Here is a 43,785-nt window from a genome sequence, read left to right as displayed (position 1 = left end):
ATTAACGAAACTGACGCTTGCCAAACGAGGTGCTGGCTTGCTTGGCTTTTCTAAGTGCCAGCTTGCGGTTACGACTGAGCATCATTTTGAGCTGCCATACTTTTTCTTTATATAACGTTGTCGCAGGCTGATGATGCATGGCATTGATAATACGTTTACTCGCCAGCACCGCATCAGGTGAGCGCTCAGAAAACTCCGTAGCGAGCTGCTTGGCTTGTTCAAGTGGGTTGTCACCACAATGACTCACTAGACCTAATGCCTGAGCTTCATCAGCATCAATAATACGCGCGCTCATAGCCAGCTCTTTTAAGACATCTTCACGCACGACGCCAAATGCTGATTGCGTTAAGCCCATATCAGGTACCAGTCCCCATTTAGCTTCCATGATAGAGAGCTGACAATCAGGATGACTAATACGCACATCGCAAGCAAGCGCTAGTTGCAGCCCTGCTCCAATACAGTAGCCTTCTAAGACTGCAATAACGGGGACAGGTAAATCACGCCACACCAAACATACCCGTTGGAAAGCGCTCTGCCATGGTTTTACTAACTCCCAAAAAGCAAAAGCTTTATTCTTTGGATGATTCAAATCACCCAAATCAATACCCGCACAGAACGTGCCTCCTGCACCATTTAATATCACCGCTCGTATCGTTTGATCTTTGCTAATACGACCTGCCAAAGCAATCAGCTCGTTCACTACTTTGAAGCTCATGGCATTTTTTTTGTGTGGGCGATTCAAAGTGACCGTTAATATATTATCAGTGATACCAACTTGTAAGGTCTCATACTTGTAAGTAGCAATCGGTTTCATAACAATCCTTATTAATGAATGAATAAAATATAGCGCCGATAACAATGATACTAACAGGCTTATCTCTACCCTACCTCAGCAATAACTGACTGTGACGGTACAATATAGTCAAAGAACCACTAGAGCACTCACTTTACTATGGTATTCCTATATAATTATTCTGTTAGATCATTTTCCAGGTCATATCATTTTCACTCAAGCGATGATAAGTCAGCTGAGGATAGCCAGATAAATCTAACACCTGTAAGTTATTTAACGCTAACATTAGCGCCTCGTAATACGGCTCAAGCATAGCAAACTGTGCAGGGGTGGTATGCTGTACATTCAATAAACACTTATCTTCTAAATCTTGACTGGCCTGACGTAGCTGTGGCACACCTGTATAACGACTACCGCCTAATATACGATGAGCAGTTTGTGCCAGCATATTGCGGTCTCTCTTTTCCCATGCCTGGGCTAGTGCCTGTTTTTCATCATTAATCGTATCAAGCATCATAATAATAAGCTTGGCTGCCAAATCAGGTTTATTTGCTGAGCGATGCAATGCATCTTGCCAATCCAAAACCTCTAAACCTCTAATTCCTTGATCGTAATCTCCTGACTCTGTATATGCTATCCGCTCATCATGAGAACTACCTATTGGTTTTTTCGGTGCAGACAATAATGGTACCTGTCCATGTTTATTTAAATGTAGACCTTCATAACGAGGTTGGGTTTCACGTGATGGTTCTCGCCTATAGTCGTCACGAGGCTGACTGTCACGTAGGTAATTGTCACGAATTTTTTTCAATGATAAAGGACGAGTGATTTTTTGTGGGTTTGTGATATCAGATGCATCATTCTTATCGGTTTCATCTCCTTGTACCATGGTGTAAGCTTTAGTAGCAGAATCAGAGGGCCAAGTTGACTGTATTTCAGCATCTCTATTTTGCAAATCATGAGGCTGAATACTATTACTCATTGAGTGACTAGTGACCGAATCGATAACACCAGTCTCTGTCTCTGTCTCTGTCTCTGATACCTCACCATCATACAAGTCAACGCTTTGTAAATCTGTGCTAGGCAGCACCATTAATTCTGATGTGTTCGATGTCCGTCCAAGCCATTTTTGTAGTACTTGTAGCAATTGCGGTTGGCTAATAGGTTTACCAACATAATCATTGATGCCACTGGCGATCAGTTTATCTCGTTCATCCGCTAAGCCATGCGCTGTCAGCGCTATAATAGGGGTATGATTATCATCACTTTCAATATCGCGAATCTGACGCGCTGCCTCATGCCCTGACATACGTGGCATTTGAATATCCATAAATATTAAATCAATATTATCTTTACCCTGAATAGCCGTTTTATCTTCGGTATTTGCATCTTCAAAAAGCGTACTATTAGATTTTTTATTCGCTTCATCGCGAGCTTCCGCTTTAGAGAGCTGAGTTTTACTTGACAGACTCTGCTTATCATTTTTCGATAATTTGGTGTGTTTAATCTGCTGCTTACTGATAATCTCTATGGCATCAAAACCACTACTTGCTGTCAAAACATGAATACCAAGTTCACTCAACAAAGCATCTAATACCAGTAGGTTGGGTAGATGATCATCGACTGCTAGAACCGTTACCCCTTTCCAACGTGGTTCTTGCAAACTGGTTGGTACAGTCCGCTTTTGCGTATCTAGCATGGCGTAGAGCTGTCTTTTATCCAATGGTTCATACAAAATATTGGCATGATAGCGATTCAATAGTGCCTGATCCGCAGCCACTTGATAACCAAATACCGCAAGCTTGCCTTGGTAATGCAAGCGAATCTGTTTGAGCAGCGCCATCATATCGTCTTGTGTATCATCATCAACGATGACCCAGTCCCAATAATTACCGCGTTCTTTTAATGATTCAAGCACACCTGGCAATGAGTTGGCTTGGGTCAGTGTAATCGGTAAATATTGCAAGCTGGCTTTGAGCACTTGGATAGAGGCGGCATGATTAATCCATACCAACACATTAAACTCATCGGTCTCACTCGCAAGCGGTGCCAAGACTGGCAGTTCAATCGTTTGACCAGTGGCTGCTTCTAGTACATCGACATGGGCTGGCATACGAAACCAAAACGTCGCGCCCTGATTGGCGATGTTTTCTTGCGCATTGTCATGAAAGCCAATGTCACCGCCCATCAGCCTAGTCAACTGCTTGGAGATGACCAGACCCAGTCCTGTACCACCGTATTGACGAGTGATAGATGGATCGCCTTGACTAAAGCTCTGAAACAGCATTTTTTGATCTTCTACAGAAATACCCTTTCCACTATCTTGTATACTAATCATCAGGTAGTTGTCACGGTGATCATCCAAGCTCACCCGTACGACCACATCTCCAGTATCAGTAAATTTAATGGCATTGCCCACAATATTGGTCAATACCTGCTTGAGACGCAGAGCATCACCGTTGATACGCATCGGTACATCGTTATAAAACAGCACCGCCATGCGCAAACCTTTCTCTGCTGCTACTGGCGAGAGCATATCTACCACATCATAAATGGTGTCATAGAGGTCAAACTCATGGCGATCGAGTACCAATTTACCTGCTTCAATTTTGGAAAAATCCAAAACATCATTTACCAATGCTAGCAAATGAGCTGAAGACTTACGTATGGTGTGCACATACAAATCTTGCTCAGGATTTAACTCACCATGACGTGCTAATAGATTAATAAAACCATCAATACTGTTAAGTGGTGTACGCAACTCATGACTGATATTGGCCAAAAAAGCAGACTTGGCTTGACTGGTCGATATGGCGGCATCACGCGCATTTCGAATAGAGATGTTTTGCATTTCCATCTCGTCAAAGGCCAAACGTAAATCATCTTCCGTTTGCTCTGCATGATCCTTAAGCTCTTGAAAGCTCATATGCAAACGGCGGAATGTCCTGACCAAATCTTGCTGCAGCAGATTGAGCTCACCATCTGATTCAACCGGAATGGGATAATACAAATTATCTACATGAGTGCGTTGTAGCTGCAAACGTAACTCATAGATTGGTGTTATCCAGCGCTTTGAATAAATATTTAAACTGAGTAATAAAATCAATATCGTGAACAAACCAGTAATCACTAGCGCCATGGCAATACGATAACGCGCAATATAAAGCGGCTCGTTATCCATATCGATTAATAACCACAGTCTTTGTCCTTCAAAATCGCCTAGCACACTGCCATAAGCAGTACCAATCGGTGTTTGCTTTTGTGACAAGAAGCTTTCTTTGGTATCGATGGATGGCCACGCTTCATCTAATCCGTAACCAACGGCGGTAAGCACCTGATTGTTTTCGTCAATAATAGCAATACGCTGTACGTGTTGCTCCGACTGCATTCGACCCAGCTTATCTTGGATATCTTCAAGCTTTGTGATAACCGTCTGAGGCGTATCACCTATATAAATTTCGCTAGTAACTTGCTTTTGCTCTTGCTCTAATAATTCAGGAATGAGCTCGGCAATCACTGGTGTATAACGAATAAGCACCGCTTCAGCCAAGACACCTTGCTCTGAGTTACTCGCACGCATGGTTTCATAAAAGACCAAAATACCGCCAACGGCTGCCAACACACAAATTGGTAAAAACACCAATATGATTAATTGGTCATACGCACTGCTTGTATCAAAACGTTTTTTATATGCCATGCTAGTGTTACTCTCTACTGGAATGTTTGCTACCTATTAATCGTAGCGGCAAACCATCCTACCTAATAAAAAATTGTCTAAGATCGACTGAATTGAAGATGCGCCCTAGATACTTCAGCCATTTTAACAGCATTTATAAACACAAATATCATCATCTATGCCATTAACCGCATACTTAGATTTCTTCTACTGGGACTTCTGATATATAGTAAATACCTGTTGCTTTAACATCATTTAAATTATCTAGCCATTTTCGAACGCCACTCATTTAACAAAATATATTGATGCCATCAGCGTAGCCAAAAACAAAATGATATAATGACTCAAATTTTTACTGGCTATCGCTTTGTTGCGACTTATTGAAGTGGCAGTAGTACAATTAACCACTAAATCATTAACTTACCGCGATAGCAACTGTAATCACACCTTTACTCGAAAACTAAAATTATATTTAAAACTTAATATCAAAAATTAATAAGGATACCTTATGTCCGTGGCAGCCATATCAAATGCTAATTTTATTACTCAGGTCTCCACGCTTGCTGACTGTGTCGGTCAGACACCATTGGTTAAACTACAGCGCTTACCTGACACAGAGCAACTAACAAATGGCGCTACCGTACTGGCCAAGCTTGAGGGAAATAATCCAGCAGGTTCTGTCAAAGATAGACCTGCTTTCAATATGATTTATCAAGCAGAACAGCGTGGTGATATCAAGCCAGGCGATATGCTCATTGAAGCAACCAGCGGTAATACGGGCATTGCTTTGGCCATGGTCGCCGCGATGCGTGGCTATCCGATAACACTATTGATGCCGACCAACTCAACCCAAGAGCGCAAAGATGCCATGATTGCCTATGGTGCGACGTTAATCGAAGTCGATGAAGGCATTGAGGCGGCACGAGATTTGGCGATGCAAATGCAAGCAGCGGGTCAAGGTATTGTATTAGATCAGTTTAATAACCCTGATAACAGTCACGCTCACTACTTGAGCACAGGCCCTGAACTGTGGGCTCAAACTGGTGGTAAAATTACTCATTTCATCAGCTCAATGGGTACCACTGGTACGATTACAGGCGTGGCACGATATCTTAAAGAACAAAATCCCGACGTTAAAATCATTGGTCTACAACCTGATGAAGAAGCGTCTATCGCAGGTATCCGCCGTTGGCCTGCAGATTATATGCCTGGTATTTTTGATGCGGCTTTGATCGATGACGTGATGGATATCAATCAGCGCGTTGCAGAAATTTATATGCGCAAACTGGCAAAAGCAGAAGGTATCTTCGCAGGAGTATCTTCAGGTGCAGCAGCTTGGGCTGCGTTACAAGTTGCCAAACAAAACCCAGACGCAGTTATCGCTTTCATTGTATGCGATCGTGGTGATCGTTATTTATCGACAGGTTTATATAATGTCAATGATAACGTAGACAACACAGCGCTATAATCTTATGAGAATCAATATTATAAATAGTCGGGTTTATCTATGACACAAGCATTACCTTCCGACCCTATACTGGTCTTTGATATCGAGACTGTCGCCGATATTGAGGGCGCGCGGCGTATCTACCCGCAGTTGGCTGGGCTCAATGACTCAGACACCCTAAGCGCGTTGACTGCGATACGTATGCAAGAAGCTGGGCATGATTTTATGCGCCTGCCATTACAGCGTATCGTCTGCATTTCGGCTTTATATATTAAAGACGGTCAGTTTTCTTTATTTTCACTAACGGCGGATAAGCTGAGCGAAAGAGAGATTCTTACCAAGTTTTTTCGGGCCTTTAGTGAGCTCAAAAAACTACCACAGATTATCAGCTGGAATGGCTCAGGCTTTGATATTCCGGTTCTTATTTATCGTGCTATGCAATACGATTTATCAGCGCCGTGGTTATTTGAAGAAGGTGAGCGTATAAAAAACATGCGCTTTGACAACTACGTCAATCGCTTCCACACGCGCCACCTTGATTTGATGGATCGATTTAGTCAATACGGTGCCAGTCGGCGCGAAGCCATGGATATCGTCGCACGTTTATATGGTCTACCCGACAAAACAGCGTTAAACGGTAGCATGATTGGCGAGCTCGTCACTAATAATGACTGGCAAACGCTTTCTATTTATTGCGAATCAGATGTGATGAATACTTGGCTCATATATTTACGCTGGTTGCGTTTAACCGGACAGCTATCGTCATCAGGGTTTGATACTTGGCAACAGCAGAGCTATGACTATTTAGCAGGGTGTACTCAAGCAGATGGTCACCTGCGTCATCAGGACTTCATCGCTCATTGGTCCTCTGCACCCACATCGTGACATAACAGCATTACAAGCAATCACTTTTACTTTCATTTTTAGTTACTTATCATTAAGGCAGGTTTATGCAACCCACCGATTCAAAAACGGCTATAACCTCTGACGCGACGTCACAAACCAACGCTGGCCAAACTATCATCGTTCCGCCAAGCAAGAAAAAATCTAAACCATCATCAAAAACACGTCGTCGCCTAAAAGATGCCGAACCAATTCCTTTTACCATCGATAGATTGTCGCATGATGGTCGCGGTGTTGCCACCTATGGCAATGGTTTTGGGGTTGACGATGGTCATGCTGAAGACAAACATGGCAAAACAACCTTTGTCAGTTTTGCGCTACCCGGTGAAAGCGCGTTGGTCAAAATAACCAATAGTCGTAGCAGTTTTGAAGAAGGCGATGCCGTTAGCATTACTGCCAATCCAAATCCTGAGCGCACCGTACCACCCTGCCCGCACTTCGGTGTCTGTGGCGGCTGTAACTTGCAGCATTGGCAGCCAGAAAGCCAAATTACCTTTAAGCAATCTGTACTGGCCGAGATGCTCATCCATCAGGCCAATGTAACACCTGATAACTGGCTCGAACCCGTGGTCGCTGATCGTCTTGGTTACCGTACCAAAGCACGAATGGGTGTGCGTTATGTCACCAAAAAAGAAACAGCGTTGGTCGGCTTTCGCGAGCGTTCAAGTAACTTCTTAGCAGAATTAAATGAGTGTCACATTCTAGACCCAAGAATTGGTTTTGAAATTGAAAACTTAAAAGCACTCATTAGTACGTTAGAGAGTCGCAATAAGATTGCCCAGCTTGAACTGGCCATGGGTGAAAAGATACCTGAGCTGCCAGATGGCAACCAACCCGTTGCGCTTATCGTGCGTAACTTAGAACCATTGTCAGACGCTGATATAGAGAAACTCAAAGTGTTTTTTGCAGAGCGTAATTGGCAGTTATATTTACAATCTAAAGGGGCTGACAGCATTCAGCGCATCGCACTGACCGATGCTGATGATATGAGTCAGCAGTTTGGGCGCTTGTATTATCAGCTACCAGAGTACGATCTGACGTTTGAGTTTATTCCGACTGACTTTACGCAAGTAAACTTATCGGTCAATCGCAAAATGACCAAACTCGCCTGCGACTTATTGGATCTAAAAACAGGAGAGCGCGTACTGGATCTGTTTAGCGGCTTGGGTAACTTTAGCTTACCACTAGCACGGCTTGTTGGTGAGACAGGGTCTGTAATCGGCGTAGAAGGCAGCGAAGCCATGACGGCGCGTGCAGCAGATAACGCACGACGCAATGGTATCCATAACACCGAATTTTATAGCCAAGACTTGACGCAGGACTGTACCGACAAACCGTGGGCGAACCAAGGGTTTGATGCATTGCTGATTGATCCACCACGCTCTGGCGCATGGGAGATTATGCAGTATTTGCCTAAATTTAATGCTGAGCGTATCGTTTATGTCTCTTGTAATCCTGCGACGCTCGCCCGTGATACAAAGGCGTTATTAGAACAAGGCTATCGTTTGACAGATGCTGGCGTGATGGATATGTTCTGTCATACGGGGCATGTTGAGTCGATCGCCCGTTTCGAAAAAATAGCGGTCTAGTCGTTCTCTGACGATATTTATCTTTATAAATGGCTGACATTACATAGCCTCGCTTGATTTGTCGCCTTAAAATGAGATAATAGTGAACAAATTTTCTATGTTGATTTTATTTATGGCTAGAAAGTTTTATATCTATAACTTTATATATTTTATGCACAGTTTATGGCTGCTAAAAATTTTTAGCAGCTCTATCGGTTTATAGTGAATACTTTTTGAATCATAAACTTATGGCATTCAAAAGATAAAATCAGTAAGTCAAACAAGTTCAAACACTACGAGCCGTAGACTAAATAATTTTGACACCGCTGATTGTATTTTTGGGGTTTGGTAGTAGAGTGTGTATAGTAGATGCAGTTATAATCAATTCAAAATAGCTAAGAGGAGTCGGCTATGGTAAAAATTCGTGAAGGATTGCCACTTGTGGATGGACAGACCACAAAAGCCGATAGTGCAACACTTGCGGCACAGCTGGTCGCGAGCCAACGCTCTCATCAGTCTGCCAATAGCTATGCTCAAATTCCCCTTGATATAAAATACCAGCTGACCACTCATAAGCTACATACTACGTTTGACCGTTCAGCATTACACACTATCCATAGTCATGATTCCCACAGCAATGATTCACATAGTCATGATTTAGAGCTTGATAATGAATATTCCAACAACCCGCTTTTAGATGAAAATAACCCTCTCGCTGAAAAAGAGCCAGAAGTCATTGATTTAGATCAGGTGAATATCGATGTCCCTACTTGGTTAGACAACGTGGCCAAGCGTATCGGACAAGACTCTGTACCCAACTTGCATGCTGCTTGTGAGTTCATTCGTAATCACATGAATACCAACGAATCTGAACGCTCAGGTGCTTATGTGACTGGTATTGGTATGACCGACATACTGACCTACCTTTATCAAGACGAAGACGCCCTTGTCGCGGCGATGCTTTATCGCAGTGCACGTAAAGAAATCATAAGCCTTGCCGATATTGAAAAGAACTTTGGATCGCATATATCTACTTTGGTCAAAGATGCCTTAGCAATGGGTAAGCTGTCTGAAATTATCGAAAATAATAAGCGTTTGGAAGATCACTTTGTCAACAACCAACGTGACCAGTTATCCAATATCTATAGCATGCTTATTTCCGTCACTAACGATGTACGCGTGGTGCTTATTAAGCTAGCAGAGCGTACCTTTGCTATGCGTGAGCTGACATTTTCTAGTGTCACTCGGCAAAGTCGTGTGGCACGGGAAGTCATGACCATTTATGCACCATTAGCGCATCGGTTGGGTATAGCGCAACTTAAATGGGAACTTGAAGACTTAGCTTTTCGTTATCTCGCACCTGATCGCTACAAAGAAATTGCCAAACTCCTCTCCGAAAAACGTAGCGAGCGTGAGTCTTATATTCAGCGTGTACAAGACCAGCTCAATGAAGCCTTAGCAGCGTCCAATATAGAAGCCGAAGTTTCTGGACGCGTCAAGCATATATATTCTATCTACCGAAAAATGAAGCTCAAAGGCTTATCCTTTGATCAGCTTTATGATATTCGTGCACTGCGGGTACTGGTCACCACGCCTTCAGACTGTTATCACGTACTCGGTCTGGTACATGGCCTATGGCGTTATATTCCTGAACAGTTTGATGACTATATTACCAACCCCAAATCTAACGGCTATCGCTCACTACATACCGCTGTTATTGCTGAGAAAAAATCTCTTGAGGTACAGATTCGTACCCATGAAATGCACTTTGAGGCTGAGCTTGGCATGTGTGCGCATGTCAATTACAAAGAAGGTCTAAAGAATAAAAAGGATAACTATCTCAGTCAGAGAATCAGCTCTCTACGTCAATTATTATCCATTAATAATGAAACACGTAATCAGCTACGCTCACCTTCATTAACAGATGACGAACTCGATGATACGGAGCTCGATGAAGAGGAGCAACTCGTTGACTTTGATGAGCTCGAACGTATTTATATCTTCAGCCGTGATGGCGATATTACCGAGTTACCAAAAGGTGCCACCGTTCTTGATTTCGCTTACTACGTGCATACGCAGGTTGGTAACCGTGCCCAAGCCGCGCGAGTCAATCAGCGCTATGTGCCATTGACTTATCAACTCAAAACAGGTGAGCAAGTTGAAATCATCACCAAATCATCACGTGAACCTAATCGTGACTGGTTGGTTGCATCCCTCGGTTATATTCATACCAACCGTGCACGCTCAAAATTAAGGCAATGGTTCAATAAACAAGACCGTGATAAAAACATCGAGATTGGTCGTCAAATGCTCAGCAAAGAGCTTGAGCGGTTATCAGTACATCCAAACAGCATTGACTTAAATGACTATCTTCAACATTTTAATGTCAATACCACCGACGATATTATCGTTGGCTTGGTGACTGGTGAAATTGGTCTAAACCAGCTCACTAGCCATATTTCTCGTCAGTTACATCTAGAGCCTGAGAGTCCTCCAGAAGACTTCATACTTAGTGTCGATAACAGAGATGCAGACAAACTCGATGCTTATAAAATCCATATTGATGGATTAGATAATATTGAAGTTCATTTAGCAGGCTGCTGTCACCCTGTACATGGTGAGCCTATTGCTGGTTATATCACCTTGTCACGAGGTGTCAGTGTCCACAATCGTGGCTGTCCCGAATATGCACGTTTAATAGAGCGTGATCCAGAGCGCGAAATAGAAGCAGCTTGGCGCGTTCAATCCGGTCGCTATCAACCAGTTGATATTCATGTAGAGGCATATGACAGACGAGGACTATTGCGTGATTTGACACAAATTATTGATAAAGAAAACGTCAATATCCGTCAGGTTCAAACCCTTAGTAATGACGATAATATCGCTTTTTTGAAGTTTCATATTGAGGTTTCAGGACTGGCTCATTTATCTAAGCTACTGGCCAAATTGGAGCAACAGCACGGTATCTTACATGCTCGTCGAGCTGTCGTCTAAACAATACCTTGGCATTGCCTATTTACTTAACAATACTCACTTAATAATACAGCCATTAGAAAAACATCATGCCTGAACTACCTGAAGTAGAAACCACCAAGACTAGTCTTGCACCACTGCTAACACAGCAGGTTGCTGATGTAAAAGTATTTCAACCTAAACTACGCTGGGCGATGCCTGATGATTTAGATAAATTGGTTGGTTTTACACTTGATAAGGTTGAGCGCAGAGCAAAGTATTTGATACTCAGTTTCTCATCATCACGATTCAATGCTAACCGTAATACAGCCAAAGCTGCGACGTTAGAAACACGTCAGCTGTTAATTCATTTGGGCATGTCTGGCAGCTTGCAGCAACACAGTTATGGTACCGATAAACGCAAACACGACCATTTAATCATAGTCTTTAATGATGTTGATAACACACCATCTCAGCTACACTACTATGATCCAAGACGTTTTGGCTCAGTGTTATGGTATAAAGATTATGGCACGAAACTATTAGACCATTTAGGGCCTGAGCCACTGTCAGACAATTTTACTGCCGATTACTTATATCAGCTCATTCAACGCACCAACTTACCAACTAAAAAACAGCCTATTACACGCCCTATCAAATCCATTATTATGGAACAACAGGTCGTGGTAGGTGTTGGCAATATTTATGCAACCGAAAGCTTATATTTATCAGCAATTCATCCCGCAACACCCGCTCATCAATTGTCATACGATCAGATTGTTGTACTAGTTGATCATATCAAAGTCATCCTTCAAAAAGCCATCATACTTGGTGGCTCAACGTTAAAAGACTTTACAGTTGCCAGTGGTCAAACTGGTTATTTTCAGCAGACATTAAACGTTTACGGAAGACAAGGAAAGGCCTGTCCAACTTGTAATACCATACTTGATAATATAAAACTTAACGGTCGAGCAAGTGTTTTCTGTCCGAGCTGTCAACCATCGATGTGAGCAGTATTTCAGACAGTTACTGCCTATCTCATTCACCATAAATATATCAACACAGTTATTTTAGGAAAACACCTTATATTTTTTCATTAAGGTCGTTATATCATGCGTATTTTTGTTGCTTATTAGCCCGCATCTTGCTTTAATAGCAATAGCACTTACATAAATAGTGCATACGGTTTATTTATCTGTAATATTTAACCTAGCTATCGTTGCCGCGATATTTCTTTTTGAAAATAGCAGCAGCCACCAATCATACTAATTGTGAATTTTAGGATATCGTTATGACTGTTAAAGCCAAGAATCAACGCACATTTAAGCAAAAAGCTTTTACTGTCGCCGCAAGCTTAAGTTTAATGGCCGCTAGTATGCAGCCTGCCTTGGCAGCAATAGAGATTGATGAAACGGACTTTGGACCTTCCTACGAAACCATGTTGGTCGATACTGCTGTAGGCAAACCTCTACAACTTGTGAGCGCTGTCACTGGTACGGCTCTCTATCTTGTTAGTCTACCCTTCTCCGTCATCGGTGGTAAAACCACTCAAGCACAGCAAAAGCTAGTTGTTGAGCCTTGGAGCGCGATGGGACGTTGCTTAGGTTGTACAGTTGCTGAAGACAGCTATTATAAATCACAAGTCACGGATGATGATATCGTGCGTATCGTGGTAGACCAACCATCAGAAATTTTCATTAATACCAATGACTATGTCGTGGTCAATCCATAAGCAGTTATTATTAGAAAACGTTCAATAATGAACACACTCTAAAAAACAACTTTGTAAAATGACAATAAAAAAGGCTAACCTCGCGTTAGCCTTTTTTATTATTTTATTCGCCATAACAGGCAGTCAAAAACTCTAAATGGATATAAAACAGCTGAGTGCATATGCTACTAATATTACATTTGAAGAGAGTAACCCTGTAGCGACTTTCTGACTATAGCTTTATTTTGAACCATTAGTATTGCTAAGCTTAGCACTAATTTCACGCAGCAATTGCACCTCTTCTGAAGGCTCAACGACTTCTTCTACCACTTCTTCCACTTCATCAGCACGGCGCATCTTATTGACCGTTCTCACCATCATAAAGATAATAAACGCCAAAATAATGAAGTTAATCAATACAGTAATAAAATTACCGTATGCTAATACAGGTACACCCGCTTCTTTAAGTGCATCATAAGTCATAGCAATACCGTCAGGAGCATCACCTAACACTAAGAACATATTCTTAAAGTTGATCTCGCCACCGAAAATAAAAGCGACAAATGGCATAATAATATCGTCTACTAAAGATTTTGTGATAGTAGCAAAAGCGCCGCCAATGATGACGCCAACCGCTAGGTCCATCACATTGCCTTTTAACGCAAACTCTTTGAATTCTGATGTCATGCTCATAATGTATCTCCTAAAATTTTTTCGAGTATACTATATTTTATGTGCCACACAATAAGCCATCTGATAATAGGTATCATTTGAGTGCTGTAAGGCTATTTTTACGTATTTATTGCCATATTGTATACATATATTGATATCCTTAGTTATATATAACATATTATAAGTTTAATTAAGACACTATAGTTTATATAATTTAATTAATATATTAAGTAAAAATTATATTAACAGCATAAAAAAAGGCTAACATTGTGTTAGCCTTTTTTATTAATTCACTAAAATCGAATGGGTATATTAAGCACCTTTTTTACCACGACCATGACGCTTACGCTCACTTTCAGTCAAGTAACGTTTACGGATACGAATCGCTTTAGGTGTTACCTCAACCAACTCATCATCTTGAATAAATTCAAGTGCTTGCTCAAGCGTAAACTTCACTGCTGGAGTCAATGTCAATGCTTCATCAGTACCACTAGCACGGACGTTAGTCAACTGCTTAGCAGTAGTTGGGTTAACCGTCATATCGTCGCTACGAGAGTTTAGACCAACAATCATACCCTCGTATACTTCAAGCTGTGGCTCAGCAAACAGCTTACCACGTTTTTGTAGATTGAATAGTGCAAAGCCTAGGCAAACACCTTTCGCCATAGAGACAAGTACACCATTAGTACGGCCACCAACATCACCAATCTTCTGTGGACCGTAATGTGAGAAGCTTGATGTCATAATTCCTGAACCTGAAGTTAAGGTTAAGAATTCAGAACGGAAACCGATCAAACCACGTGCAGGGATAGTCGCTTCAATACGCATACGACCTTTACCATCAAGTTCCATGTTAGTCATTTCGCCTTTACGCAGACCAACTTGCTCCATAATAGAACCTTGATGCTCTTCTTCGATATCAAAGACAACGTTTTCATACGGCTCTTGTAGTTTGCCATCCACTTCTTTGACAATAACTTCTGGGCCTGAAACACCCATTTCAAAACCTTCACGACGCATGTTTTCGATAAGTACAGATAAGTGAAGCTCACCACGGCCTGATACTTTAAATTTATCAGGAGACTCTGTGTCTTCTACACGTAGTGCCACGTTATGAATCAATTCACGCTCAAGACGCTCACGAATGTTACGTGAGGTCACAAACTTACCATCACGACCAGCAAATGGTGAATTGTTTACTTGGAAGTTCATTGAAACTGTAGGCTCATCAACCGTTAGTGCTGGTAATGCTTCAACATTAGCTGGATCACAAATTGTATCTGAGATATTAAGTGCATCAATACCAGTGATACAAACGATATCACCAGCCTGTGCATCTTCAACATCAATACGATCAAGACCGTGGTAGCCCATTATTTTTAAAATACGGCCATTACGCGTACTGCCATGCTTATCAATGACAGTTACTTGTGTGTTCAGTTTAACTTTACCACGTTGAATACGGCCAATACCGATAACCCCAACAAAGCTGTTATAGTCAAGGCTTGAGATTTGCATACGGAACGGCGCGTCTGCATCAACCTGTGGCGCTTGCACAACATCAACGATGGTTTTGAACAGTGGCGTCATATCATCAGCTAAGTCATCAGCTTCTAGACCAGCAATACCATTCAACGCTGACGCATAAACAACTGGGAAATCAAGCTGTTCATCAGTTGCGCCTAAGTTATCGAACAAATCAAAAATTTGATCCATTACCCAATCAGGACGTGAACCAGGACGGTCAATTTTGTTGATGACAACAATAGGCTTTAGACCTTGCTCAAACGCTTTTTGCGTCACGAAACGAGTTTGTGGCATTGGACCATCAACAGCATCAACCACTAGCAGTACGCAATCAACCATCGACATGACACGTTCAACTTCACCACCAAAATCGGCGTGACCTGGGGTGTCAACGATGTTAATACGATACTCTATCTCTGAAGATGTATCTGTCCAGCGGATTGCTGTGTTTTTAGCCAAAATGGTAATACCACGTTCTTGCTCAATATCGCCTGAATCCATTGCACGTTCAGCAATGTTTGCACGGTCGCCAAAAGTACCAGACTGATGTAATAACTTATCAACCAAAGTTGTTTTACCGTGGTCAACGTGGGCAATAATTGCAATGTTACGCAGGTGTTTGATATCGTTCGCCATATAAAATGCTCGTTTCGTCTTAAAAAAATGCAGTAGCATTAAGCGCCGCTGGATAAACCTTTATCATCAACCAGATAGATATTGAGTATTTACTTTTAGACGATCGCACAGTGTGTGCTATTAATCAAATAATTTCAATACAATCAAGTATCTATACTGATAAATTCATCATACAGATAGCTATGCTAATGTACATTCTGTCAATTTACAGAATGTTTGGGTCGCTAGTATAACATTATTGATTCATAAATTTATGTAATAACTTACTTTTCTCAATACATAAATAAAAAAAAGCCACCCAATGGGTGACTTTTTTTGTAACTATATATTTATATCACATAACCAGTTGACTATTACTTACTGAACAACCATATCTTTAGTTTGTTCAACAGTCATTGTTTTGTCACCAGTGATGATGGCATAAACACGACGGTTCATAGCACGACCTTCTTCAGTATCGTTTGGCGCGATTGGGTTGTCATAACCATAACCAACAGTTGATAGACGGTTTGGAGCGATACCGAATTCGTTAGTTAGCATAGATTTAACAGCAACGGCACGAGCTTCAGATAGACGTTGGTTATAACGTGCTGAAGGACCAGTTTTAGAAGCATGACCTTCTACGCGTGCTGTAGAGTTAGGATACTCACGCATCTTCTCTGCTACTTTAGCAATCTCTGGTTGGTACTGAGATTTGATAGCTGATTTGTCGTTATCAAAGAATACACGTAGTTCCATTTTTAATTCATCAGTAATATCTACTGGTACTGGGCAACCGCGCTCATCTACAACTACGTTCATTGGAGTGCCTGGGCATGCATCCATGCTATCAGGTACGCCGTCACCGTCAGAGTCAAGATCAGACTCAACAACTACTACAGGAGTAGTTTCAACTACTGGCTCTTCCATTGGTGGTACGTCTACTGTAGGTGCTAAATGGCCACCAAGTACGACTTCTAGACCGGCCAATGCCATGCCTTCCCACCAGTTGTTATCAAAGTTATGAATCGCACGAGCTTCACCACGTAGGCTTAGGGCATCGTTGATACGATACATAGCACCTAGACCTAGGTTACCGATAGTGTCTTTAGAGTTTGAAACTTCAGTACCAGCAGAAACGGTATCGCCATCACTGTTAACATAAGTTTCTTGGTTTTCTACTTCGATTTTAGACTGACCAGCACCAACCAATACATATGGCTTTAGTGCACTATCAGTATAACCAGTGAATTCTTCAGTACCGATTAAGAAGTTACCAGTTAGCATGGTTTGTTCTACGTCAAAACGGTTAACGCCTGCATCAGCAGAATCTTCTGAAGCTTCGCCGTTTGCGTTTGATACACCGTACTCAACTTGGAACTGAGTAGAAGGAGTAAGTTCGATACCTAAAGCTGCACCAGTATAAAGGCTGCTTTCTTTAGCTACGCCACCGTTGCTGTTACCACGACTACCATCACCGATAGTGTTACCGTTGGCATCTACATATAGATCTTTACCAGTACGTAGAACATCACGCTGCTTATCAGCTGTGTCACTGATATCGTCAGTAACATGATAACCTAATAGTAACGGAGTAATAGTTACACCAGCGTTAGCGGCTAAAGGTGCTGCTGCTACTGCAACCAAAGCTAAAGCTATTTTATTTAATTTCATGGACTTCCTCCAAAGGATAATTTTAGTGATGCGTTAAGCAAAACCATGTATCAAGACATTTTTAAATAGACATCTTGTACGAATTTTAAGTGACAAAGCAAAACCAATTAAGGAGTAGCTTATCGATTATAGATGAAGTTTACAACTTTTTTCGTTAACGAGCTACACATTATTACACGATAAAGTTATAACTAAAACACAATAGCTCTCTGAAGTTACCTAGAACTAACACATTTTACGCTTTTTATCTTTTGCATGTTAGTTTCCAATAGATAGTAAACCTAACAACATCTATTGCCTAGTTATATTTTAATACAGTAGATACTTTTTCTCTATTACTAAAACTCATCATTCACCAATTGAAACAATTTTTGACAGTAGACATATATTCTGTATATATTATAACACTCAACATTATTTTATATATAGTTTTTATACATTCAATATATTAAAAACACTGTTTTTGATAGCTAATATTGCCAAAACACTTAACCAACTAATGAAAAAAGCGAGATCGTTTTATTGAACAACATTATCCACTATAGGTAATCAAACCTCATGACATTGCTCTATAAGATATCGTCAAATTATAATAAGCTATCTACACGTTTCTCACTCATATTACTACCAATGAACGATGAGCGCATGCGTAAAAGGCTTAGTAGCTTTATAACTCGAATCTATAGCGTGTTTTTTTTGGGAAAAACATACAATACAAAACCGTCAAGACAAACCAAGGCTTTTAGAGGCAAACAAGGTTTTACGCTAGTCGAGCTCATTGTCACTACAGCAGTGTTAGCAGTTATAGTGGCTATCGCAACGCCAATCATACGAACACAGTTGGCTCGAATGGAAGCAAAACGGATTAAAATCCAGTTAGCAAGTTCGCTAGCTTCAGCAAAAGCGGAGAGTTACATTAGAAGACAGGACGTCATTGTATGCTTATCTGATAGCGGAGGACGCTGTCACAGAGATAGCGACAAAGTACTTTTGCTGTTCGTAGACAACAATAGCAATAAGCATTTTGATGATGAAGTAGATTTTTTAATCGCTCAGCATACCTTAAACCTTAAATACAGTAAGCTCAGTTTACGAGTTGGAGCTAGGCGACATTACACCAAATTTTGGGGAGATAGCGGACAACCTCGAGGACACTTTGGTCATATCAAATATTGCCCCACCGTTGACTACAATGAAGCGATGTATCTTATATCATTTAGCCAAACAGGCCATATTAAACAAAAATTCAATGCAGACCATCCTACCAAATGTGATAGTTAAGCAAGCTGACATATCATATGTTTAGCAACATATTTAACAACTACTGGTAACGTCGCTGCTGCTGCCATAGTAAACGGCTTTGTAATGGTTGATAATCAAGCAAATGATCAATCATATATCGATGTAGCTTCGACCAATTATTCAAAGTGGTTTGAGTAATACCCAAATCTGCCATTTTAATAATATCAACACCCATAAAGACAGTTTTTTCAGTGCTACTTCCTAACTCTTCAGATTGAATGTTACTCTGTAAAACAGGCATGAATCCCGCATCAGGTAAAAAGTAATAAGAGCATTCAGGCTCAATAGTATCTTGAATGCTATCGTGGGTGAACGTTAAAGTAAAACCCAACTCTTTGAACAGATAATACTCAAATTGGCGCAAGCAAATGCGTAATTCAATAGCACTTAAAGAGTGTCTAAGTTGGTGCAGACTATCTTGGTAATACTGCCATAATACAGGCATAGGATATTCAGCAGGCAAAAGTCGCCATAAGATTTCGTTTAAATACAGTGCTGAATATTGATTTTGACCAGTGATGTTCTTATAAGGGACTGACTCTAGAATAGTAGCCGTCTCGTACTCTTCTGCTATATCGATCGAAGTAGCACTTTGTGAGGTGATATGAATTTGACTAAATGTCTTTAAATCACGCTTGCCCGTAGCAAAAAGCTGTAACGGCATAAACAGTGGGGCGCCTTTTTTCCCAATACCATGTACCACACCATGTTTCTGAGAAAACAGATAATATAAAGCGCGCTTTTCTTGATAAGGACGTTGATGTAATAAATAACCGACTAGCGCTTCGTTACGCATTTCTTATTACCTCAACATCGAACATCTAGAGAAATCTTCAGAATGCTAGGTCGTGTCTTCATTTTAAAAATGAGATAAACTGCCATCAAACAAGAGAAATAATACAGATAATACTGGATTATTAACCCGCTATTGCATGATGTCTGGCAAGATTTAGCCCAATTAGATAACTATCTTTTAAATTGACGACACGCCCTAGTCTGCAATTAATATCCCAAACTGGTCAATGCTCGCTCATCGTCAGACCAACCACGCTTCACTTTTACCCATAACGTTAGCATGATCTTTTTGTCAAAAAGCTGTTCCATATCTTTACGAGCATCCATGCCCACTTGCTTGATACGTTGACCTTTATCACCAATCACAATAGCTTTTTGACCACTGCGTTCTACATAAATAGTCGCATCAATGAATGTGCAGGCTTTACGTGGACGACCTGTTTTTGGATCGGTGTGCGCAGGCTCATCTTTGAATTGGTCTATCTGTACGGTTAAATCATAAGGCACTTCATCACCTGCACTACGCATGATTTTTTCACGGATAATCTCACTGGCCAAAAACCGTTCTGAGCGGTCAGTGATCTGTTCAGTATCATAGATAGGTGGCGCGACTGGTAAATGTGATGCAATCACTTCTTCTAAACGGTCTAAGTTTTGATTTTTTAAAGCAGATACTGGAACGATATCAGCAAAATCGAAACTGTCGTTAAAAGTTTCAATAAGCGGTAACACACTCCCTTTGTCTTTCAAGGTATCTGATTTATTAATAACCAATACCACAGTCAGATCTGTTTCACCAAGTTTCTGTAATGTCAGTAAATCATCGTCACGCCATTGGTCTGAATCCACCACAAATAGCACTAAATCAACATCAACCAAAGCAGATACTGCTGCTTTATTCATACGCTCATTAATAGCACGTACTTCATTATGGTGAATGCCTGGTGTGTCTACAAATACAGCCTGCATTTCATGATTAGACAAGATACCATGAATACGATGACGAGTTGTTTGTGGTTTACGTGACGTAATGGACAGTTTTTGACCCAACAAGTGATTCATCAAAGTTGATTTACCAACGTTTGGACGTCCCACAATCGCAACATAACCAGTTTTAAAACCATCAACCGTACCAGTATGCCCGCTAGGTGCAAAAAACTCTTCAATTGCGGTGTTATTTTCTAACGAGATATCTTCTGATTGATTGATGTCTTTGGTTGTAATTTCGACGTTATCTTGGTTTATATTTAACTCTGTGCTTTCAGTCATATCGTTGATACTATCTTCATTATTTGATGGCAAATCAGTACGATTGCTCATAGGGTAAATCCTGTAAGGTTTATAACCAATTAAACGGTACTTAATGAGTTATTGGTTATATCAATATTAAAAAGCGAAATCGGTATTGAATGGCAGACATTAACAGTTTTGAAATAAAAATATATGACATCTAAAACCAAGCAATTAAGGTTTAAAGCTTTACGCTATGCATATTCATTAAATAACTATCATCAATTTAAAGTGGTCTTGATAGTGTATGAGTAAATGTGACTTATGAACGCTTTTTCGCCGAGCTTGGTAGTTTATGCAACTGGTTAATCATTAATTCTGCTGCTTTTTGTTCAGCGATACGGCGACTCTCACCAGATTCAGTAATATCTACGCAGTTATTAATATTAACATGGCAACGTACAACGAAAATTTGATGCGGTGCATTACCACGTGTTTCCATCAACTCATAATGTGGCAAATCAAACTGTTTAGATTGAAGCCACTCTTGCAGACGGCTTTTAGCATCTTTTAATGCTTTTTGATCATTAACATTATCAATCAAATCACCATACCAAGAAAGCACACAATCTCTCGTGACCCCCATATCTTGACTATCTAAATAGATAGCACCAATCAAAGACTCTACCGAATCAGCCAGTATAGAAGCACGATTACGACCACCACCTTTTCTCTCACCCACGCCTAATATAAGATGGTTTGAAAGCTCTAGGTTTTGAGCAATAATGACCAGTGACTCTTGACGTACAAGTGTGGCACGCATGCGAGTTAAGCGCCCTTCATTTTGGCTAGGATAGCGATGATATAAAGCCTCACCCACAATCATACCTAATAAAGCATCGCCTAAAAACTCTAAGCGCTCATAATTTTTTTTGCTATCAAATGAGCGGTGCGTCAGTGCCAGTTTCGGCAGGCTCAAATCTTTGAACACATAACCCAACTTACGCGTTAATACCGCTAACCGTTGAATAAATTCTGAGCTAACAACAGGTCTTTCGATAGACGTGCTGTTTTTTTGAGGAGTAGGAACCGCTTGGGAATACTGCGAAGTTGGTTTCATGCGTGGCTTATGGTTATCCCTTCTGTTTTGCGAATTTAAGCATATAGTCAAAGTATTTATAAATTGGTAAGGTGTTAACCTTACTATTTTGTACAATAGTATCATCTAAACTTGGTTGCGTTACACTAACTATTAACAGTTTTGACTATAGTGTTGATTGACTAATTTTATAAAAAGTTAATAGGCCTTTAAGCCCTTTCTTAATTACTCTGCTGTTGCCATTTCAATGTCACCTTCAAAACGATTGACGATATCAACATTTTTAAAAAAGTTATTCGTTACTTCATACTTTTTGTGAATAGCCAACTGACCTGTTTTTTTATCAGTAAAAGTAAATACATCTTCTGCCTTAGTATTATAACTAGCATCAATAGATAACTGTCTATTGACACGATCAACGAACTGTTTGGCTGTCTCTTTACTATCATTTGCTTCCTTGAGCTGTGCGCTTAAGGTTTTGGTTAATTGATAATCGCCAATCTGAGCTGGAGCAATAGCAACCGTCAACTTAGCAGTAATACCCAAAATGATGATAATTAATATGATGCTTGTCACACTAGCACCACGCTGCGTGGCCAATCCAGATAACTGCTGCATTATTATATCCTTCTACTGATAATATACTATTTTTAATATAGTCAAAGAACTCTAAAGCAGGTGCGATTTAGCCAACTTTAGATTGTACAAGTAGCCCCACTAAGGAGGGTAGCACTGTAGCTGTTTAGTCGTTCTCTGACTATAGGAGCCTAGATGCTAGGCATCTGTTATTAGATAGCAACAATATTAGCACAAAACTATTATCGAAAAATCAACCAATAGAAATTCTCATAACCTTAATCAATCGTACCATTACGTTGGAAAGTTGGTAAATTCAGTCCTGGTGGCTTATGCATCCATATATAAACGGCTTTTCCCGCTAAATTTTCATCAGGAACAAACCCCCAAAACCGTCCATCAGCACTGCGGTCACGATTATCACCCATGACAAAATAATGTCCTTCTGGCACACTAATGCGCCACTCGGTACCTGCTGAGCTAACCACTTCTGGCGACTGCTGTTGTAAAAATGGAGCATATTGTGCACTATTCATACCAGCTAAGTAACGAACAAGATGCTTGTTTTCGCCCTGTGTTTCTTGAAAATACTCCGCCTCAGCTTCTTCTTGCTGACCCATTGCGATAGCACTTTCTTCTGTCAGCTCTTGTCCTGGAGCAATTTTTCCTGGTAAATAAAGCTGTGATGTCAATTCGGTATCAGCTGAAAAACCTACTGGCTGCGTCTCTACTGGTATATCGTTGATAGATAACTGCCCGTTGCTATAACTGACTGTATCGCCAGGTAAACCAATGACACGTTTTATATAGTAAATGCTAGGGTTTTCAGGATAGCGAAATACCGCTACGTCACCATGCTCGGGCTCACCAGTATCTAATACTTTATTATAAGTCAAAGGTAGACGAACGCCATAAGCATATTTATTAACCGCAATAAAATCACCCGTATATAAGGTTGGTACCATAGATGATGACGGAATATTAAACGGCTCAATTAAAAATGATCGTACAATCAAGACTACTGCCAATACAGGGAAAAAATCATAAGCCCAGCGTACCAAAAAACTCTCATTACCCCGTCCGCGAGCTTTACGCTGCTTGAACGCCAGCTTATCTAATAGCCAAATAATACCTAGACCTATGGTTAAAGGCACTAAAATCAAATTAAAATCAAAATCCATACCAAATGGCCTATTAACGAGCTGCTTTAACGGTTGCTATCGATACATTATTGTATTAATAATGATCGCTTTTATAACAGTAATAAGGGTGTACTGCCTACTCTACTTGCAGTACAGCTAAGAAGGCTTCTTGTGGAATCTCCACGCTACCCACTTGCTTCATGCGCTTTTTACCAGCTTTTTGCTTAGATAGTAGCTTTTTCTTACGCGAAACGTCACCACCATAACACTTAGCCAGTACGTCTTTACGCATGGCTTTTACTGTACTGCGTCCAATAATCTGACTGCCGATAGCAGCCTGAATCGCCACATCGAACATCTGACGCGGAATCAATTCTTTCATTTTAGTGACCAATGCATTACCACGATAACGTGACTGGGTTTCGTGCACAATCATTGCTAACGCATCAACTTTCTCACCGTTGATCAGTACATCTACTCTGACCAGTTTATCGACTTGGTAACGTTCAAAATTATAATCAAGCGAGGCAAATCCGCGTGAGACAGACTTTAGACGATCGAAGAAATCCATGACTACTTCGCCCATTGGAACATCAAAGATCAGCTGGACTTGTCGACCCATAAATCGCATATCAACCTGCACGCCGCGACGCTCAATGCATAGCGTCATCACATTACCCAAGTACTCTTGTGGTACTAGAATTTGACATCGTGCAATTGGCTCACGAAACTCTTCAATATTATTCGGCTCAGGTAGATGTGATGGGTTATCTACATAGATAACATCACCGTTTTTTTTCTCAATCTCATAGATCACTGAAGGCGCTGTTGTGATTAAGTCTAAGTCATATTCACGCTCTAAACGCTCTTGGATAATCTCCATGTGTAGCATACCCAAGAAACCACAACGGAAACCAAAGCCAAGCGCATCAGAGGTATCAGGTTCAAAAAACAACGACGCATCATTGATTTGTAGCTTTTGCAACGCTTCACGGAATTTTTCGAAATCTGTAGACTCCACTGGAAACATACCTGCGTAAACTTGCGGCGTAATTTGCTTAAATCCAGGAATACGTTCTACGTCAGGTGTTTTAGCATGGGTAATCGTATCACCAACAGGCGCGCCAGCAATATCTTTGATCCCAGCAATCACAAACCCTACCTCACCCGCTTCTAACACACCTGTATCTACAGGCTTAGGGGTAAAGACACCAATAGAGCTGACTGGATGTGCTTCTTTGGTCGACTTAATATAAATCTTATCGCCTTTTTTTACCGTACCTTGACGAACGCGTACCAAAGAGACAACACCTAAATAACTATCAAACCATGAGTCAATAATTAACGCTTGTAAAGGCGCTTCACGGTCACCAGTTGGCGCAGGAATAAAATCTACCAAGGCTTCTAGTAGCTTATCGACACCAAGACCAGATTTTGCGGAAACACGCGGAGCATCAACAGCTTCGATACCAATAATATCTTCAATCTCTTGAATAACGCGTTCAGGCTCAACTTGTGGCAAGTCAATCTTATTTAAGACTGCCATCACTTCTAGGCCTTGATCAACAGCTGTATAACAGTTGGCCACTGACTGCGCTTCTACTCCTTGCGCAGCATCAACGACCAAAAGCGCGCCTTCGCAAGCCGCTAATGACCGTGACACTTCATAAGAAAAATCAACGTGTCCTGGTGTATCAATAAAGTTAAGTTGGTAGCGTTCTCCATTTGGATGGTCATAGAACAAGGTTACCGATTGCGCTTTAATGGTGATACCACGCTCACGCTCAATATCCATAGAATCGAGTACTTGCGCCTGCATCTCACGATCTTGCAAGGCACCGCACATTTGAATAAAACGATCAGCAAGTGTCGACTTGCCATGATCAATGTGGGCAATGATTGAAAAGTTACGAATATTGGCTAATGCAGTCACAAAGCGCCTACTAATTTAAGGGTGATAGAATAATAAAACTAAAAAATAAATACTGTCAGACGTAAGCGATATTATAATTATCTATTATTGAAGATCGTGAGAATCAGTGCACTGACCAATACTGTCTTCTTGAATCAATAGCGTCAAGATGCTACCACTTACATACAGATGTAAGGGAGTATTCTAGCAGTTTTCAACTATAAAGTAAGGCGATTTTATTAGTAGAGAGGTGATTTACAAATGAAGTTACGAGCTGATAACCTTACAGATAGAAAGCAAGGTGTCTATTGGCGCTCTATTATCTGATGTAGCGATCACAATCGACTATGAATCTGCATCAACAATCAAAACTAAACCCTATTAAGATGGGTTCGATTTCGAAACATCCGTCTCTATAGACTGACTATCTGCTTGATTTAGATACTTGTATGTCCATGGTGATTTACCATAAAAAGCACCGTTTAGCTGCGTTTGCTCTATCAGGTACTCACGAAATCGAAGATAAAACTCATTGTCTGGTTTTTTAGGATATTGCCAAAAATCATTCAATGGTTTTTGATCTGTTAGCTTAGGAGTATCGTAAATTGCTCGGCCCATGATCTTGGTGGGTTTTTTATGATAAATCGACTGTAACCCTGTCGTACTATTGATAGTCAACATTCCAATACTATGTTTCATTAAGGTGGGCAGGTGCATATCACAGCCATAAAAAACACGGTGCGTCACTTGATATCTCACCGCTAAGCTAGCTATCAGCTCACGATAATCTCGATGACCTCGATCGAGTGGATGATGTTTAAATACGAGCATCTGTTGCTTGTCAGCATAGTTTGCAAAGCTTGCAATAGACTCATCTATGAACTGTACCACATCGCAATAATCACTATGGTGCGTAATCTGTGAGTCATTATGCACTTGCAAGCTAATCAAGAAATAGTTGTGACTCTCTTGCTTAGTTAGCTGACTTTGTAGTTGCTTATCAGGAAAGTAACCCCGTAACTTACGCCACGGTGCCTTGATCCAAGCCATCGCCTCTTGCCATGCTGTCATACCGCGGTAATGTGAATAATGTGGATAGCGGCTTTTGTACATCCAAGCGACAATATAATAAACAATAGCAGCGATACTTAAACGATAAAAACGATTGTGTGTATATAGTGGTTGGTCATTGGCTTTTTTCAGTGCTTTAATGTCGGCTATATTTAGGCGCGAATAACCATTAATACCATGTTCTTGTAAGGTAATATAGTCCGGACGCAGATAGCCTTCCTCAAATACAAAAAAAGATATATCTAGCTGCTCACTAACACAGGCAGCCTGTGCATGATGTGGACGACAATCGCCAAAACAAACAATTGCATCAATAGCATTATCTTTAACAAACACCTGTAACCAAGCCGAAAACTGCGCTAATGTTCCAGTATATTCATAAGTATTATCATGATGATAAAAAAAAGCATCGCCTGCATTAAAGTTAATTTTGCTAACTTTGATATCTTGCGTCTGTAAGAATGTTGAAAAGCGATTAAAAAACCCACCCATCTTTCCTTGTAGTAGCAAGACGTGTCGATGAGTAAGTAAATAAGACATCGAAGCTGCCATAGTACTGGATTACCATTGATTGAAGAATAAAAGATAAAAGCGGGAAAGGTAGCTAGGGTGTCACGACACAGAAACTACAAGTGATTATACCGAAAAGCCCAATGTTTGTCGTACAGGATTTATGTAAGGCTCTAACGAGATACTTTACGTATAAGCTGCTGCCATTGATGACGCTGCTGCATAAAACGTATAGCGGCACGGCGTTTAAACCGTGCAGTCATTGTCGATACAACGGAGGTAGCGGTCACGATTGAATGATTTCTATTGCCAGCTATTTTGGTTTGAGACTCTTCACTACAAAAGTCTTCAGGATAATCGGTATTTTTAGATGGATACAAATAATTAATGACCTGCTCTACTTGCGCAAGCCCATAGCCATTTGGCAAGCGATATAGTGGATAACGAATAAGCACACAATATAACAGTTGCTCAAGCGTCAACGCTGTGTCTCGTTGACGTCTCTCTAAATATTTAGCTTTTGGTAATAACTGCGCATCAATATCTGTCGTTAAGCCCCAACCAGCATAAAAAGGTAAGCCGTAACAAGTAACCTTTAAGCCACGAAGTAATGCCTCAAAACCTGTTAATGAACTAATAGTATGCACTTCATCAACACACTCTAGACAATCAGGCATGGCCGTATCATACGCAACCGCTTGCACATGATGCAAACATGACTCTGATACCTTACCAGCTCTTAGCCCTGCTTCCACATCAGGATGTGGCTTATAAATGAGATAAGCATTAGGATTGTCTTGACATACCCGAGCAATCAGATCTGTATTGGTCTTGATTGTTGAGCCGCAGTATTGAACCGATAAATCATCTTCTACTTGACCAATAATGAGGATACGGCGTTTCTCAGATACCCTTGCCGCTTGCATCCACGAATTCTGCTTGCTATCAACGTTAGCAATATCAGCACCAACATTGTATTTACTCACTCGCTGCATTAGTAGTTTGTCTTGAAGCGCTTTTATTCTTTTAATTTGATATGGCTTCAACGACTCGCAATTGTACAACAATGTCTCTAAATCTGAAGGCTGAGTGGCATCATAATAAATACCCTGCCTATCTATCACTACCGATAACGGTGCTAGTAAGGTTGCTCCCAAACCATTTGAGCGAATAAAGCCATCTTCCATACAGTAAATATCAGGCTGCTCCGCCCGTTGATACTGTCGTTTTTTTTGTACTTGTTGGCGTTTGGCTAGCCCCCATACAAGTAAAGGCTGCTGGTAGTTGACCCGAAAATGATCTGGATGCAGCAAGTTTTTTAAACGTGGCTTTGGTTTAATAAATAATGTCGTGCGCGGAAAATCGGCAAAATCTTTCACGAAAGGCAACTTCCAGCGGCTAAATTCATATACCGTCAAGTTACCTTCAAGGCGAGACTGCCAATGACGATTGGTCACCAACCAGTCAATCACTGTTCCAACCTCACATGCCTGTTTGGTTACTGGATCTACATAGTGGCTATAATCAATATAAGCACTATAAAATAGGGTTTCTAATGTAGTATTGAGCGTTTTATTAGACACCGCAGACAATAAGGTTGAGCGCAGTTTTTTCTTGGTTTTTACTGAAGTGCTCGCAAAGGCTTGACGGCGTTGTACAACCCTTTTAAGCAAACGTTTCGGTGCACCACTATCGTTGGTAAGTCCCCAACCACTATACCAACTGACGCCAAAACAATGCACCTTTTTACCAAGCATCAATGCCTCAAAACCCATATGTGAGCTAACCGTATAGACATGTTCCACTTGTTCTAATAGAGCAATAGGATTGAGTGATTGAGTTAATAAACGAACATTTTCTGGCAGTTTAAGACTGGTGAGATATCCTGATTTTGACGCAGGATGAGCTTTTATCCAAATATGGGCATTAGGATGATTGCGGCAAGCTGCTTTAAGCATCTGCTTAAATTGACGTTTAGTAGCACCAGCACCTTTAATAGAAGCATCACCAACCACTTGATCAATCAGTAAAACATGTGATTGCGGAGCATTTTTGACTGTATGAGAATCTTCTTGTCTAACCCAATCCTCTAATGATGGACAATCAAGTATAGCGTTATATTTGCTAATTTTTTCATCGCAGATACGTGCTATGAGTTGTTGAGCACGCTTTTCATCTATTTTATGACGATTGCTAGTAGCCATATTTTTAGTACGCTCAACAATCAGCTGCTCAAGACGTGAACTACTTGTTAGGTCAAAATAAATACCCATATCATCAACCACCACACTCAGACCATGACGGCTACTGGTACCTGAATCTAAAGAGCGCAAAAAACCATCTTCGACACTTAAAGTGGCAAGGTTCTGCCGTGTCGCAACTCTATTAGCACGTTGATAACTTTTCTTATGTCCCCATCCGATAAAGGCATCGGGTAGTGATTTTGATGAATAAAAAGCAGTCTGTTTTTCTATATTTGAGGACAGCAACAAAGGGCTATTACGGTTAGCTAAACGATATGTTAAACCTGACCACGGATACCAGCGTTCAATATCAGCTTGTAGCACTTCCGATAACAGCACATTATTTTGACGAATGCCTTTTCCAATGACCGCTAATTTTTGAGGTATTTTGAGCTGAGTAGATGGCAAAAATAGCGCATTATCAGATACAACTGATGGTTTGATTTCATCTGCGACGCTTTTTGCCATCTCTAATACCTTTATTCATTACTTTAATTGAACTACATACACGGTTTTTGTAGCTATATTAGAATACCGCATTGGCTGCAACGGCCAACTGATAAAGCACTTGAGTGATACCACGAGCGATTTCTACACGCTTAGTTTTGACTTTTGGTAATACCATAATTTCATCACCTTGCTGGATACGGTAAGCCGTGTTAACCACCTCATGTGTTCCATTTTGATGAACCACTAAAATATCTTCCATATCAGCATTATCACCAAAGCCACCTGAGCTGGCAATATAGTCACCAACCGTGTAATCAGCATTGAAAGTTAGTGCACCTTGAGCACGCACTTGTCCGTTGACAGTGATGATAGAGGTTTGCGCAGGTATCTCAATAATATCCCCTTGCTGCAAAATAATATCTTGCCAAGAATTTGGTACAACCACAATCCGACCTTCAGGCTCTACCTTACGTGCTTTGGCCACAAACTCTTTGACCAAAGCAGCATCATCTTGACGCAGTGCCGCTTCTTCTCGAGTGGTCGACTGAGTAGAGAGCGTCATCTCTTCTAAACGATCAAGCGACTCATTAATCATGGCTTTTTGTTGCGCCGCAACTGATTCACGGTAAATGGTTAAGTTGTTGAGCGTGGCTAGTGAACTCGGTTGTAACTGCGGAATAATGTCTTTTAGACGAGCACCATAAGGTACAACCATCGCGCCGTTGCCTGTGTGTGAACCCTTCACTTGCACAGCAATAGTACCTGCATAACGATCTGACGTTACGACCATCTGATCACCATTATAGACAGGAATATTTTGCGCCTCCGTTAATGAGTAATACTCTGCCGTCTGTGCACGTCCTGCACTACGAGTAATGCTAACGTTAGTGGCATTTGCAGCTGGATTGGCCACTTGTAATACATCACCAACCGTTAAGTCATTTACGTCAAACTCAAAGGTATATTCGTTTTGAACCTCTCCACTCACTTCAAAAGTCTTCTTTTGCGGCGAAACGGTTATCACATCACCATCACGAAAAGAGAATGACTGCAACTTACCAGCCAATAAAAAATCATATAAGTTGACTTGCTGCAATAGCTGACCATTACGTTTGATCTGAATATCAATGTAGCTACCACGAGTTGGATCCACACCACCTGCTCTATCTAGATAAGACAATACTGAATCTGCAGCCAGACCACCATAATAACCAGGTTGCTTGACAAAACCGGTGACAAACACTTTAACAGGCTGCGCCTGCTCTAGTGAAGCATAAACACCAACGTTTGATCGATAAATACGACTAACAGCGCTTTGTACTACATTTTGTAAATTACCATTTTGTACACCCGAGATACGTACTGGGCCAACATTTGGCAAGAAGATATTGCCTTGTGGATCAACTGTTGTAGTCGCTGCATATTGATAAGCACCCCACATTCTGACCTGGACATTATCACCAGGATTAATCACATAGCTGTCATTAAAGGTAGAGCCAGAAGTGGTCGAAAATGCGCCACGAAATAGCTGCTCACCAAACATCATATCTTGAGTATCGATGTCTTGATAAGGACGCGTAGTGTTAATCACTGACTGGCTAGGCAAACTCGCTGCATTCACCGCTTCTTGAGTGGTTGCTTGGGCAGGCACATTACCGGAAAATGCTTGCGTTGAAGCGTTGATAGTATTGTTGCTAGTGCCGAAGCTAGACCCTGTAACTTGGCTGTCATCACTGGTTGCTGCCATCACAGGCGTGCTCATTGCTACCATAGCCAAACTGATCATTATCACGATAGAACGTGGTTTTGTATTCATGCGTCTTATTCCTTTGCTGATCTATCGATCAGTACTGATATCTGGTTTGTCAAAAATGGTTTAGTCAAACTAGCTACGATGGTCACGAACCACTGCCATTACTAAGCGCACAAATCCATAGAATATCAGCAGCAATGCTAGAGATGTCCAAATAATATAAGCGCGACGTGGGTATAAGGCTTCTTCAGCTTCATAAGGGGTTGAAATGACAATCAGATTTTTCATCTTTTTGAAAGCTTCTAGCCGTGCTGTCTCAAGTGATGTTAACGATAATTTGTATAGTTCAGTCGCAAACTCAACATCGGCTTTGATAGTTTCAAACTGTACCGCTTGACGGTTCAACTTGGTGGTATTCGGTGAGGTTAACTTTGTTTGCTCTTGGCGTGTTTGTTCTTCAATCGCTTTAATCTGACTTCTCACTGATACCACCTGCGGTGCATCTGGATTCAGATAGCTAAGCAATTGACGCTCTTCAGTACGTAATGAACTCAATTGTGCTTGCAGGCTACCAATCAGCTGATTAACGATTTGGGCATTGGCTTCTGGGTCATAAATTTCATTTTCATTTTGGTAATTTAACAGCTTCTCTTTGGTCTCATTTAAGCGTTCTTCTGCTTCATTCAACTGCGTTTCTGCAAACACCAACTGATCCTGAGCTACCTCTTGCGAAATACGGTTTACGAACTGCTCAGACTCATCCAAAATAGTTTTATTAAGCTCAAAAGCATACTTTGAATCAAACCCTTCTGTCGATACTGAGAGTATATAGCTTTGTTCATCTAGGTTGATATGCACACGTTTTTTGAAGTACTCAAGCAACTCCTCTTGCGTGGCATCAGGTTTAAGCTCATTGATTGGATCTGAGCCATCAACATAATAAGCTTCACGAAACTTGAATTTCTTATCAAGACGTTTCACCATGTCATTTGACAAAATATATTCTGTCAAATAAGTTGCGTCTTCCTTGCTAGTGCTATTTACACCTAACAAAGCCGACAAACCACCACCTGATGCCGTATTGGTATCACTAACTTGTTTGACCACCACATTAGCGGTCGACGTATATCGTGGATGGGCAAATATCATGACATAAGATATCACTAGTACCCAAGGGATAATCACCAAGCCAATGAACAGCGAGAAGCTAACGACTTTACTTTTTTGCTTTGTGGATATGCTTTTCATAAACTTCAATCGCTTCTGTTGTATCGTCAAAGACATGTGCTGTTTGATCCATTAACACAATACCAATATCACAATTTCGCTTAATATCACCAATATTATGTGACACTATTAGAAATCCTGCCTGTTCACGCCGCGCAGCCAATATCTCTTCACTACGCTTACGAAACGCAGCGTCACCGACAGCGCCCGCTTCATCGAGCATATAATAATCAAAATCAAAGGCCAAACTTAGCCCAAAGGTTAAGCGCGCTTTCATCCCTGATGAATAGCTTTTGACTGGCATATCAAAATAGCTACCAATATCTGCAAACTCTTCGACAAATCTGATTTTCTCATCAATATAAGGGCCACTTGAATATAAACGGCAAACAAAACGAACATTCTGACGGCCCGTCAAGCTCCCTTGGAAACCACCTGCCACACCGACTGGCCATGAAATGGTCGAATCAGTAATAATCTCTCCATAGTCCGGCTTATCAAGACCACATATAATGCGTAGCAAGGTTGACTTACCCGCACCATTACGGCCGAGCAAACCAACACTTTGTTTATCACCAATAGTCAGATTTAAATCTTTAAACAGATAATGCCGACCCTTCTTGGTCATAAATGACTTAGAAACATTCCTAACTTCAATCACTTATTTACCTTTTTATATCGCTTATATAATAACTTATCTCATCCATAAAATAGCATCTAACGAGAGCGAATCATGTCACGCTCAGCATATTTATAGAGCAGTAATCCTAAAAAGTTTACCGCAAACATCCATTTCAAAAAATAGCCTATATCAATATGATATACAGGATAGTTAGGAGCAAATGCATGTCTCATCAGCTCAATATTATGAATAAAAGGATTGTATAAAAGATAGCTAAAATAAGGCTCAGGAATAATATGAATTGGATAAATAATACCTGATGTGAAATATAGTATTGTAAATACAATCGTTATTACTTTACTGATTTCACCACCATAATAACCAATGACCATCATAATGAGAGCAACACCAAAACTAAATATAAAAAGCGTTATCCAACAAAATAGGACAATATGTAAACTCTCTAAGCTGGCATATATATCAAAAAAAGCCAAACCCAATAATAATAATATAGAGGTAAAAAAATAAATGACCAATTCCAAAAATGAGCGGGCTATGATCACATCAATATGGCGAATGGATCGGTACATCAATAAGCCTTTATTGGCTTCAACAGCGCCTAATGCTCTTGTCGCTATTTTTTGAAACATGCGAAAAGGCACCATTCCTGCTACTAAAAACAAGGAAAAGTCCATTCCTGGTACTAATCGCTCTCGGATAGCACCAAAAATCACTAAAAATATAAGCACCTGAAATAATACTTCGAGTGGCGCCCATAGATAGCCCAAGCGATAACCACCAAAGCGCGTTTGCAATTCACGCATTAATAGAGCATGAAATGCTGCACCCATGACTTTGAGGCCGCTTCGATGCTTAATAGGACGATAAGGAGGTAGTTGTACAGACATGACGTTACAGAACTTTATCGAAAACAGCCACTATGATAAGTAAGCGCGACATAAGTTACAACAATTAATCTGTACCGGAACAGATAAACCTATGATTTAGTAAGAAATCGGTAGGTAATTATAACGCATCATCAACAAAACCAAAAATTCATCTTAGCTACAGTCAAAGAACTCTGAAACGGCTATAGAGAAGCCGAACTGTATATTAGGGTGTGTCCTCATTTTAAAAATGGTGATAAAAATGAGATAAATTGTAGTCAAACAAGGAAAATAGCACAGATAATATCGAGATATTAGTCAGCTATTTGACGCCGTTTGGCAAGATTTAGCCATTTTTAACCCATTTAGATGGCTATCGATTGAATTGAGGACACGCCCTAATACCTTTAAAGACAATAGCTGTTTAGTAGCTCATTGACTATCTCTATCAAATGTAAATTTGAGTCGTTTATTTTAGACAAAAAAAAACCAATCTCAAAAGATTGGTTTTTTAGTTGGTACTAAAAAGTACCTATATATGGTGGCGATGAAGAGACTTGAACTCTTGACCTCACGATTATGAGTCATGCGCTCTAACCAGCTGAGCTACATCGCCATTTTAGGTTGGGTATTATGCCCAAGCAGATGACTGTCGTCAACCCCTAATGAGCATTATTTCCAAAAAACTTGGCCTAATACTAAGAAACCGTCATTAACAATCAATCACGAGCTTTTTGATACTATTTGGGCCTTTAAAAAAGGTTTGGTAAACCGATAAGCCGGGTTCTGTCGTGGACAATCATTCCTCTAGGCGTATCATCGCTAATACGCTCAAGCAACCTACCCGCATCGAACGCGGGCCGCGCCATGCCGATGCCTATTTGGTCTTGCTACGCGTGGAGTTTACCATGCCGTGAGATGTTGCCATTCACGCGGTGCGCTCTTACCGCACCCTTTCACCCTTACCTCGCTTGCGCGGGGCGGTCTACTCTCTGCTGCACTGGTCGTCAAGTTACCCTGCCCAGCCGTTAGCTGGCACGCTGCCCTATGTAGCCCGGACTTTCCTCCCCTGCATGTCTGTTGCCAGTATGCAGCGGCGATTGCCTAGTCTACCAAGCGCGCTAGTATAACAAAAATAATAATAATTTGGGAATGTCATTTAAGTTTATTTGTAGCCCTAAAAAAAATAGCTTGAAAACGACTTAAACAAACCCTTTTGGCAAGGTGAGATAAGAATCTTTTGAAGCGCTTTTATTGTTATTTAACGCATTTGTTTTTATGACAGGTATCTGTAACCAATGCGCTGTTGGATAATGCTGCTTTAGATAGCTTTGTAAAAAATCGATAGTACCGTTCGCTATTTCGGCATCGGTATTGTCAGTATCGTCATGAAGATGATTATAAATAACGCTATGTACAGATAACCCACGTGCTTTTATTGCTTCTAAACTCAGTAATGTATGGTTGATACTGCCCAAACGACCAGAAGTAACCAAAGTAATCGGATAACCTTGAGTAGCAATATAATCTAAAATGAATAACTGCTCCGTTATTGGTACGAACAGACCGCCTGCGCCTTCTAGTAATACCAAGTCATACTCAGTTTGCAGTCGTTTAGTCGCACTAGTGATCACTTCAGAATCTAACACTTGCCCTGATAATCGCGTGGCTAAATGCGGTGAGGCGGGCTTCTCATAGCGATAAGGACAAGTGGTAAAATCAAGGTCAAAGGTCTGTAGCGGGATGTTCATGAGTTGACGATGCGTCATGATATCGTCAGCAATGCCTATCTCGCCAGTATCAGTATTCATCGTCACGCCCGTTTGTACCAGCTTTTGAGTGATGACGTTGATGCCTTGCTGCATGAGTGCCTTTGCAACCATACCAGTGACATAAGTCTTACCGATATCGGTATCGATACCTGAAACAAATAGCACACTCATGGCTGACCTCGTTTGTCTAAATACATCCGCACCACTTTTAGTAGCGTCTGGCACAACTTAATCAACTCGTCATCAGTAATCACATAAGGCGGCATGATATATACCAACTTACCAAATGGTCTGACCCAAATACCGTTTTCAATCAATAAAGCCTGAAAGACTGGCATCTCCACAGCCTCTTGTAACTCAATGACGGCCACCGCACCCAAACAACGTACCTCAGCAACGCCCTTTAATAACTCGGCCGGCGCTAGCTGCTGCTCCATAGTCAGCTGCATATTCTCAGTGTGCGCTTCAATATCGTAAGACAAAATCAAATCAACTGAGGCACAGGCAACCGCACAAGCCAATGGATTACCCATAAATGTAGGACCGTGCATCAGTGCTGGATAATCGCTATGATGAATAGTATCGGCGACCTTTCGAGTGCATAACGTTGCGGCAAAGGTCATGTAGCCGCCTGTCAGCGCCTTACCAATGGTCATAATATCTGGGCAAATGGCTGCATGTTCACAGGCAAACAGTTTGCCACTACGACCAAAACCAGTGGCGATTTCATCAGCAATCAATAGCACGTCATGCTCATCACACAGCTGACGCAGCAGCTGCAGATAGTCAGGACTGTAAAAACGCATCCCGCCAGCGCCTTGAATAATCGGTTCAATAATAAACCCTGCCAACTTATCGCTGTGATTGTCAAAAAATGTTGTCAGTGCAGCGCGGTCAGATTCTGTCAAAGCTCGCTCAAAACCTAACGCTGGTGCTGGCACAAAGTGCTGCATTGGCAGCTGTTTACCATATAAACTGTGCATACCATTAATAGGATCACAAATACTCATGGCATGCCACGTATCACCATAATAACCAGAGTGTGTAGAAGCAAATTGCTGCTTATTTGGGCGATTGGCGGCAACTTGATATTGCAACGCCATTTTCAGTGCCACTTCTACCGCAATACTACCACTATCGGCATAAAAAATAGCATCTAAGCCTTTCGGTACAATAGACAGTAGTTTTTTGCCCAAATCGATGGCCGGTTGGTGGGTCAAACCACCAAACATCACATGCGCCATTTTACCCAATTGCTCGGTAATAGCGTCGTTTAGTTTTGGATGATTATAGCCGTGTACGCTCGCCCACCACGATGACATGCCGTCAATCAGGCGCGTACCATCTTCGGTAATGATATAAATACCTTCGGCACGATCAATGACAATATTAGGATAAGTTGGCGGTAGGCTGGCATAGGGGTGCCATAGATGTTGGTGGTCAAACTCGCTGGCTGACTGGCCTAAATTTATACTCATGCTTTTGTTCCTAAAACGTTTTTTATAGTCGATCCGCTATAAAGAAATACAGAGATACGGATTACATTTTGCGCTGCCTCTATCTGCGTAGGTACAGCAAGCAAGAAAAATGTAACCCGTATCGCGTGGTTGACTCTCTTTTATTTGGGACTGAGTATATATCAAACGCCGTCAATATCTTATTAGCCAATCAGACATTGCTTTGCTTTCGGATATTGCTTATTGACCAGTAATACGTTTGTATTTGGCTAACAAGTCATTCTCTGTTTCGACATGGTTAGGGTCGTGCGGAATACAGTCAATCGGGCAAATCACCACACACTGCGGCTCATCAAAATGCCCAACGCATTCGGTGCATAAATCGGGATCGATAACATAAATGTCATCGCCTTCTGAGATGGCCTCATTGGGGCACACAGGCTCACACACATCACAGTTGATGCACTCATCAGTAATCAATAGCGCCATAAACTACTCCTCACTGTTTTATTTTTAGCTTATATGCTGTGGTTACACGATTATTAAAAGGCGAGATGATGCTAAATTATCAGTTTTTTTGTAAAGGCATCAGACACGCAAGTGGGTACAAACTTAGTGACATCACCGCCAAGTTTGGCAATTTCGCGAATCATGGTTGATGAGATGAAGGAATAGTTCGGCGCAGGCGTTAAGAATACCGCCTCAAAATTTTCATCAAGCTCACGGTTCATATTGGCTAGCTGAAACTCATACTCAAAATCTGACATAGCCCGTAAACCACGCAAAACAGCATTAGCACCTTGCGCTTGCATAAATTCGACGAGCAAACCTTCAAAACCGACCACGGATACTTGTGGTAAATCAGCGAATACCGTTTCAACTAAGCCAACACGTTCTTCAAAGTCGAACAATGGCTTTTTATGATGCCCTGAAGCAACGGCAATCACTACCTCGTCAAATAATTTGGTGGCACGTGTGACTAAATCGACATGACCATTAGTAATAGGGTCAAAAGTACCGGGATATAAAATTTTGGTGTGCAGTCGAGATGGAGTTTTAGGATGGCTCATAGCAAGGCTAATCTAGTCGTTGAGGTTATGGCATATGCTAACAAACTTTGTCTGTATTTAACACTTATCTGCTACATTTGTCCTAACAGCTGACTTACATTTTTAACAAAGGCTTTGCTACAATGGTTGGTTCGACTCATCCTGCTTATTTTTAAATAAAAAACACGCCGAACAAGCGGATCAGGATGAGGAATTATAAGTAAGGACACGATATTGTCCTTAAAAATCCTTACGAGGAAACCATGTCAAAGAAATCAAAAAAGCCTGACAATCAGATATGTGCCAATAAAAAGGCGCGCCATGAATACTTTATTGAAGAATCATTTGAGGCAGGTCTTGCCCTACAAGGCTGGGAAGTAAAAGCCATTCGTGCTGGCAAAATGACGATTACCGAAGCTTATGTGATATTTCGCAATAACGAAGCATTCTTGTTTGGGGCGCACATTCAGCCGCTGATATCTAGCTCAACGCACGTTAGCCCAGATAGCATTCGTACTCGTAAGCTGCTGCTCAACCGACGCGAAATCGAGAAACTCTCTGGGGCAATCAATCAAAAAGGCTATGCCTGTGTACCACTATCCTGCTACTGGAAAAACTCGCTGGTGAAATGCCAAATTGGCCTAGCGGTAGGTAAAAAGCAGCACGACAAACGTAAAACGCTAAAAGACCGTGACTGGGAACGTGATAAGCAGCGCGGCTTTAAACAGCATTTAGATTAATAAAGTCAGTTCTCTATAGTCGATCCACTATAAAAAAATATAGCGATGCTGGTTATATTTTACGTAGCCTCTGTCTGCGTAGGCACAGCAAGGGAAATTTATGCCAGTATCGCATAGTCATATTTGTATCGTTTTTATTTAGAACTGACTATACAAAACAGGCCCTAATCTAATACCAAAAAGGACGATTCAATATAATACTGAATCGTCCTTTTTTTATTTAGCTCTCATTTATCTTTTATGCAGTGCAGTCGACGTTGACTGACTCCTTAAGCGGTCTGTTCTTTTATAACCGATTTTATATCATGACGCGCGCGGCTTAGTTGACGCACCCCATGAGCAATCAAACAAGCAATGCCAAGCCAAATCAAACCATAGCTATAAATCATCGCAGACTCAAACGGGTTGCCCAGTACTGTCACTGCTAAAATAAATAACAATGCAGGCTCTAAATAGCTCATCATGCCATACATATTTACGGGTAGCATTTGACTGGCATCAATATTGGTCTTCATGGCTAACACACTCAATATACCTAGCCCTATCAGCATCATGATAAAAAATCCAGAACCGCTCACCAAATCCACGCTACTGGGTGCAAAAAAGAACAAGTAAGCGACCGCAAACGGTACAAAAATAGTTAAGTCGACCAACAATCCAGTCACCGCACTGATGCCTTGCAGACGGCGCAAAATATAATACATAGGATACGTTCCGCATACCCAAAGCGTGGCCCATGATATGCTTTGAGTACGTACAATCTCACTCCCCACCCCCACCGCTGCAAAAACAACGGCTAGCCACTGTAATCGGCTTAGTTTTTCACCGAATAACACACAACCAAATACCACCATCATGAGTGGAAATAAAAAGTATCCCATGGCAGTCTGTACGCCTTGTCCGTTGACAGGTGCCCACATAAACAACCAAAACTGACTGAGAAATATTGGCGTTGGCAATAGCAACCAAGCCCACTGTTTGACGGTACGCAATGCAGCTAATTTGTGCAGGTGTGACCCTAGGCGTCCACTAATAACCAAGTAGCCAATCAATGCCGCCCACATGGCAAGCATACGCCAAATAAATACTTGCGTACCTGATAACGGTGCTAAAAAGCTACTATAAGCATAAAGAATACCGAATAATACATTAGACAATACAGCCAATATCACACCCAATATTAAGGTGCGCTGCTGTGTGCTACCTGCTGTCCAAATGGTAGGTAAAGGCAGGCGCGAAACCATAGTGTTTAGCGTATTAGCAAACGTATTAGATAGCATAGAAATAGACATTAGCAACACCGTAAAATAGTAAACGTGAAATCAACCCAATACTAGCTCAATGGTTATGACTCGCTAGCTTTGGATTGATATAATCTATTTTACGCAAGGTGTGTGATATATTATCTCTATATACAATATAATATGAATAATTTTATCGTATTGTTGTCTTAAAATGATTTTTTTATCAAATATCAAAGAGGATTAGTGATATATTTAGCATATCGGTATTCAACTCAGTGTCAGATACATTATAAATAGCCGACGTCCTAACATTAATATTAAAAATATTCCAAAATAAGAGACACTCTATGAATCATGTATTAGATGATATTGATAAAGCTATTTTGAACTTATTACAAAGCGATGCCACTCTACCACTCAAAACGGTGGCAGAGCAGGTTCATGTCTCTATCGCTACCGCACAGCGCCGTATTCAAACACTGACCAATACAGGCGTGATTACCAAACAGGTGGCCATCGTCAACCCTGAAAAAGTAGGTTACGGTCTAACCGTTGTGGTACTGATCGATATAGAACGTTCTAATACCTCAATGCAACATCGATTCGAGCGTCTGATGGAGGCGCAGCCAAGGGTAATGAGCTGTTATGAGATATCTGGTGACTTTGCATTTATGCTGATGGTCAATGCCAAAAACATGAGCGATTATCACCAATTTACCCGAAATATGCTGACGTACGAGAACAACGTACGAAATTTTAAAAGCCAGTTTGTGATGAACTTTACCAAGAGTGGCACAAAGATATTGCTAGATTAGCACTTACCTTAAATACTGATTGGCTATTACTTATTAAAACAACCTCTCAACAACCTCTTTCGGATGGCTTTGTTTGGCAATATCTGCCACCCGAAACAGTATCTCATCAGCATCAACAGGACCTAGCAAGTCACACAGACACACATAGGCCAGTTGAACGATATGATTCAGAAGTTCTGTAGCATCAGGCACTATAGGGCGTTCACTTTCCAAAAACTGATTAATATTGATAATATGCCCTTTAAAAGTGCGTTCTCTTGCAACCATTTGGTGCAAATTGTGAAAAAAGTTATGATGATGAGATTTTGTTAACTGACTACCTATTGCTTCCATCACAGTATAAAAAGCCAAAGTGGATTCATTAATAGATTTTTGTTTGTTAATATCGTTACCGTTATCAGTAGCAGTCACTCCTTGTAGATTATCTGCTGTCATCGTATCCCAAAAGCCTTTACGAATATCAGACTTATGTTCTTTTAACTCAGGATAGCGCCTCGTTGCGTCTAAAATACACTGCTGCATCATCTTTACAGAAACCCTTGAGTACTGTTGCCACTGGGTTGTGAGCAGCCTTACCTCTTCAGGATCTAGATATTTTGCAAGTACCACTGCCATCGCGGATACAGTCTGATCTACTGATTGAGTATCGATATTCATCCGTGTTCTCCTATAAATGGCGTTCTGTTAAATTTTTGGCATCAAACATTTGCTTTTGAAACTCTGGATAACCTATTTCTGCATGCTCGGTATAGTCAAGACCACGCTGCTCATGTAAACGACTGGCTTTTAAGCCAAAGCCTAAGTCAATCAGTTTATACATGACAAGCCCCAAGCCAAGACCCCAAACAAGTGCCATGCCCACACCCAATACTTGTACACCGACACGTGATAGATTGAATAGGTCATCGGTATAAAATAACCCTGCTGCTAGCGTACCCCATACGCCACCAAAGCCATGAACAGCCACCGCTGATACCACATCATCAATCTGTCGCTTTAATAAAGCTTGTGTTGATAGCACATAAACCACGGCAGCGACCAAACCAATAATGACGGCAAAAATAGGCGTCGTCGTCGCACACCCTGCAGTAATAGACACCAAACCAATTAGACTGGCATTAACACTATCACTAAGCAAAATAGCCTTCTTAAATGCTTTGGATATCAGCATATAACTAATCACAGCACTGATTGCTGCTACAAAAGTATTGACCGCAATTAAACCGATATTGCCCGTGATCGATAAGGTGGATCCTGCATTAAACCCAAACCAACCAAACCATAAGATAAAGCCGCCAAGCGCTAGCAATGTCATATTATGACCCGCTATCAAACGTGGCGTACCATCAGGTGCAAAACGCCCCATTCTTGGTCCAATAACCAAAATACCTGCTAGTGCCAGCCAGCCACCTATCGAATGAACAACCGTAGAGCCCGCAAAATCAATAAAGCCAAGCTCAGCTAGCCAACCAGCGCCTCCAAAGTAGCCACCCCATACCCAACTGGCAAATACAGGATAAATAAATAGACAAATTAAGCAGGCAGCAACCGCATAACCTATAAACGATACACGTTCAGCCATAGCACCACTAGCAATCGTGACGGCAGTTGCAGCAAACATCATTTGGAAAAACATCAACGCCCAATCCATGTTGGACAACGCGACTGGCATAAAGTGATCGGTGCCAAAAAAACCTGAGTTATTGCTACCCATCATCAAACCAAAACCCACCAGATAAAAGGCCAAACCACCGATACACATATCGGTATAGTTTTTCATCATCACATTAACCGCGTTTTTTGCACGCACCGAACCGCTTTCTAACAAAGCAAAACCTGCCTGCATAAAAAACACCAGCACACCGCCCCATATAATCCAAGCAACATTTTGATATTCAAGTAGCTGTGCCACTGTCAGTGTTGCCTCTTCTGCAGCCATTGCGCTAGCCATTGTTCCATATATCACAGCACTGATTAGGAATGCTTTAGAGCACAATGACTTACATAAAACAAATATCTCATTCCAGCTAAAATGTAATGTCCTCACTCACTTATCTCCAAACAATAGTTTTATTTATATAATCTGTATTACTATATTCTGTTATGAGCTTATCTAAATACGTCAGCCCTAATAACGAGCAAGCAAAGCATGTGCCACATACATTCACTTATCAGAACATAAAGCTGGCTATTATCGATAAAAACACTCACTTATTCAGGCAGTGTCTATTTACCCTTACGCCACTGATTTATGACAGAGACATACAAAATACTGAAGTGTGGTCACTGTGAGAACGGAGATAGCAATGAGATAAATGTTAGAAAAACTAGGAAAGTCATAGAGAGAATAC

Annotated in this window: 33 protein-coding genes, 1 tRNA gene and 1 other RNA gene; 9 read left to right on the top strand and 26 right to left on the bottom strand. The window is 41.0% G+C overall.

Annotation, left to right across the window (positions count from 1 at the left end):
• Position 1: 1 nt before the first annotated feature.
• The gene (locus ACT3RN_RS03805) at positions 2 to 814 is read right to left on the bottom strand and encodes a crotonase/enoyl-CoA hydratase family protein (RefSeq protein ID WP_192519851.1); all 813 of its coding nucleotides are present in this window, start codon (positions 812 to 814) and stop codon (positions 2 to 4) included.
• Positions 815 to 977: 163 nt separating this feature from the next.
• Positions 978 to 4,490: an ATP-binding protein gene (locus ACT3RN_RS03800; protein WP_444518505.1), complete on the bottom strand. Its 3,513-nt coding sequence runs from the start codon at positions 4,488 to 4,490 to the stop codon at positions 978 to 980.
• 487 nt (positions 4,491 to 4,977) lie between these two features.
• Here ACT3RN_RS03800 and cysM point away from each other — a divergent pair, with 487 nt between their 5' ends.
• From cysM to ACT3RN_RS03770, 6 genes are all read left to right on the top strand, one after another.
• The gene (cysM, locus tag ACT3RN_RS03795) at positions 4,978 to 5,937 is read left to right on the top strand and encodes a cysteine synthase CysM (protein WP_444518504.1); all 960 of its coding nucleotides are present in this window, start codon (positions 4,978 to 4,980) and stop codon (positions 5,935 to 5,937) included.
• 39 nt (positions 5,938 to 5,976) lie between these two features.
• Complete coding sequence (locus ACT3RN_RS03790; RefSeq protein ID WP_192519854.1) at positions 5,977 to 6,801, top strand: 3'-5' exonuclease; 825 nt, start codon at positions 5,977 to 5,979, stop codon at positions 6,799 to 6,801.
• Positions 6,802 to 6,866: 65 nt separating this feature from the next.
• Entirely contained in the window at positions 6,867 to 8,408 is a 1,542-nt protein-coding gene (rlmD, locus tag ACT3RN_RS03785) for a 23S rRNA (uracil(1939)-C(5))-methyltransferase RlmD (protein WP_192519855.1), read from the top strand.
• A gap of 390 nt (positions 8,409 to 8,798) precedes the next feature.
• Positions 8,799 to 11,381: a RelA/SpoT family protein gene (locus ACT3RN_RS03780; RefSeq protein ID WP_192519856.1), complete on the top strand. Its 2,583-nt coding sequence runs from the start codon at positions 8,799 to 8,801 to the stop codon at positions 11,379 to 11,381.
• A 68-nt stretch (positions 11,382 to 11,449) separates the two neighbouring features.
• A complete protein-coding gene (gene mutM, locus ACT3RN_RS03775; protein ID WP_192519857.1) occupies positions 11,450 to 12,349 on the top strand; it encodes a bifunctional DNA-formamidopyrimidine glycosylase/DNA-(apurinic or apyrimidinic site) lyase in 900 nt (299 codons plus the stop codon).
• A gap of 281 nt (positions 12,350 to 12,630) precedes the next feature.
• Positions 12,631 to 13,071 (top strand): hypothetical protein, encoded by a 441-nt coding sequence (locus ACT3RN_RS03770; RefSeq protein ID WP_192519858.1) that lies wholly within the window; start codon positions 12,631 to 12,633, stop codon positions 13,069 to 13,071.
• 219 nt (positions 13,072 to 13,290) lie between these two features.
• Here ACT3RN_RS03770 and mscL read toward each other — a convergent pair whose 3' ends face one another.
• The 3 genes from mscL to ACT3RN_RS03755 form a co-directional block, all read right to left on the bottom strand.
• Positions 13,291 to 13,743, bottom strand: a complete 453-nt coding sequence (gene mscL / locus ACT3RN_RS03765) for a large conductance mechanosensitive channel protein MscL (RefSeq protein ID WP_444518503.1) — start codon at positions 13,741 to 13,743, stop codon at positions 13,291 to 13,293.
• 291 nt (positions 13,744 to 14,034) lie between these two features.
• A complete protein-coding gene (typA, locus tag ACT3RN_RS03760; protein ID WP_444518502.1) occupies positions 14,035 to 15,885 on the bottom strand; it encodes a translational GTPase TypA in 1,851 nt (616 codons plus the stop codon).
• Between the two features lie 357 nt (positions 15,886 to 16,242).
• Positions 16,243 to 17,538, bottom strand: a complete 1,296-nt coding sequence (locus tag ACT3RN_RS03755; RefSeq protein WP_444518501.1) for an OmpA family protein — start codon at positions 17,536 to 17,538, stop codon at positions 16,243 to 16,245.
• A 696-nt stretch (positions 17,539 to 18,234) separates the two neighbouring features.
• Between ACT3RN_RS03755 and ACT3RN_RS03750 the strand changes: the two genes are divergently transcribed.
• A complete protein-coding gene (locus ACT3RN_RS03750) occupies positions 18,235 to 18,819 on the top strand; it encodes a pilus assembly FimT family protein (protein WP_444518500.1) in 585 nt (194 codons plus the stop codon).
• 40 nt (positions 18,820 to 18,859) lie between these two features.
• On the opposite strand, the gene recO is transcribed toward ACT3RN_RS03750, so the two are convergent.
• The 18 genes from recO to coaD form a co-directional block, all read right to left on the bottom strand.
• Positions 18,860 to 19,636 carry a DNA repair protein RecO gene (gene recO / locus ACT3RN_RS03745; protein WP_444518499.1) on the bottom strand — a complete coding sequence of 259 codons (777 nt, stop codon included), beginning with the start codon at positions 19,634 to 19,636 and terminating at the stop codon, positions 18,860 to 18,862.
• A gap of 206 nt (positions 19,637 to 19,842) precedes the next feature.
• Positions 19,843 to 20,955, bottom strand: a complete 1,113-nt coding sequence (era, locus tag ACT3RN_RS03740) for a GTPase Era (RefSeq protein ID WP_444518498.1) — start codon at positions 20,953 to 20,955, stop codon at positions 19,843 to 19,845.
• Positions 20,956 to 21,187: 232 nt separating this feature from the next.
• Entirely contained in the window at positions 21,188 to 21,985 is a 798-nt protein-coding gene (rnc, locus tag ACT3RN_RS03735) for a ribonuclease III (protein WP_444518497.1), read from the bottom strand.
• 204 nt (positions 21,986 to 22,189) lie between these two features.
• Positions 22,190 to 22,582 (bottom strand): DUF4845 domain-containing protein, encoded by a 393-nt coding sequence (locus ACT3RN_RS03730; protein ID WP_444518496.1) that lies wholly within the window; start codon positions 22,580 to 22,582, stop codon positions 22,190 to 22,192.
• Between the two features lie 236 nt (positions 22,583 to 22,818).
• Positions 22,819 to 23,721 (bottom strand): signal peptidase I, encoded by a 903-nt coding sequence (lepB, locus tag ACT3RN_RS03725; RefSeq protein WP_444518495.1) that lies wholly within the window; start codon positions 23,719 to 23,721, stop codon positions 22,819 to 22,821.
• 97 nt (positions 23,722 to 23,818) lie between these two features.
• Positions 23,819 to 25,615, bottom strand: coding sequence for a translation elongation factor 4 (lepA, locus tag ACT3RN_RS03720; protein ID WP_444518494.1), 1,797 nt, complete (start codon positions 25,613 to 25,615; stop codon positions 23,819 to 23,821).
• Positions 25,616 to 25,975: 360 nt separating this feature from the next.
• Positions 25,976 to 27,205: a capsule biosynthesis protein gene (locus ACT3RN_RS03715; protein ID WP_444518493.1), complete on the bottom strand. Its 1,230-nt coding sequence runs from the start codon at positions 27,203 to 27,205 to the stop codon at positions 25,976 to 25,978.
• Positions 27,206 to 27,348: 143 nt separating this feature from the next.
• Positions 27,349 to 29,886 carry a capsular polysaccharide biosynthesis protein gene (locus ACT3RN_RS03710; RefSeq protein WP_444518492.1) on the bottom strand — a complete coding sequence of 846 codons (2,538 nt, stop codon included), beginning with the start codon at positions 29,884 to 29,886 and terminating at the stop codon, positions 27,349 to 27,351.
• Positions 29,887 to 29,944: 58 nt separating this feature from the next.
• On the bottom strand, positions 29,945 to 31,684 hold the full coding sequence (locus ACT3RN_RS03705; protein WP_444518491.1) for a polysaccharide biosynthesis/export family protein: 1,740 nt from the start codon (positions 31,682 to 31,684) through the stop codon (positions 29,945 to 29,947).
• Positions 31,685 to 31,753: 69 nt separating this feature from the next.
• The gene (locus tag ACT3RN_RS03700) at positions 31,754 to 32,869 is read right to left on the bottom strand and encodes a capsule biosynthesis protein (RefSeq protein ID WP_192519039.1); all 1,116 of its coding nucleotides are present in this window, start codon (positions 32,867 to 32,869) and stop codon (positions 31,754 to 31,756) included.
• Positions 32,838 to 33,509, bottom strand: a complete 672-nt coding sequence (locus ACT3RN_RS03695) for an ABC transporter ATP-binding protein (RefSeq protein ID WP_192519040.1) — start codon at positions 33,507 to 33,509, stop codon at positions 32,838 to 32,840. The genes ACT3RN_RS03700 and ACT3RN_RS03695 overlap by 32 nt, the downstream gene beginning before the upstream one ends.
• A 56-nt stretch (positions 33,510 to 33,565) precedes the next feature.
• The gene (locus ACT3RN_RS03690) at positions 33,566 to 34,378 is read right to left on the bottom strand and encodes an ABC transporter permease (RefSeq protein WP_192519041.1); all 813 of its coding nucleotides are present in this window, start codon (positions 34,376 to 34,378) and stop codon (positions 33,566 to 33,568) included.
• 518 nt (positions 34,379 to 34,896) lie between these two features.
• Positions 34,897 to 34,973: transfer RNA gene (locus tag ACT3RN_RS03685), tRNA-Met, on the bottom strand.
• 143 nt (positions 34,974 to 35,116) lie between these two features.
• Positions 35,117 to 35,473, bottom strand: an RNA gene (gene rnpB / locus ACT3RN_RS03680) — RNase P RNA component class A.
• Positions 35,474 to 35,559: 86 nt separating this feature from the next.
• Positions 35,560 to 36,300, bottom strand: coding sequence for a dethiobiotin synthase (gene bioD / locus ACT3RN_RS03675; protein ID WP_444518490.1), 741 nt, complete (start codon positions 36,298 to 36,300; stop codon positions 35,560 to 35,562).
• Positions 36,297 to 37,607, bottom strand: a complete 1,311-nt coding sequence (gene bioA, locus ACT3RN_RS03670) for an adenosylmethionine--8-amino-7-oxononanoate transaminase (protein WP_444518489.1) — start codon at positions 37,605 to 37,607, stop codon at positions 36,297 to 36,299. Before bioA ends, bioD begins: the two co-directional genes overlap by 4 nt.
• A 219-nt stretch (positions 37,608 to 37,826) precedes the next feature.
• On the bottom strand, positions 37,827 to 38,075 hold the full coding sequence (locus ACT3RN_RS03665) for a YfhL family 4Fe-4S dicluster ferredoxin (RefSeq protein ID WP_192519044.1): 249 nt from the start codon (positions 38,073 to 38,075) through the stop codon (positions 37,827 to 37,829).
• A gap of 71 nt (positions 38,076 to 38,146) precedes the next feature.
• Positions 38,147 to 38,656: a pantetheine-phosphate adenylyltransferase gene (gene coaD / locus ACT3RN_RS03660; RefSeq protein ID WP_192519045.1), complete on the bottom strand. Its 510-nt coding sequence runs from the start codon at positions 38,654 to 38,656 to the stop codon at positions 38,147 to 38,149.
• 242 nt (positions 38,657 to 38,898) lie between these two features.
• Between coaD and smpB the strand changes: the two genes are divergently transcribed.
• Positions 38,899 to 39,375, top strand: coding sequence for an SsrA-binding protein SmpB (gene smpB, locus ACT3RN_RS03655; protein ID WP_192519046.1), 477 nt, complete (start codon positions 38,899 to 38,901; stop codon positions 39,373 to 39,375).
• 269 nt (positions 39,376 to 39,644) lie between these two features.
• Here the strand turns inward: smpB and rarD are convergent, their stop codons facing one another.
• A complete protein-coding gene (gene rarD / locus ACT3RN_RS03650) occupies positions 39,645 to 40,667 on the bottom strand; it encodes an EamA family transporter RarD (protein ID WP_444518488.1) in 1,023 nt (340 codons plus the stop codon).
• Positions 40,668 to 40,966: 299 nt separating this feature from the next.
• On the opposite strand from rarD, the gene ACT3RN_RS03645 reads away from it, so the two are divergent.
• The gene (locus ACT3RN_RS03645; protein ID WP_192519048.1) at positions 40,967 to 41,434 is read left to right on the top strand and encodes an Lrp/AsnC family transcriptional regulator; all 468 of its coding nucleotides are present in this window, start codon (positions 40,967 to 40,969) and stop codon (positions 41,432 to 41,434) included.
• Positions 41,435 to 41,467: 33 nt separating this feature from the next.
• Here ACT3RN_RS03645 and ACT3RN_RS03640 read toward each other — a convergent pair whose 3' ends face one another.
• Positions 41,468 to 42,091, bottom strand: a complete 624-nt coding sequence (locus ACT3RN_RS03640) for a hypothetical protein (protein ID WP_444518487.1) — start codon at positions 42,089 to 42,091, stop codon at positions 41,468 to 41,470.
• Between the two features lie 10 nt (positions 42,092 to 42,101).
• The gene (locus tag ACT3RN_RS03635) at positions 42,102 to 43,373 is read right to left on the bottom strand and encodes an ammonium transporter (protein ID WP_442073259.1); all 1,272 of its coding nucleotides are present in this window, start codon (positions 43,371 to 43,373) and stop codon (positions 42,102 to 42,104) included.
• Positions 43,374 to 43,785 lie beyond the last annotated feature (412 nt).

The organism is Psychrobacter sp. AOP5-GZ1-6 (genome assembly GCF_052376345.1).
In the GTDB taxonomy this organism is placed as follows: domain Bacteria; phylum Pseudomonadota; class Gammaproteobacteria; order Pseudomonadales; family Moraxellaceae; genus Psychrobacter.
The sequence above is the reverse complement of the archived record's forward strand: the minus strand, read 5'-3'. Positions and strand labels throughout refer to the sequence as shown.

Excerpts from the sequence above, each read along its gene's own strand:
- ACT3RN_RS03805 (WP_192519851.1), bottom strand. The coding sequence starts at position 814 with ATGAAACCGATTGCTACTTACAAGTATGAGACCTTACAAGTTGGTATC.
- ACT3RN_RS03800 (WP_444518505.1), bottom strand. The coding sequence starts at position 4,490 with ATGGCATATAAAAAACGTTTTGATACAAGCAGTGCGTATGACCAATTA.
- cysM (WP_444518504.1), top strand. The coding sequence starts at position 4,978 with ATGTCCGTGGCAGCCATATCAAATGCTAATTTTATTACTCAGGTCTCC.
- ACT3RN_RS03790 (WP_192519854.1), top strand. The coding sequence starts at position 5,977 with ATGACACAAGCATTACCTTCCGACCCTATACTGGTCTTTGATATCGAG.
- rlmD (WP_192519855.1), top strand. The coding sequence starts at position 6,867 with ATGCAACCCACCGATTCAAAAACGGCTATAACCTCTGACGCGACGTCA.
- ACT3RN_RS03780 (WP_192519856.1), top strand. The coding sequence starts at position 8,799 with ATGGTAAAAATTCGTGAAGGATTGCCACTTGTGGATGGACAGACCACA.
- mutM (WP_192519857.1), top strand. The coding sequence starts at position 11,450 with ATGCCTGAACTACCTGAAGTAGAAACCACCAAGACTAGTCTTGCACCA.
- ACT3RN_RS03770 (WP_192519858.1), top strand. The coding sequence starts at position 12,631 with ATGACTGTTAAAGCCAAGAATCAACGCACATTTAAGCAAAAAGCTTTT.
- mscL (WP_444518503.1), bottom strand. The coding sequence starts at position 13,743 with ATGAGCATGACATCAGAATTCAAAGAGTTTGCGTTAAAAGGCAATGTG.
- typA (WP_444518502.1), bottom strand. The coding sequence starts at position 15,885 with ATGGCGAACGATATCAAACACCTGCGTAACATTGCAATTATTGCCCAC.
- ACT3RN_RS03755 (WP_444518501.1), bottom strand. The coding sequence starts at position 17,538 with ATGAAATTAAATAAAATAGCTTTAGCTTTGGTTGCAGTAGCAGCAGCA.
- recO (WP_444518499.1), bottom strand. The coding sequence starts at position 19,636 with ATGCGTAACGAAGCGCTAGTCGGTTATTTATTACATCAACGTCCTTAT.
- era (WP_444518498.1), bottom strand. The coding sequence starts at position 20,955 with ATGAGCAATCGTACTGATTTGCCATCAAATAATGAAGATAGTATCAAC.
- rnc (WP_444518497.1), bottom strand. The coding sequence starts at position 21,985 with ATGAAACCAACTTCGCAGTATTCCCAAGCGGTTCCTACTCCTCAAAAA.
- ACT3RN_RS03730 (WP_444518496.1), bottom strand. The coding sequence starts at position 22,582 with ATGCAGCAGTTATCTGGATTGGCCACGCAGCGTGGTGCTAGTGTGACA.
- lepB (WP_444518495.1), bottom strand. The coding sequence starts at position 23,721 with ATGGATTTTGATTTTAATTTGATTTTAGTGCCTTTAACCATAGGTCTA.
- ACT3RN_RS03715 (WP_444518493.1), bottom strand. The coding sequence starts at position 27,205 with ATGTCTTATTTACTTACTCATCGACACGTCTTGCTACTACAAGGAAAG.
- ACT3RN_RS03710 (WP_444518492.1), bottom strand. The coding sequence starts at position 29,886 with ATGGCAAAAAGCGTCGCAGATGAAATCAAACCATCAGTTGTATCTGAT.
- ACT3RN_RS03705 (WP_444518491.1), bottom strand. The coding sequence starts at position 31,684 with ATGAATACAAAACCACGTTCTATCGTGATAATGATCAGTTTGGCTATG.
- ACT3RN_RS03700 (WP_192519039.1), bottom strand. The coding sequence starts at position 32,869 with ATGAAAAGCATATCCACAAAGCAAAAAAGTAAAGTCGTTAGCTTCTCG.
- ACT3RN_RS03690 (WP_192519041.1), bottom strand. The coding sequence starts at position 34,378 with ATGTCTGTACAACTACCTCCTTATCGTCCTATTAAGCATCGAAGCGGC.
- bioD (WP_444518490.1), bottom strand. The coding sequence starts at position 36,300 with ATGAGTGTGCTATTTGTTTCAGGTATCGATACCGATATCGGTAAGACT.
- bioA (WP_444518489.1), bottom strand. The coding sequence starts at position 37,607 with ATGAGTATAAATTTAGGCCAGTCAGCCAGCGAGTTTGACCACCAACAT.
- ACT3RN_RS03665 (WP_192519044.1), bottom strand. The coding sequence starts at position 38,075 with ATGGCGCTATTGATTACTGATGAGTGCATCAACTGTGATGTGTGTGAG.
- coaD (WP_192519045.1), bottom strand. The coding sequence starts at position 38,656 with ATGAGCCATCCTAAAACTCCATCTCGACTGCACACCAAAATTTTATAT.
- smpB (WP_192519046.1), top strand. The coding sequence starts at position 38,899 with ATGTCAAAGAAATCAAAAAAGCCTGACAATCAGATATGTGCCAATAAA.
- rarD (WP_444518488.1), bottom strand. The coding sequence starts at position 40,667 with ATGTCTATTTCTATGCTATCTAATACGTTTGCTAATACGCTAAACACT.
- ACT3RN_RS03645 (WP_192519048.1), top strand. The coding sequence starts at position 40,967 with ATGAATCATGTATTAGATGATATTGATAAAGCTATTTTGAACTTATTA.
- ACT3RN_RS03640 (WP_444518487.1), bottom strand. The coding sequence starts at position 42,091 with ATGAATATCGATACTCAATCAGTAGATCAGACTGTATCCGCGATGGCA.
- ACT3RN_RS03635 (WP_442073259.1), bottom strand. The coding sequence starts at position 43,373 with ATGGCTGCAGAAGAGGCAACACTGACAGTGGCACAGCTACTTGAATAT.